This window comes from Xanthomonas sp. NCPPB 1067 (assembly GCF_020783795.1).
Lineage (GTDB): Bacteria > Pseudomonadota > Gammaproteobacteria > Xanthomonadales > Xanthomonadaceae > Xanthomonas > Xanthomonas melonis.
The window spans coordinates 1-57,671 of sequence record NZ_JAJGQG010000021.1; the positions used below are offsets into that span (position 1 = coordinate 1).

A 57,671-nucleotide genomic window follows, 5' to 3' on the forward strand; every position below is an offset into this window, starting at 1 on the left:
CATGCGCGTGCTCCTGGTTCGCCTCAATGCCATGGTCAGAGACGGCACTCCATGGCGCGAAGTTGCCGGGTAGAAGAAGGTTGCTCCTACGACAGCGGGAAGTCCGGCGATCTTTTGACCGGGGCGCGCGGCTGGGCGCGACGTCTTGCCGATCGGTAAGGCTTTGTCGCGGGCAGGTCCGCTCCTGCCGCGGAGCCGGCCCGCAGTGCGTGGCTCAGCCTTCGCCGAACAGCTCCGCTTCCAGCGTCATCAGCGGGGCGGCGCCGCTGCGGATCGTGGCTGCGTGAGTCAAGGTGCGCGGCAGGATGCGGGCGAAATAGAAGCGGGCGGTCTCGCGCTTGCTGCGCTTGAAGTCGTCGCCGTGCGCGGAGGCATCGGCCGCTGCCACGCTACGTGCCCACCAATAGGCCAGCACCACATAGCCGGAATAGAACAGGTAGTCGTAACTGGCCGCGCCCAGCTCGTCGGGGTTGCGTGCGGCGCGGTCGAGCACGTCGCGGGTCAGCATGGCCCACTCGCTGGCCTTGTCGCGCAATGGTTTGATGAACTCGGCCAGCGCGGCATTGCCTTCCTGTGCCTTGGCGAAGGTGTCCAGATCGGCCAGGAACAGCTTCAGCCCGGCAGCCTGGCTGGCGGCGGTCTTGCGGCCGATCAGGTCCAGCGCCTGGATGCCGGTGGTGCCTTCGTAGATGGTGGTGATGCGGGCATCGCGCGCCAGTTGCTCCATGCCGTACTCGCGGATATAGCCGTGGCCGCCGAAACACTGCAGTGCGTGGTAGGTGTTCTCGATCGACCACTCGGTCTGGCAGGCCTTGGAGATGGGGGTGAGGAAGCTCACCAGCGTTTCTGCGTCGGCACGTTCCTGCTCGCTGGCGCCGCGGTGGGCCACGTCGACCAGGCTGGCCGCGTGCAGTGCCAGCAGGCGGCTGCCTTCGGTCAAGGCCTTGATGGTCAGCAGCATGCGCCGCACATCCGGGTGCACGATGATCGGGTCGGCCGGCTTGTCGGGCGCCTTGGCGCCGCTGAGTGCACGCGACTGCAGGCGCTCGCGGGTATAGCGCAGCGCATTCTGGTAGGCGCGCTCGGACAGGCCGATCCCCTGCAATCCCACGCTCAGGCGGGCCGTGTTCATCATCGTGAACATGGCCTGCAGCCCCTTGTGCGGCTGACCGACCAGGTAGCCCTGGGCACCCTCGAAATTCATCACGCAGGTCACCGATCCCTTGATGCCCATCTTGTGCTCGATCGAACCGCAATGCAGCGCATTGCGCTCGCCCACCACGCCGTCGCGGCCCACCTTGAACTTGGGGGTGACGAACAGCGAGATGCCCTTGGCGCCGGCGGGGGCGTCGGGCAACTTGGCCAACACCAGATGCACGATGTTGTCGGTGAGGTCGTGCTCGCCGGCGGTGATGAAGATCTTGGTGCCGGTGATGGCGTAGCTGCCGTCCGCGTTGGGCTCGGCGCGGGTCTTGAGCAGGCCGAGGTCGGTGCCGCAGTGCGGCTCGGTCAGGCACATGGTGCCGGTCCAGCGGCCATCGATCAGCGGCTTGAGGAACACCTGCTGTTGCCAGGCCTCGCCATGCTGGCGCAGCGCCTCGGTGGCGCCGTGCGAGAGCAGCGGGAAATTGCCCCAGGCCAGGTTGGCCGAGTTGATCATTTCGTTCAGTGGCACGCCCAGCAGATGCGGCATGCCCTGGCCACCGAACTCCGGCTCTGCGGTCAGCCCGTTCCAGCCGCCTTCGACGAACTGATCGTAGGCGGCGCGGAAGCCTGGCGGCGTGGTCACCGCATGGCTGCCCTTGTCGAACGCGCAGCCGATCTCGTCGCCGACGCTGTTCAGCGGTGCCAGCACCTGGCTGGTGAAACGGCCGGCCTCCTCGAGCACGGCATCGATGATGTCGGCGCTGGCTTCGGTATAGCCGAGCCGGGCGAACAGGGCGTCGGCGCCCAGGACATCGTGCAGGGCGAAGCGGAACTCGGTCAGCGGGGCGGTGTAGCTGCTCATGCGAAATCCTTCGAAGATTGGGGGAGGGCGTGCGCGTCAGCGCAGCACGCCGTCGAGGCCGGGGGCCGGGCTGAGCGTGTTGCGCGACTGCACCGCGAACTCGCGTTGTTTCTTGTCCTGCGGGCTGGCCCATACCGTGCCCTTGAGGGTGTACGGCAGCGAGCGGCCGCCGGCGAGCACGTCGGCGACGGTGATCCGGCCCAGCGAGGTGGGTTGCACGCTGACCGTCACCACATCGGCGGTCTCCGGACCGATCGAGATGCCCACCGTCTGGTCGAGCTTGCCGGCCAATTGATCGCCTGCAGAGATGTCCAGCGCCACGCGTTCGAACTGCATCGGGATGCTGCTGTAGTTCTGCAGGCGCAGGTCGAGCGACCAGGAGCCGTCGGCGCGCACGGTGAGCTGCTGGATGCTGGCGGCCGGCTCGGACACGCGGCGGACCGCGCCGCCGCAGGCGCTCAGCAGCAGGCCGCAGGCCAGCGACACGATCAGGAGACGAGAGACACGACGCATGCGGCGGAATCCTTGGCGGACGAGACGGTGCCAAGAATACTACGCAGTATGGGCATCGCCGCGCGGCCGCCGGGCGGGCCGTGGAGAGTCAGCGCAGCGGTGCGGCCACGATCAGTGGTGACAGGTCGTAGCCCATCTGCGCGGCCTGCGCCTTGAGCTGCTCGAACCGGGCGCGTTCCATCTGCGGCGAACGCGACAGGATCCACAGGTAGTTGCGATCCGGCTCGCCGACCATCGCCCATTGATATTCCGGATCGAGGGCGATCACCCAGTAATCGGCCCACACCAGCGGTAACCAGCTCAGCCACTCGGGCGCGAAACGGACCTGCAACTGGCCGGGGTGGCCTTCGACCGGACGCGCCACTCCGTCGGCCTGGGCCAGCGTGCCGTCGGCGGTGCGGCAGCCATTGCGGACCCCGATCAGCCCATCGTCGCGCAGCGTGTAGCTGGCGGTGATGTCGCTGCGGCACTTCTTCTGGAACGACACCGGCAGGTGCGCGATTTCATGCCACTGCCCGGCATAGCGCGAGATCTCCAGCTGCGTCACCGCGCGCACCGGCTGCTGCGCAAACGCCGCCGATGGCAACAGGACAAGGCACGACAACAGCAGGCGAGGCAGGCGCATGGCGATCTCCGGTGGACGCGCGCAGGCTAGGCCATGGACCCTGCCACGCGGCGTGAACCGGTCCCAGGAATCGGGGCGGAAGGCGGGCGCACAACAAACTTCGTCACAACGCTTGCCCAAAGTGCGGCTGCTCGCTATGATGCGCGTCCTCGCAACGCAGGCAGCATGTTGCGACAGTGGCCGAGTAGCTCAGTTGGTAGAGCAGGGGATTGAAAATCCCCGTGTCGGCGGTTCGATTCCGTCCTCGGCCACCATTTCATCGTCATGCAGCGCAAGTGTATTCGGCCTTGGCGCTGCCTCCCACGCAATTCCCTGCATCGACAGGAGCGTGCTCCCACCTGCGACAACAGGTCGGCGCAGGGTTTGCACGTGGTCTTCAAATGCGCGTGGAGATACTTTTCGGCATGACGCACAAGACCCTTCGACGTACCTTGATCCACGGCTATTGCGGTGAGTTCCGCGTGGAGACGATGGAGAGCCAGGCCCCCGGTCAGACGCTGTGGATGTCGACGGCATTCGTCTACCACCGCGATCGCACCGCGCCGATCGCCACGATCGAGGGTGCAGGCGAGGGCGAGTACCGCGGCGATGCGCGCGAACAGGCACTGAGGGTGGGGTCGTGCCTTGCGGAGTTTCTGGATCCGAAGGAATACCGGGCCTGCGAAACCGCAGGAAGCTGAGCGCCGCGCGTCGCATTGTCCTGGCCGGCCGAACCTCGCTGCGTACAGTCTGCCCACTCGTCGTCATGGCGACAGCATTGCAGGCGTGATGCCGCGGGCCTTCGCAGTGTCGTTTGGCAATCGTGCGTGGACTGATCGGCTCGTTCGCCGCCGGCGTGCCGTTTCGACGTGGCGTGCCGTCAGCGTTGACCGTCGCCTTCCGGCCATGCACGCGCGTGGGGCGCGCACGGCAGCGGCGCGTGTTCATCATGTCCGCGTAGCGATGGGCCGAGGCAGGCGACCTGCGTTTCGGTTGCATCGCCGTGCGGCTGCATACGGGGAACGTGCATGAATGTGAGGGAGCGCATCACCGCCCTCTACTAGACTGACGCCACGGGAACGGTCCCGCGGAGAACAGCACTTGAACGATTCCCGTCACGGACAGCCACGGGCTCCCCATATCAGCGATACCAGCGCTCTGCCCGTGGACGAGCGCCGATCGGATATCTTTTTTGCCGCGGTGGAAACCACGCGGATGCCGATGACGGTCACCGATCCGCACCTGCCGGACAATCCGATCGTGTTCGCCAATCGTGCCTTCCTGGAAATGACCGGTTATTCGGCCGAGGAGATCATCGGCAACAACTGCCGGTTCCTGCAGGGGCCGGACACCGATCCGGCCAGCGTGCAGGACGTGCGCGAGTCCATCGACAACCGCCGCGAATTCGCCACCGAGGTGCTGAACTACCGCAAGGACGGTTCGTCGTTCTGGAATGCGCTGTTCATCTCGCCGGTGTTCGATCAGCAAGGCAACCTGGTGTATTTCTTCGGGTCGCAGCTGGACGTCAGCCGCCGCCGTGATGCCGAGGACGCGCTGCGCCAGGCGCAGAAGATGGAAGCGCTGGGGCAATTGACCGGCGGCATCGCGCACGATTTCAATAATCTGCTGCAGGTGATGTCCGGGCACCTGGAAGTGATCCAGATGATGTCGGGCAAGTGCGGCGGTGCTGCCGATCGGATCGCCTTCAGCGCCGAACACGCGGCGGCCGCTGCAGCCAAGGCGGCCACCCTGACCCAGCAGCTGCTGGCGTTCTCGCGCAAGCAGAAGCTGCGCGGCCGGGTGGTCAACCTCAATGGTCTGGTGGCCGGCATGACCAACATGGCCGAGCGCGCGCTGGGTGGCGGGATCAGCCTGCGGCAGTCGCTGGAGGAGGGCCTGTGGAATTGCCAGATCGATACCACCCAGGCGGAAGTCGCGCTGCTGAACGTGCTGATCAATGCCCGCGATGCGATGGCGAACGCCGAGCGCAAGGAAGTCACCGTGCAGACCCAGAACGTGGAGATCACCAGCCACGATCTGGCCATGTATCACCAGCTGGCGCCCGGCCGTTACGTGAGCATCGCCGTCAGCGATACCGGCGTGGGCATGCCGCCGGAGGTGTCCAGCCGCGTCATGGAACCGTTCTTCACCACCAAGGAAGAGGGCCAGGGCACCGGCCTGGGATTGTCGATGGTGTACGGGTTCGTCAAGCAGTCCGGTGGCACCGTGCGCATCTACAGCGAAGTGGGCGAAGGCACGACCGTGCGGCTGTACTTTCCCGCCTCCGACGAGTTCGAAAACGATCTGCAGGCGGTCAAGGCGCGCGCGATCGACAAAGGCGGCAGCGAGACCATTCTGGTGGTCGAGGACAAGCAGGACGTGGCGGTGGTGGCCAAGATGTTCCTGGAGAGCGCGGGCTACCGCATCCTGTCGGCGTCCAGCGGCCGTGAGGCGATCGAACTGCTGCAGCAGCACCCGGACGTGGACGCCGTGTTCACCGACCTGATCATGCCCGGCGGCATGAACGGGGTGATGCTGGCGCGCGAGGCTCGGCGCATGCTGCCGCGGATCAAGGTGCTGCTGACCACCGGCTATGCCGATGCCAGCATCCAGCGCACCGACGTGGGTGGAGCGGAATTCGACGTGGTCAACAAGCCGTACACGCAGAAGGAATTGCTCAAGCGTATCCGCATGCTGCTGGATGGGCCGACCGGCGTGGGCTGAGCCGGCACTGCCGTGCGGCGGGAAGGTTGCGCTGCGCGCTGCGCTGCACGACATCGCGTGCAGCGCACGATGGCTGGCGAGCGTGCGCGAGGTGTGGGGTCACGGGCCGGACCACGCACTGCTTGCCGAGGGGGCCGTCTGCGCGCAGGACCGGACGTCGGCATGACCGCGAGCGGCATGCGCTGCACAGGGCCTTCGAGCGCATTGCCGTCGATGGTTCGATGCGGTGCCGACGCGCGCCAGGTCAGTTGTGTCTCACGTGATCGCAGGTGGCTGGTACGGCGGCTTGCGATCGGCCCGCTCACCCGCGGGGCATCGAGATCGTGCGGTCATGCGGCAGCCGGGGAAACCCTCGGCGCGTCACGCATCGCCGGCTCCGACCCGCTGCAATCATTCCTCGCCGAGTGGCGCCACGTAGCCTTCGGGTTTGTCGGCGTTGCGCTCGAACAGGAACTTCTGCAGCTCTGCTTCCAGAAAGGCGCGGTGCTTGGGATCGCGCGGAGACAGGCGGTTTTCGTTGATCAGCATGGTCTGATGCGCCAGCCATGCCTGCCAGCCGCTCTTGCCGATGTGCGCGAACACGCGCTGGCCGAGCTCGCCGGGATAGGGCACGAACTCCAGACCTTCGGTATCGCATTGCTGGTACTGGCAGAACACGGTGCGGGACATGCGATTTCCTTCAAAGCGATCAGAGCGTAGCGAGCAGCTTGCGGATCGGTGCGGGCAGGCCTAGCGATGCGAGCTCGGCCTGAGCCACCCAGCGTAGATCGTCATTGTCGCGCACCGCCGCGCGCAGCGCGACCTTGCGGATGCGCAAGGGCTGCAGATGCAGCCGGTAATGGCTGAAGGTGTGCACGATCAGCGGCATTGCGTCGGCGCGGTCGTAGCTGCCATCGACGTGTTCGTCGAACCATGCGCGCATGCCGCGATCGGTCTCGGCCTGCGGCAGCGTCCACAGCGAGGCCCAGATGCCGGTCGGCGGGCGGCGCTGCAGCAGGATCTGCCTGTCGGCGTTCTCCAGCAGCAAGGCGGTGGCTTCGCGCTCGGGCAAGGATTTGCCGGGCTTGGGCGTGGGCAGTGCGTCCACCAGGCCATCGCGCCGCGCCACGCAATCGTCCTGCAGCGGGCACAGCACGCAGGCCGGTCTGGCGCGCGTGCACAGCGTGGCGCCGAAATCCATCTGCGCCTGCGTGTAGTCGGCCAGGCGGCCGGCCGGCACGTGCGCGACATGCGCAATCGCCAGTTGCCACAGCTGTTTTTCGACGACCGGCAGGCCGGGATAGCCGGCAATGCCGTGCAAGCGCGTCAGCACGCGTTTGACGTTGCCGTCCATGATCGCGAAACGGTCGTTCCAGGCCTGGCTGAGGATCGCGCCCGCGGTGCTGCGGCCGATGCCGGGCAACGCGAGCAAGGCATCGATGTCGCGTGGCAGCGTGCCATCGTGCAGGGCGACGCATTGCTTGGCAGCGGCATGCAGATTGCGTGCGCGTGCGTAATAGCCCAGCCCGGCCCAGTGCGCCATCACGGTGTCGTTGTCGGCTGCAGCCAGGTCGGCCAGGGTCGGAAAGCGGGCGACGAACTTCTGGAAATACGGAACGACCACCGCGACCTGGGTCTGCTGCAGCATGATTTCCGACAGCCACACCCGGTATGGCGTGCGCGGATGTTGCCAGGGCAGATCGTGGCGACCGTGGTCGTCGAACCAGTGCAGCAGGCGATCGACAAAGGCGTCGGCAGTGGGAGCGGCTTGATCGGCTGGCATGGGGTCTGCTGGCTGGGACGGGAGGAAGAGCGGCGAACAGAACGTAGCAAGCAGTCGTCAGGCGGGAGTTGACGGCGCGGAGCAACCGCAGTGTACGAGTGGTCCATGCCGATTCCGAGCAGCGGCCGCGCCCGCCCGGTGAACGCAGTCGTTCTGTTGGCCTCTGAGGCGTGCTCAGGAGCGACAGCGAAAGCGCAAGACCCAACGATCGCGCACCTCGGCGGCCATCATGGTCTGCCCGACCACGTCGCGGAGGGCGCCCTTCTCGCACAACGATCCCAGCGCACCGGCAGCGTGATCGCGCCGCGTGGCCCGATATGCCGAGCCACGACGATGTCGTGGCGCCGCCTCGCCGTATCCCCCGATGCCCATCACGCGCGCAGCCCGCCCGACGTGACGGCAGTGGTGCGGTTGCGCGGATTGCGGCCGCTGCTCCGGGTCCCGGGTCCCGGGTCCCGGCTTTCGATCAGCCGCCCAGGGCTTCCGGCAGCAAGGCGTCGACGAACGCGACCGGGTCGAACACGCGCAGATCTTCCGGGCGCTCGCCGATGCCGGCGAAGCGGATCGGAATGCCGAATTCGCGGGCGAGCGCGAACACCACACCCCCCTTGGCAGTGCCATCGAGCTTGGTCACCACCAGGCCGGTGACGCCGACCGCCGCATGGAACTGGCGCAGCTGCGAGATGGCGTTCTGACCGGTGGTGCCGTCGATCACCATCAGCACTTCGTGCGGGGCGGCGGCGTCGATCTTGCCGAGCACGCGGCGGATCTTGCCCAGCTCGTTCATCAGCCCGGTCTGGGTGTGCAGGCGTCCGGCGGTGTCGGCGATCAAGACGTCGGTGCTGCGCGCCTTGGCCGCCTGCAGGGCATCGAAGGCCACCGACGCGGCGTCGGCATTCTGGCCCTGCGCGATCACGGCCACGCCATTGCGGTCGCCCCAGGCCTGCAGCTGCGCCACTGCGGCGGCGCGGAAGGTGTCGCCGGCAGCCAGCATCAGGCTATTGCCCTCGTCCTTGAAGCGTTTGGCCAGCTTGCCGATGGTAGTGGTCTTGCCGACGCCATTGACGCCGACGGTGAGTACCACGAACGGCTTGAGCGAGCGGTCGATGACCAGCGGCTTGGAGACCGGCTGCAGCAGCGCGATGAGGTCGGTGCGCAAGGCCTTGAACAGCGCCTGTGCGTCGGCGAATTCGCGCGACTTCATGCGCTTGCGCAGGCCTTCGACCAGGGCGGTGGTGGCGCCGATACCGACGTCGGCGGTGATCAGCGCGGTTTCGATCTCGTCGAGCAGGTCGTCGTCGAGCTTGGGATTGCGCGAGAACAGGCCGCCGAAGCTGCGTGCGAAGCTGCTGTTGCGCAGACGCTCGCGCCAGCCGGGTTTGCCGGCCGCCGCCGCAGGCAGTGCGTCGCGCGCGCCGGCGCCGTTGTCGGTGTCCTGAAGGGACGGCGCCGGGCTGCTGACGATGGCCGGGGCAGTGACCGCCGGCGTCGCGCCTGCAGCGGGCGCGGCGGCTGGCGATGCCAATGGATCTGGTGCGGCGGCTGGCGGCACGATGGCCGGCGGTGCCGTGACCGGTGGGATGGCAGCGGGCGGGGCAGGCGCCAGGAGCGGCGGAGCGGGCTCTGCCGGCTGCACCGGCGCGCCGGCCGCCGGTGCTGCGTCCGTGGGCGGCGGCGCAGCCGCGTGGCCCGGGATCACGACCGGTGCAACCACCACCGGCGTCGGCGCACTGGTCGGGGCGGTCGGTGCAGGATCCGGCAGTGCCTGCAGGGCAGACGGTGCGGGCGTGGCCGCGGGGGGCGGTGCGCTCGGTACGGCGGCGACGCTTTGTGCCTGGCCGGTGCGCGCGGCGATGTCGCGGGCCAACTGATCGGCTGGCGTGGCTGCCGGCGCAGCGGTGGAGTGCGCCGGAGGAGCGGGTGTCTCGCTGGCCGCCGGGACAGGTGCGGGGGCGGGCTGTGCAGCCGGCGCTGTGCCGGGTTGCGCAGGGGGCGGCGTGGCTTCGGCAGGCGCGGTGGGGAATGCGGCTGCCAGTTCTTCCAGGCTGTAACGCGAGGTGCGCGCGCTGTCGGGCGAAGTTGGCTTGTTGCGGCGGAAAAAGCTGGCCATTGGCAACGCAGTGGGGGAAACCCGGGAGTCTACCATCCGGGTGTCGGCCGACCCTGACGCGATCGTCGCCACGCCCGGTCGCAGGCTCTGGAGGCGCCCCTCGCCGATGTCGGCCATGCTGCCGAATTCTGCATTTGTGGCAGCGTGTGTCAGGGGGCTTGCGGCAGACTGGCAGCGGCAAGCGCGCGGTTATGCCGGCGCCGCCGGGTCGCAACGGGCATAGGGGACCGGGGGAGCGCGCGCAGCCGCCATGCCTGGGCGGTCTGCGCGTGCGCTTACAACTGGCCCTTGAGCGCGCGGTAATCGCGCGGTGTCATGCCCACGGTGGCCTTGAACTGGCGCGCGAATGCGCTCTGGTCGGCGAAGCCGCAGCGCTGGCCGATGCTGGCGATGCTGTCGTCGCCGTACAGCAGCCGCATCGCCGATTCGATACGCAGCTTGGTCAGCAATTGCTGCGGAGTGACCTGGAACACGCGGCGGAAATGCCGCTCCAGCTGCGCCACCGACAGCCCGGCCAGATCGGCCAATGCCTGCACGCGCAGGTTGTCGCCGAAGTTGTTCTGCATGTGATCCATCACCTGGCTCAGGCGTTCGTAGGCCGAGTGACGGCTGTCGGGCTGGCCCAGGTCGCGCGAGATGCCGACCACGCCGATCACCTCGTTGGCCTCGCACAACGGGCGCTTGAAGGTCAGGCACCAGCCGGGCAGCCGGTTGGGGTACAGATGCACTTCCAGCTGGTTGTCGATGAGCTCGCCAAGCAGCACGCGGCGGTCCTGCATCATGTAGCTGCCGCCCAGCGGCAACGGAAACACTTCCAGTGGCGACTGGCCGATGATCTCGCTGCGCAGCTTGCGCCCGAGCCGACGCACCAGGGTGAGGTTGCAATGGGTGTAGCGGCCCTGCCCATCCTTGATGAAGAACACCACGTCCGGCAGCGCGTCGAACAGCGTCTGCATTTCCAGCGCGGGAAGATTGAGGTCCATCGGGGTCATGGTGGCGATCGCAGATTGACGGCCGCACGACAGGTGCGACCGGTCACCGATCCTAACGTAAACGCGCGGTCGCGGAACGCGACGGACATTATGCGGATTTCCGCATTTTCACTTCGCATTGCACGCTAGTCGCTCGCGGGTCGGCAGTGGGAGCATGGGGCATGCACATACTCGACGTCATCGACTCGCATACCGCAGGCGAACCCACCCGGGTGGTGCTCGCCGGTTTTCCCGATCTGGGCACTGGCGACCTGGCGCAGCGCCGCGAACGCTTCGCCCGCGGGTTCGATCGCTGGCGCAGCGCCATCGCCTGCGAGCCGCGCGGTTCGGACACCATGGTCGGCGCGCTGTTGCTGCCGCCAAGCGACCCGGGCGCCTGCGCCGGGGTGATCTTCTTCAATAACGTGGGCTATCTGGGAATGTGTGGCCACGGCACCATCGGCGTGGTGCGTACCCTGGCCGAGCTGGGGCGCATCGCGCCCGGCCAGCACCGCATCGAAACCCCGGTCGGCACCGTGGGGGTGGAGCTGGCCGCCGACGGCACGGTGTGGGTGGACAACGTCGAGAGTTACCGTCTGGCCGCTGGCGTGGAAGTGGAGGTGCCGGGGTACGGGCGGGTGCGTGGCGATGTGGCCTGGGGCGGCAACTGGTTCTTCATCACCGAACAGGCGCCGTGCGTGCTGGACCTGGCGCATCAGCGCGAGCTGACCGCTTACACCGAAGCGGTCCGGCTGGCCTTGCAGGCAGCCGGCATCACCGGCGAGGCGGGGGGCGAGATCGACCATATCGAGGTCAATGGGCTCGCTCCGGACGGCTCGGGCGTGGCGCGCAATTTCGTGCTGTGCCCGGGGCTGGCCTACGACCGCTCACCCTGCGGCACCGGCACCAGCGCCAAGCTGGCCTGCCTGGCCGCCGACGGCAAGCTGGACGAAGGCGAGCGCTGGGTGCAGCAGGGCATTCTGGGCAGCGCCTTCGAAGGCAGCTACCGCCTGAGCGGGCGCGGCATTGCGCCGCGCATTAGCGGACGGGCGTACATCACCGCGCGCTCGCAGCTGGTCATCGACCCGGCCGATCCGTTCGCCTGGGGCATCGTGGCCTGATGGAGGCCGTGCGGCCCACGCCGGTGGTTGCGTCGGCCACGCCGTCGGCAGTTGCGGTGTCTGCGGCGATGTCCGGGGCGTCCGTGGGGCAGCCTGCGTCGACCTCCGCGCCGGCAGTAGGCGTCGCTCCCACATCCTCATCCGCTTCTTCGGCCGCTTCCACGCGACGCAGCTACGACCTGATCGTGATCGGCGCCGGCATCGTCGGTGCCGCCTGCGCCGAGGCCGCCGCGAGCGAGGGCTTGCGGGTGGCGATCGTCGAGCCGGGGCCGATCGGGGGCGGCTCCACGGCAGCGGCGATGGGGCATCTGGTGGCGATGGACGACGATCCGGCCGAGCTGGCGTTGTCGGCGTATTCGCTGCGTCTTTGGGAGCGCTTCGCGCACCTCGAGGACGCCGAGTTCAGCCGTTGCGGCACGCTGTGGGTGGCGCGCGATGCACGCGAACTGGCGGCGGTGCCGGCCAAGATCGCCCGGCTGGCGGACGCCGGACTGCAGGCGCAGGCCGTCGATACGCAGCAGCTGTACGCTTTGGAGCCGCAGTTGGCACCCGGTCTGGCCGGCGGCATGCGGGTACCGGACGAAGCCGTGGTGTATCCACCGCGGGTGGCGCGGCATCTGGTGGGCCTGGCCTGCAGCGCGGGCGCGCGGTTGTTCGCCGGCCGCCGCGTGGCGCAGTTGCAGGAACACGCGGTGCGTCTGGACGATGGGCAGGTGCTCGCCGGGCCGGTGCTGGTGGCCAGTGGGGTGGCGCTGCCGCAGCTGTTGCCCGAGCTGCCCCTGCGCCCGCGCAAGGGCCACCTGGTCATCACCGATCGCCATCCCGGCCTGATCCGGCATCAATTGCTGGAACTGGGCTATGCCGATTCGGCGCATGGGGCCGACGCCACCAGCGTGGCCTTCAATGTGCAGCCGCGGCCGACCGGGCAGATCCTGATCGGTTCCTCGCGGCAGTTCGGCGACCCCGATCGTGCGCTGTCGATGCCGGTGCTGCAGCGGATGTTGCAGCGGGCCTTCGCCTACCTGCCGGTGCTGCGCGAACTGCAGGCGATCCGCGTGTGGACCGGTCTGCGTCCAGCCACGCCCGACGGGCGGCCGTATCTTGGGGCGGTGCCCGGCCGGCGCGATGTGTGGGTGGCGGCGGGACACGAGGGACTGGGCGTCACCACGGCGCTGGGGAGCGCACGGGTGATCGTGGACAGCCTGCTCGGGCGCACGCCGGTCATCGACCCGACGCCTTACGCGCCGGTGCGGGCGCTGCAGGGGCAGCTGGCATGAGCGCGACCACGGTGCGCCTGCAGGTGGATGCGCAGCCGGTGGAGGTGCCGGCTGGCGCCAGCGTGGCGGCCGCGGTGGCGCAGGCCACGCTGCAGTTTCGTCGGTCCAGCGGCGGGCAACCGCGCGCACCGCTCTGCGGCATGGGCGTGTGTTTCGAATGCCGGGTGCGGATCGACGGGATCGGCCAGCAGCGCGCCTGCCTGGTGGAGGCGCGTGATGGCATGCAGGTGCGCACCGATGGCTGATCCGGTCCAGCGCTTCGACGTGTTGGTGATCGGTGCCGGTCCGGCCGGACTGGCCGCAGCGCGAGCGGCTGCCGGCCATGGCGCGCGCGTGGGCGTGGTGGACATGCAGCCGCGCGCGGGCGGCCAGGTGTGGCGCCGCGATGTGCGCTACGGCGCACCGCATGCGGCGCGCGCGTTGTTGCGGCAGGTGTGCGACAACGCCGCGATCACGCTGCTGACACAGACCCAGATCGTGCTGGCGCAGCCGGGCTGGCTGCTGGCCGACGGCCCGGGGGGCGCGCTGCAATTGCATTACGCCGCGTTGGTGCTGGCGACCGGCGCGCGCGAGCTGCTGCTGCCGTTTCCGGGATGGACCCTGCCCGGCGTCACCGGCGCGGGCGCGGCGCAGGCCTTGGCCAAACAGGGCTGGCCGCTGGCCGGCAAGCGGGTGCTGGTGGCCGGGAGCGGCCCCTTGCTGCTGGCCAGCGCGGCCACCTTGCAGCGGCATGGCGCGCAGGTGCTCGGCATTCACGAACAGAGCTCGGCCGCCGCGTTGCGCCGGTTCGCGCTGCAGTTGTGGCGCTGGCCGGGCAAGGCGGCGCAGGCGGCCGCCTTGCGCCTGCAGCTGCGCGCGGTGGCGTACCGCGCCGGCAGCATCGTCGTTGCCGCACATGGCGACACGCACCTGCGCGAAGTGGAACTCGACGGGCCTGCCGGCCGTACGCGCATCGCCTGCGACCAATTGTCGGTGGGCTATGGCCTGGTGCCCAACGTCGAGCTTGCGCAATTGCTGGGCTGCCAGTTGCAGGCGTGCGGCGCGCACCAGCAGGTGCAGGTGGATGCACTGCTGCGCACCAGCGTCGTGCAGGTATTCGCCGCTGGCGAAGCCTGCGGGATCGGTGGACGCGACTGCGCGTTGGTCGAGGGCGCCATGGCCGGGCATATGGCGGCCGATGCGCCGGAGCATGCGCTACGCCTGCAGGCACGTCGACACACGGCGCGCGCCTTCGCTGCGTTGTTGCAGCGGCAGTTCGCCCTGGACCGGCGCATCCATGCGCTGGCGCAGGCCGATACGCTGGTCTGCCGTTGCGAAGACGTGCCGCTGGGCGCGCTGGACAACTTCAACGATGCGCGCGACGCCAAGCTGGCTTCGCGTTGCGGCATGGGCGCCTGCCAGGGCCGCATCTGCGGCACTGCACTGACCGAATTGGGCCGTTGCCTGCCTGCGCTTTCCACCGATGCCGGCCGCCGGCCGCCGTTGTTCCCGGTCCGCCTCGCGGCGCTGGCCGACTCCTTCACTTCCGACTCGCAAGGGAATCTTCCATGAGCATTGCTGCGTTCTGGCACGGCGTATTGCCGGCCATCACCACCCCTTTCACCGCCGATGGCGCGATCGACCACGACTTCCTGGGCAAGCACGCCAACCAGCTGGTGGATGCCGGCTGCACCGCGATCGTGCCGCTGGGCTCGTTGGGCGAGGCGGCCACCTTGAGCGTGGACGACAAGCTGGCCATCCTGCGCACGCTGGTGGCGGCATTGAACGGCCGCGTGCCGGTGGTGCCGGGCATCGCCAGCCTGGCCACCGGCGAGGCGGTGGCGCTGGCCAAGGCGGCCAAGGAGATCGGCTGCGGCGGCTTGATGGTGCTGCCGCCGTACGTGTACTCCACCGACTGGCGTGAGATGGGCGCGCATGTGCGTGCGGTGATCGGCGCAACCGACCTGCCGGTGATCCTGTACAACAATCCGGTGGCCTACAAGACCGACTTCGGCCCGGCGCAGATCGCCGAGCTGGCCGGCGAATTCCCGAACCTGCAGGCAGTGAAGGAATCCTCCGGCGACGTGCGCCGCTTCGCCGCACTGCAGGAATTGCTGGGCGATCGTCTGGCGCTGCTGGTGGGCATGGACGATGCCATCGTCGAAGGCCTGAGCATGGGTGCCAAGGGCTGGATCGCCGGCCTGGTCAATGCGTATCCGGAGGAATCGGTGCGCCTGTTCGAACTGGCCCGCGATGGCGGTTACCCCGCCGCCAGGGAGCTGTACAACTGGTTCCTGCCGTTGCTGCGCCTGGATACCGTGCCCACCTTCGTGCAGTTGATCAAGCTGGTGCAGGCGAAAGTGGGCATGGGCAGCGAACATGTGCGCGCGCCCCGGTTGGTGGTGGCCGGTGCCGAACGCGAGGCGGCGTTGAAGGTGATCGACCACGCCATCGCGCATGCGCCCAGGCTGGCGTGAGCGCGCAGCCAACACGACGCTGCGCGATGCCACGCGCTGTCGGCAGGTGGCGTCGGGGCGCCGCTGCCTGCACGGTGGCCGCATGGTGATCGCCATGGAGGTCGTCCGCACGAGGTCCTCCATATCGCCTCCCTGGTGGGTCGCCGCGGCACATCGCGCAGCGGCCCATTCCACGCAATCGAAGGTGCTGCAATGAACGACACGCTGCAACCCATTCTGCTCGCCGGCCAATGGCGGCCCAGCCATGCGGCGACAGGCAGCTTTCGCGCCGCCGATCCCACCACCGGCGAGCCGATCGGCCCGTTGTTTCCGATCAGCGATGCCGACGACATCGAGACCGCGCTGCGCGCCGCGCAGGCGGTGGCCAGCGAACTGGCGGGCGCACCCGCCGCGCGCATCGCGGCCTTTCTCGACGGCTATGCCGACGCGCTGGATGCCGATGCCGATGCCCTGGTCGCGCTGGCGCATGCCGAGACTGCACTGCCGGCCCCTACGCGGCTGCGTGGCAACGAGTTGCCGCGCACCAGCGGGCAGTTGCGTCAGGCCGCACAGGCGGTGCGCAGCTACAGCTGGACCCAACCCATCATCGACACCGCTGCCGATCTGCGTTCGCATCTGGCACCGCTGGGCAAGCCGGTGCTGGTGTTTGGCCCGAACAATTTCCCGTTCGCCTTCAATGCGATTGCCGGCAGCGATTTCGCTTCGGCCATTGCCGCGCGCAATCCGGTGATCGCCAAGGCGCATCCGCTGCATCCGGCCACCAGCCAGCGCATGGCGCAGCTTGCGCACACCGCCTTGCTTGCGGCGGGCCTGCCGGCTGCGGCGGTGCAACTGCTGTATCACTTCGACAACGCCATCGGTCTGCGGCTGGCCGGCGACGCGCGGCTGGGGGCGATCGGCTTCACCGGTAGCCGCGCCGGCGGGCTGGTATTGAAGGCCGCTGCCGATGCGGCCGGCGTGCCGTGCTATGCCGAGCTGTCCAGCGTCAATCCGGTCTTCCTGTTGCCGGGGGCGCTGGCCGAGCGCGGCGATGCGCTGGCGCAGGAGTTCTTCGCCTCGTGCACGCTGGGCAGCGGGCAGTTCTGCACCAATCCTGGGGTGGTGGTGGTGCCGCATGGCGCGGCAGGCGATGCCTTTGTCGCAGCCACCAAGGCGCATTTCGACGCGGCGGTGCCGATGGTGCTGTTCTCCGCCGCGGGGGTCGAAGGCGTGCAGCACGGCGTGGCCGGTCTGCGTGCGGCCGGTGCGGCGCTGCTGGCCGGCGGACATACCGGCGAAGACGGCTTTCGCTACGCGCCGACCTTGCTCAGCGTGGATGCGCAGGCGTTCCTTGCCGATCCGCAGGCGCTGCAGAGCGAGGCGTTCGGCCCGGTGAGTCTGTTGGTGCGTGCGCAGGACAGCGCGCAGATGGCGCAGGTGGCGGCTGCGTTCGAAGGCAACCTCACCGGCACGCTGTACCGCGCCGCCGATGGCAGTGACGATGCGGCCTGGCAGGCGATCGCTCCGGTGCTGCGCGCGCGGGTGGGGCGGCTGATCAACAGCAAGATGCCGACCGGCGTGGCAGTGAGCGCGGCACAGAATCATGGCGGCCCATTCCCGAGTACGGGGCACCCGGGCTTCACCGCTGTCGGCATGCCGGGCGCGATCCGCCGCTTCGCCGCCCTGCACAGCTACGACGCGGTACCGGATGCGCTGCTGCCGGTGGAACTGCGCCAGCGCAATCCTGGCGGCGTGGCACGCCTAGTGGACGGGCAGTGGAGCACCGCGGATGTGGGAGTGGGCGCATGAGTCGCCAGATTGGCGGGCTGTCGCTGCAGCAGGCGCGCGCGCAGCTGGCCCCGTGGACGCAGCGCGCCGCGCCGATCGCGGCTGCCGAATACGCGCAGCGCATCGAGCGCGCACGCGGACTGATGCGTGCGCATGGCGTGGATGCGCTGTTGATCGGCGCCGGCACTTCCTTGCGCTATTTCACTGGCGTGGCCTGGGGCGCAAGCGAGCGCCTGGTGGCGATGCTGCTGACGCTGGATGCCGACCCGGCGCTGATCTGCCCGGCCTTCGAGGAAGGCTCGCTGGACGCGGTACTGCAGATTCCGGTGAGCAAGCGGCTGTGGGAGGAACACGAAGACCCGTATGCCTTGGTTGTGCAGGTCATGGATGAGCGCGGTGCGCGTGCGCTGGCACTGGATCCGGGTGTCGCCTTCGCCGTGCATACCGGCCTGCGTGCGCACCTGGGCACCGCCATCCGCGATGCGGGCGCCATCGTCGACGGCTGCCGCATGTGCAAGTCGCCGGCCGAGTTGGCGCTGATGCAGCAGGCCTGCGACATGACCCTGCTGGTGCAGCGCCTGGCTGCCGGCATCGCGCACGAAGGCATCGGCACCGATCAACTGGTGCGCTTCATCGATGAGGCCCATCGCGCGCTGGGCGCGGACAACGGCTCGACCTTCTGCATCGTGCAGTTCGGCCACGCCACTGCGTTTCCGCACGGTATTCCCGGTGTGCAGCAGCTGCGCGAAGGGGAACTCGTGCTGATCGACACCGGCTGCACCGTGCAGGGTTACCACTCCGACATCACCCGCACCTGGAGTTACGGCACGCCCAGCGATGCGCAGCGGCGCATCTGGGACCTGGAACAGGCCGCGCAGGCGGCGGCGTTCGCGGCGATCCGCCCTGGCGTGGCGTGCGAGGCGGTGGACCAGGCGGCGCGCGCGGTGCTGGAGGCGGCGGGGCTGGGCCCGGACTACCGGCTGCCCGGGCTGCCACACCGCACCGGCCATGGCTGCGGCCTGGCGATCCACGAAGCGCCGTATCTGGTGCGCGGCAACCCGTTGCCGCTGCAGCCGGGCATGTGCGCCAGCAACGAACCGATGATCGTGGTACCGGGCCAGTTCGGGGTGCGCCTGGAAGATCATTTCCATGTCACCGATGCCGGCGCGCAGTGGTTCACGCCGCCGTCGCCGGCGATCGACCAACCGTTTGCATGAGCCTGCACCGGCTTGCGCACGCGTAGAAGCGCACCCGGGCGCGATGGGTGCCCGACCAATGCCATGCGCGCTCGGGCGCGCTCCTACAGCCGCTATTGCATCTTGGAGCAACTGCATGAATCACCTGCGTCCTGTCGCCGTCGGCCTGCTTGCCGCCGCATTGTTCACCGCCTGCAAGCCGGCGCCACCCGTTGCTGAGAAGACCGCAGCCGCGGCCGCCGCGTCCAGCGACGAACAGGCCGCCAAGGCGTTCGATGCGCTGCTGGACAAACAGTGGCAATACCAGCTGCAGCACTACCCCGAGTTCGCCAGCATCATCGGCGACAAGCGCTATAACGATCGCTGGAGCGACTATTCGCTGGAGGCCGTGCAAGCCGAACGCGCCGCCACTGCCGATTTGCTCAAGCAATTCGAGGCGGTGGACGCCAAGGCGCTGGACGAACAGCGCCAGCTCAGCCTGCAGATGATGCTGGGCCAGTTGCGCGACACGCTCGAGGGCATCGACCTCAAGACCTATGCGATGCCGCTGGAGCCGGTTGGCGGCATCCAGCTGGCACTGGCCGGCTACGGCGATGCGTTCCCATTCGAGAACGCCAAGGATTATCAGGACTACATCACGCGGCTGCAGGCCATTCCGGGCGTGATCGACCAGGTCATCGCAGTCTCGCGCCAGGGGGCCAAGGACGGGCTGGTGCAACCGCGCTACCTGCTGGAGCGCCTGCCCGAACAGATCGACAAGATCGCCGCGCTGACCGGCGCGCAGAGCCCGTTCGCCTCGCCATTGAAGAAACTCGATGCGGCGGTGCCGGCCGACCAGCGCGATGCACTGCGCAAGCAATTGCTGGCGGCGATCGACCAGCAGGTCCGCCCGGCCTACGCCAAGCTGGCCGCCTTCGTGCGCGACGAATACGCCGCGCAGGGCCGCAGCTCCGAAGGCCTGTGGTCGCTGCCCGACGGCGAGCGCCGCTACCGCTACGCCATCCACACCCAGACCACCACCGACATGGCGCCGGAGCAGATCCACCAGATCGGCCTGCAGGAGGTTGCGCGCATCGAGGGCGAGATGGCAGTGATCGCCAAGGCGCAGGGGTTTGCCGACCTGGCCAGCTTCCGCAAGGCGGTGGAAACCGACAAACGCCACTTCGCCACCTCCGGCGAGCAGATCCTGCAGCAATACCGCCAGTACATCGCCGCGATGGAACCGGAGCTGCCCAAGTTGTTCGGACACCTGCCCAAGACCCCGCTGGAGGTGCAGGCGATGCCGGCGTTCCGGCGTACCGCGCCCGGTGCCGAATACTGGCAAAGCAATCCGCAAGGCACCAAGCCGGCAATCGTGAAGGTCAACACCAGCGACTTCGCCAGCCGCACCCTGATCAATATCGAAACCACCGCCTACCACGAAGGCGTGCCCGGCCATCACCTGCAGATCTCGCTCGCGCAGACGCTGCCGTTGCCGCCGTTCCGCCAGCAAGCCGGCTACAACGCCTACATCGAAGGCTGGGCGCTGTACTCCGAGCGGCTCGGCAAGGAGATCGGCTTCTTCAAGGACCCGTACAACGACTACGGCCGGCTATCCGGCGAGCTGCTGCGCGCCAATCGCCTGGTGCTGGACACCGGGGTGCATTACAAGCGCTGGACGCGCCAGCAGATGGTGGACTTCTTCCACGCGCATCCATCCGACGACGAACCCAGCATCCAGTCCGAAACCGATCGCTACATCGTCTGGCCGGGCCAGGCGCTGGGCTACAAGCTCGGCCAGCTGCAGATCCTGGCGCTGCGCACCGAAGCCGAACAGGCGCTCGGCGAGCGCTTCGATATCCGCGCCTTCCACGACGCGGTGCTGGGCGGCGGCGCGATGCCATTGGCGCTGCTGCAGCAGCGGGTGCGGCAGTGGATCGCGCAGGCCAGGACGAGCGCGGGAGCGGCCAAGTGAGCAGCGCCTGGCGGTGTGGCGCGCTTGGCCTGCTGATGGTCGCCAGCCTTTGCGGCGCGCCCGTGCAGGCGCATGCAGAGGCGCCCGTGCCAACTGCGCAGGGCACAGCCGCCTCCCGCTTCAAGGCCTTGTACACACGCGAATGGCAGTGGCGGCAGGCACAGCTGTCCGGTGCGGTGGACGAAGACAACCAGGCCACCCAGCAGCAGTCCGACCATCTGCCCAGGGTCGATGTGGCGAGCCAGAACCAGCGCACTGCGTACTGGCAACAGGCATTGGAAGAGCTGGATGCCATCCCGCAGGCGCAGTTGTCGGCCGAGCAGAGTGTGAATTACCAGGTGTATCGGCAGCAGCTGCAGGTATTGCTGGACCAGCAGCGCTACCGCGCCTGGGAAATGCCCTTCAATAGCGACTCCGCGTTCTGGAGCGACCTCGGCTTCAGTGCAAAAGCCACACTGCGCACGCGTGAGGACTATCAGCGCTATCTGACGATGCTGGCCGATATCCCGCGCTACTTCGACGAGCACACGGCCAACATGCGCGCGGGGCTGGCACGGGGATTCAGCCAGCCGAAGGTCACGCTGCGCGGGCGCGATCAATCCATCGCCGATGTGGTGCAGGCCAGGGGGCAGGCCAACCCGTTCTACGCCCCGTTCAAGCAACTGCCGGCCACACTGCCGGCGCCGTTGCAGGCGCAGTTGCGCCAGCAGGCGGTGCAGACCATCGACACACAGGTGATACCGGCTTACGCCCGCTTGCTGCACTTCATCCGTAGCGAGTATCAGCCGCGTGCGCGCACCACGCTGGCCGGCGAGGCCTTGCCCGATGGCAAGGCCTATTACCGCGCGCAGATCCGCGAGTTCACCACGCTGGACCTGAGCCCCGAGCAGATCCACCGGATCGGCTTGCAGGAGGTCGCCAAGCTGCGCACGCAGATGGACGCCACCATCGTGGACAGCGGCTTCAAGCCGCCGGCCGGGCAGGCGGTGTTCCCGGCGTTTCTGCAGTTCCTGCGCACCGACCCGCAGTTCTATGCCAAGACGCCGGAGGAACTGCTCAAGCAGGCGGCGTGGATCGCCAAGCGCGTGGATGCCAAGGTAGGCGATTACATCGGCCGCCTGCCGCGTCGCCGCTTCGCCATCGAACCGGTACCGCCGGCGTTGGCGCCGTTCTATACCGGTGGCCGCGGCGGGCCTGGCATCTATCTGGTCAACACCTACAACCTGCCGTCACGGCCGCTGTACAACCTGACCGCGCTGACCCTGCACGAATCCTCGCCCGGGCATGCGCTGCAGATGCCGCTGGCGGCCGAAGCGCAGGATCTGCCGGCGTTTCGCCGTCATGGCTATATCTCCGCCTATGGCGAAGGCTGGGCCTTGTATTCGGAGTACCTGGGCCAGGAGATGGGCCTGTACGACACGCCCTATGATCGCTTCGGCTATCTCACCTACCAGATGTGGCGCGCCTGCCGCCTGGTGATCGACACCGGCATTCACCACGCCGGCTGGACGCGCGAACAGGCGCAGGCCTACCTGCGCGACAACACCGCGCTGAGCGAGCATGAAGTCACCACCGAGGTGGATCGGTACATCGCCTGGCCGGGGCAGGCACTGTCGTATTACCTGGGCGAGCTGAAGATCCTCGAATTGCGGCGCAAGGCCGAGGTGGCACTGGGCGAGAAGTTCGATCTGCGCCACTTCCACGATGCGGTGCTGCAGACCGGCGCGGTGCCGCTGCCGGTGCTGGAAGCGCGCATCGATCGCTTCATCGCCGACGGCGGCGCATCGCCGTATCCGGACGATGCCGCGGCCGCATCCTCCGATGCAGGAGCAGGGAGCGCTGCGGATGAGTGAGTGCCGCCCTGCGCGCGGCCACGCAAGCGCATCGGCTTCGCTTTCGCAAGCACGCCATCGCTGGCGCCAGGCCATCGGCGCTCGAGGGAGTACACCGTAACCCACCGGCAGCCACATCGCCTTGTGCAGCACCACGCCAGCTTCCGTAACACGCGCGCTTTCCATTCTTTCGGGGCCAGTCATGACCACACAGGGTGCGACCACGCAAGGCAAGTTCCACAAGCGGCTGAGCCTGACCGACCTGACCTTCATCGGCCTGGGCTCGATCTTCGGTTCGGGGTGGCTGTTCTCGGCCAGCCACGTGTCCTCGATCGCCGGGCCGGCCGGCATCGTCTCGTGGATCCTCGGCGGCATCGCGGTGTTGTTGCTGGGGCTGGTCTATTGCGAACTGGGCGCGGCGTTGCCGCGTGCCGGTGGGGTGGTGCGCTACCCGGAGTATTCGCACGGCCCCTTGCTCGGTTCGCTGACCGGCTTCATCACCTTGATCGCATTTTCCAGTCTGATTGCGATCGAAGTGGAGGCCGCGCGGCAATATGCGGCGGCGTGGTTTCCGTGGCTGAGCCAGCCCGGCAGCACCCATCCCAGCCTCTGGGGCTGGCTGGTGCAGCTGGCCTTGCTGGTGCTGTTCTTCCTGCTCAACTACTTCAGCGTCAAGACCTTCGCGCTGGCCAACAACATCGTCAGCATCTTCAAGTTCCTGGTGCCGATCCTGGTGATCGTGCTGCTGATGCAGCACTTCGATGCGGGCAACCTGAGCATGCACGGGTTTGCGCCATCTGGCATGGCCGGCGTAGAGGCGGCGATCTCTGCCGGCGGCATCATCTTCGCCTACCTGGGACTGACGCCGATCGTGTCGGTGGCCAGCGAGGTGCGCGATCCGCAACGCAATATTCCCATCGCGCTGATCCTCTCGGTGGCGTTGTCCACCGTGATCTACGTACTGCTGCAGCTGGCGTTCCTGGGCAGCATTCCGGCCGCGCAGCTGGCGCAGGGCTGGAGCGGCATCGACAAGGCATTCTCGCTGCCTTACCACGACATCGCGCTGGCTCTGGGCATGGCCTGGCTGGCCGCGCTGGTGATCTGCGATGCGATCGTCTCCCCCAGCGGCACCGGCAATATCTACATGAATGCTACCCCGCGCGTGGTGTATGGCTGGGCGCGCAGCGGCGGCTTTTTTCCTGCGCTGACACGGGTGGACCCGGTCTCGGGCATTCCGCGGCCGGCATTGTGGTTGAGCCTGGGCCTGTCGATCTTCTGGACGCTGCCGTTCCCGTCGTGGGAAACGCTGATCGGGGTGGTATCGGCAGCGCTGGTGCTGAGCTATGCGGTGGCACCGGTGACGGTCGCGGCGCTGCGCCGCAGTGCGCCGGACCTGCCGCGGCCGTTCCTGGTGCGCGGCCTGAGCGTGCTGGGGCCGTTGGCGTTCATCGTGGCCGCGTTGATCGTGTACTGGTCCACGTGGCGGACCGTGTCGTGGCTGCTCGGGCTGCAGGTCGCCGCGTTCACGTTGTACGTGCTGTACCGCCTGCCGTCGCGTGAGGGGCGTACGCGCCTGCTGCGGCAGGTGCGTGCATCGCTGTGGTTGATCGTGTTCTTCGTCCTGGTGATGGCGGTGTCCTGGGCCGGCACCTTCGGTGGGCATGGCTGGATCACGCATCCGTTCGATACCTTGAGCGTGGCGGTGATCGCGTTGTTCATCTACCACTGGGGCGCGCGCAGCGGCCTGCGTAGCGACGAACTGGCATTGGAAGAAGACGATGGCGAATGAGGCATGGCCCGACGCGCTACGCATCCGGAAACTGCGCGCATTGCGGCCATGCCTGCCGGTGTCGGTGATGCACCGGCCCGGTCTGCATGCAGCGCTGCAACGTCTTCAGGCAGTACCTGCGGCGTGTCTGCTGGCGCTGCTGGCCGTTCTGTTCTCGCCAGCGGTCGGCGCGGAAACGATGCCGCGCTTCGTCACCCAGAACGGTCGCCATGCGGTCTTCGTCGACGGGGCGCCGTACACCATCCTGGCCGCACAGCTGCATAACTCCAGCGCCTGGCCGGCGGTATTGCCCAAGGCGCTGGACGAGGTGGTCGCCCTGCATGCCAATACCGTGGAAGCGCCGGTGTACTGGGAGCAATTCGAGCCGGTGCAGGGCCGCTTCGACACCACCAATGTGGACGCGTTGATTGCCGGCGCCCGCAAGCGTGGCCTGCGGGTGGCCTTGCTGTGGTTCGGCAGCTGGAAGAACGGCCAGATGCACTACGTGCCCGAATGGATCAAGCGCGACGAGGCAACGTATCGGCGCATGCGCGACGCCAACGGGGAGCCGGCGGATGTGTTGTCGCCGCACGTGGCGGCCAACGTGCAAGCCGATGCGCGTGCGTTCACCGCACTGATGGAGCACCTGCGCAAGGTGGACGGTGACCGTCACACCGTGATCCTGGTGCAGGTGGAAAACGAGCCTGGCGCGATCGGCACCGTGCGCGACCACGGACCGGCCGGCGAGGCGGCGTTCGCACAACCGGTGCCTGCGGCAATCGCACAGGCGCTGGGCAAACCGCAGGGTAGCTGGCAGCAGCTGTTCGGTGCCGAAGCCGCCGAAGCCTTCAATGCGCATGCGACGGCGGCGTACATCGAACAGGTGGCCGCCGCCGGCAAGCGCGTGTATCCGCTGCCGCTCTACGTCAACACCTGGCTGCGCTACAAGGGCAAGCGGTATCCAGGCATGGACTATCCCTCCGGTGGCGCCACGGTGAACGTGTTCGCGCTGTGGCGCGCGGCCACGCCGTCGATCGATTTCATCGGCACCGACATCTACACCAGCGATTACAACGAATACACCAAGGTCATTGGCCAGTACGCGCGGCCGGACAACCCGGCCTGGGTATCGGAAACCGGCTTCGAGGCGGCCACCGCGCCGTACCTGTTCCATGTGCTGGGGCAGGGCGGGGTGGGCTTCTCGGTGTTCGGCATGGATGGCAACCCGGACAGCCAGGCCAACCGCGACGCGATCGCTGCACACGCCGCCAACTTCAAGCTGCTGGCGCCGCTGCAGCGCGTGATCGCCCAGGCCGCCTTCGACGGCCGGCTGCAGGCGGTGGCCGAACAGCCCGGCGCGCCGCAACGCACGCTGCGCTTCGGCGACTGGCAGGCCAAGGTGTCGTTCGGTGCGCCGATGTGGGGCGATGCCCCGGCCATCCTGCCGGGCAACGACGACCATGCCGGGCGACTGCTGGTGGCGCAACTGGGGCCGGAGGAGTTCCTGGTCACCGGGATGGCCGCGCGCGTTGAATTTTTCCGCGACACGGCCGATACCCGTCATGGACAGCTGTTGCGGGTGGAGCAGGGGCGGTATGTGGACGGACGCTGGCAGGTCGAAAGACAGCTCAACGGCGACCAGACCGACTATGGCCTCAACTTCGGCCGCGGCGGCCCCGCCAGCTCCGAACCCGCGGTGCTGCGGGTGCGGGTCGGAACCTATTGACGACTGCAGACACTGCGGCGCGTGCCTCCGTGTGTTTGCCTGCATCACCTCGAATCCCGCATCACACTCACATTCTTAGCGGAGCCACCATGAGCATCAGCGCTATCGCCAGTTCCGGAATGCAGGCCGCCGCACTGCGTCAGCAGGTGGCTGCCGGCAATGTGGCCCGGCAGCCGGTGGAGGGCAGCCCGCGGCAGGCCGTCGCAGCCAGCACGCAGGCCAATGGTGGCGTGGCGGCCAGCGTGGTGGAGGCGCCCTCAGATCCCGCCGCACCGGTCACCGATCTGGTCGACGGGCTGTCGGCACGCAACGATTTTCAAGCCAACGCCACTGCGCTACGTCGCTCCGACGAAATGCTGGGTAGCTTGTTGGACGTGTTGAGCTGAGAGCCTGGATTGGACGAAAGCCGGTTGTCGATCTGGTGCTTGGGGTACATGGCCGGCGCGCTAGCCCCACCTGCTGACACGACAGGCAGATGCACGTTGTGCGTGTCTGAGTCGGCGGATTGATGACCGTTGCTCATGCCGGTATCGATAACCGCGGTTGTCTTGTCTGCGGGTGGTAGGACCGTGCGGGCAGCCCGCAAGCGTATAGTGGCTGATCTGTTACCTGGCTGCCGGGCCCTTGCACGCCCACCATCGCGGGACACGCAATGAATCCGTCCATGGAGGCTCTTACGCGGCGTCCATGCCGCGTAAGGTTCCGCGACGGTAGGCGGGCAATGACCAGTCGAGATGGTCGCTGTGCATGTTTTTAACAAAGCAGCCGACTCACACTCTGGTGCGGTGTCCTCGCCGATTGCGGGACCGTGTGGCGGCATGGATGCCGCCACCGAGCCCCCAGGGATGGATTCACGGTGTGTCCCGCGAGCGGCAAGGGCACCGCGCCCTCGGCCAATCAGGCTTTTGCGTTAGAGCGTCACGCTGAAGTCGTTGTACTCACTTTCCGTCATGACCCAACACCTGCGCCGCATCCACGATATCCACGCCCTGCAATTGGCCCAGCCAATTGTCGAACCATGGTTTGTGGCTGGCGCCGACCACGGCCAGCACCCGTGCGCCGGGCTGCTCGGCAAAGCAGGCGCGGACATTGGAGACCATGCGCAGATTGCGGATCTCCCAGCCGGACACGTAGCGATACCCGTAGCGCTGCGGTGAGGCTTCGCCCAGGGCGGCGGCAAAATCCACCGCTATCGCGAGTTGCTGGCTGGCCGGCAGGTTGATCGCTCGGTACAGCTCCAGCAGCTTTCCTGCACGCGCCAGCGCATCTTCACGGGTACGCATTGCCGCTGCACGGGGTGCGGCCTTGTCCCAGGCGGCCTGGATCGCCTTGCCGTACTCCGCTGGGTCGCCCACGTCCACGTTGTCGCCAGTGTGGTCATCGACCGGATGCACGCGTTGCAGCCCAAGCCGCGCCGCCAGTTGCGCGGCGATCTGGTAGCTCTCGTTGGGGCGCTTCTGCGCATCGCGCAATTGTGCTGCCAGCGCCGCGTTCAAGCCGTCGCCGGGGCGCCGCTCGGCCTGCGCAAGCTGCAGCCACTGCACCAGCGCCGAAGCCGGATCGCCCGAGGCCAGGAACAGCGACGCCAATCGGCGGCGTTGCGCTGGCGTAGGTGCACTGGGCCATGTCTTCAGCGTCTGCTGTACCTGGCCGATCGCGGCTGGTACGTCCAGTCCCGTGGCCGCCGCCGCCTCGGCGGTTTCCGGGCAGTAGGTGGTTACATCCTCGGGAAGGTAGGTGGCCGGATGGCGCCGCATCAGATCGCAGGTCTCGCCGGACAGGTTCTCGATGGTGATGATGGTCGGCCGATAGGCGGCCAATCGCTCCAGCAGCGGCTGCAAGCGCGATGCATCGACGTCACTGCCCTTGGGCAGCTGCGACAGATGCACGCTGCCCAGCACCAGCACCTGGGTGCGTGGGGCGGCCATCCCGGCATCCAGTTGCGACAGGTCCACTTGCGCCTGTGCGATGCAGGGCACGATCAGGGCCAGCCACAGCCAGCAATGCGCCGGAGGTTTCGACCACTTGGCGGACGCGCCGCCGACATCGAAAAACCGCGCTGCGGCGCGGGCAGTGTGTGCGATGCGCGGTAAGGATGACTGCATGACGTTCCTTGTGGGTGGGCTTGGGTTGCGTGGCGGTCTGGCGACGATGTCGCCTGCGTCTGTGCAGCCAGTGTGGCTGCCACCGCAGGTACCGGCGTGGCCAGAAAGTCATGTGGCTAAATGGCAGGGGGCGGCAACTGGGCGCTGCGCCGTTGCTGCGATGGCAGTGCAGCAACAGCTGCTTGTGTGCGGATTTCCGCATACGGGCCAGACACGTGCCACAAGACGCGAGCCGCGCCGTCGCGCACGATGTGGATGAGATCAACCGAGGGCGCGACGATGGACCGCAGAAGCTTTTTGCGTCAGAGCATGGCGGCGACCGCCGCAGTGGGCGTAGGTGCCGCGCGCGCGATGCCAGGCACGCCGCACGCCCCGGCGACGTTGCCGCCACCGGTGCTGCCGCGTCTTGAGGCGCTGCCGTCGGCCGCGCATGTCGGCAGCACGCTTTGCCGCTTTCGACATCTGCAGCAGGACTGGGCCGTCTACGAGCACCTCGACAGCCCGCAGGGCCAGCTGACGTTTTGGACCGACAGCGGCATGCTGCGCCTGGACAAGCGCACCGAGCCGGCGTATCCGGCCGAAAGCAAGCCGTACTTCGGCCTGCCGCTGGCGCAGGTGGCCATGGCCGAGGCAGATCTGCTCGCCGACCGCCTGCTGCGCGACGGCGACCCGGACGAGGCGCAGGTGCGCGATGTGGCGCCGCCGCCGGCGTCCTTGCTCGATCCCAAGGACAACGGCGGCCGTTGGCCATGGACCACCTTCGTCGGTACGCGCGAAGCGCTGGACACCATGCCGATCCTGCCCAACGGCCGCAGCCGCACGGCACGCCCGGAGCAGGCCTTCGCCGAGCTCGGCGAAGAGGCGTTGATCAAACGGCGCGAGGAAGGCCTGCTGGGTGGCTGGATGCCTGCAGTGCGCAAGGTGATGCGCCGCGAAGGCGAGGCCGATAGCTGGTACGACGTGCTGGTGTTCGCCGATGTGCGTGCCAGCGATCGCTTCGTGGTGCAGACCTGGCATCGCACGATGCAGGTGCGCGGCGGCGAGATCGCCGGCGTGCATTACACCCACAGCTATCCCGCGTTCGCACCTTCGCGCAAGCCGGCCACCGCCGAGCAGTTCTACGCGGCGTTGATCGATTTTGCCGCTTACTGGCAGCACGCCATGGACGGCACGGTGCAGGCGCAGCTGCCCGATGCCAGCTGGAACGACATGGCGCAATTCGCCTTCGCGCGCGAGCTGGTGGTACGCCCCGGTGGCGATTATCCGAAGTACGGTGCGGTGGAGCGCGACTACTACGGCAACGAGTACGACGGCTTCCAGGACACCTTTACCAGCTCGTTCTACGCCAACCTGGAATGGGGCCGCTTCCCGCAGGCCGCCGCGGTACTGGACAACTACTTCGACGATTTCGTGCAGGACGATGGCCTGCCGAACATGCGCGGGCCGGAGGTCGGGCAGTTCGGGCTCACCCTGTCGCTGCTGGCGCGCTATCTGCGCTACACCGGTGATGCCGCGCGCCTGCGCCGGTTGCTGCCCAAGATCTCCGCTACCGCAGCGGTTCTGTGCGATCTGCACGACCAGGCGTTGGCCTTGCCGCGCACTGCGCACGGCCACGGGCTGCTGCATGGCTGGAACGAGTCCGACGCCTGCCTGTTCGCCGATCCCTCGCTGTGGTGGAAGCCGTATTACGCCAATAGCGCGATGACCATCCGTGGCTGGGAAGACATCGCGCAGGTGTGGACCACGCTGGGCGGCGATGCTGCAACGGCCGCGCAGTGGCAGCGCCGCGCGACGCAACTGCGCGCGCGGCTCGAAGCCAGCCTGCGCGCGAACGTGCGCCACGAGCTGTCACCACCATACGTAGGTCCGTTGCCGGGCACCACGTTGACCTTCCGCCAATCGTTGCTGCAGGAAAAACCCAGCGAACAGCAATGGCCGCATCGCGCCTACGCCGAACTGCTGCAGGCCGACGTGCTGCCCGACGATCTGGCCCATCTGGTCATCGACTGCCTGCGCGGCCATGGCGGCACCAGCATCGGCGTGGTGGCCAATATCGCGCCGCCGGAGCCGGGCAGCCGCGACCTGCTTGGCTTCATTTCTTATGGATATGCGCAGCAATTGCTGCGGCTGGACCGCATCGAAGAGTATCTATTGTTCGTCTACGCGCACCGTTATCAGGTACACACACGCGGCAGCTGGACGGCGGGCGAGGTCAGCGGTATCACCGGCGGCATGCCGCTGTTCTGCATGCCTGCCCAGATGACCATTCCGCTGCTGCTGCGCTGGATGCTGGTCAGCGAAGACAGTGCGGGCGAGCAGCTGTTCCTTGCGCGCGCGGTGCCACGTGCGTGGCTGGAAAGTGGCGCAACCGTCGGCATCACCGCCGCGCCCACCCGATGGGGCAAGCTCACCTTGCGCCTGCGCACCGATGTCCACGCGCGTTGTATCGAAGGCGAGGTGGAACTGCCGGAACGCAGGCCGAAACGCATCTGGCTGAGCCTGCGTGTGCCGGCGGGCATGCGGCTGCAGCGGGTGCTGGTCGACGGCAAGCCGGTGCGGCCGCAGGGCCGGCATGCCGACCGGGTGGCGTTGCCGGGCACAGCGGCATTGGTCGCGGTGCAGGCATGGTACGCATGATGTCCTCGCGCGGCGGCCAGGCGTTACGTCATTGAATACACGGCCTTCGTTGCCAGTCACCATCGCACCGGCCTTCGCTGCGATGCGTGCTATGGCTCTCACCTGAAACGCCAGCGTCTGATGGCGCAGGTCAATCATCACGCACGCTCGACGGAACCTGTATGACATGGTCATCTGATCGCACGCCGAAGAACCGCCTGGCCCGCCATCTGAGCTGGCGGGCCAGCCTTATGCTGTTGACGATGCTGGCGCCTGCCGCCCTGGCGCAACCCTCGGCGCCCACTGCCGCGCAATACGCACAGGCCATGGCAGTGTCCGAACACTACCGGTCGCTGGTCGATCGCGAGCCTGCCGAACCGGTGTGGGTCGATACGGGACGCTTTCTGTACCGGCGCGGCGTTGCACGCCCCGGCCGAGCTCCGGCGATCGAGTACCGGTTGGTGGATGCCGCCAGCGGTCGCAATACGCTGGCCTTCGATCATGCCCGGCTGGCAGCGGCCTTGACCCAGGCCGGCGCGCAAGATGTCGATGCGGCCGCGTTGGCGCTGAAACAGCCGACGCTCGTGCAGCAGCGCCTTGGCTTTCGACTGGCGCGGCTGGGGTGGCAATGCGATCTGGCGCGTTATCGCTGCGAGCATCGCCCCGACCGCGATGAATCCGCCGAAACGATGGACATGGCACTGCCGCTCAAGCAAGGCGAGCGCATGGCCAAGACGTCGCCGGACGGGCGCTGGCGCGCATGGGTGGAGCAGGGCAATCTGGTGATTACGCCGACCGGCGGCGGGGAACGCCGGGACCTCAGTCGCGAGGGCAGCGGCGGCAACTATTACGCCATCGACAGCGTGGAATGGTCGCCGGATTCGCAGCATCTGGCCGCCTACCGGGTCAAGGCGCCGCCGCCGCACATGGTGTACTACATCGAATCGGCGCCGGCCGATCGCGTGCAGCCCAGGCTGCATCAACAGGTCTATCCAAAGCCGGGCGATGCGTTGCCGGTGATGCAGCCGGTGCTGTTCGACATCGCCACCGGCGCGGCCCATCCAGTAGCGATGACGCTGCTGCCCAATGCCTTTACGTTGAACGGCATCCGCTGGTGGAAGGACAGCCGTGGCTTCACCTTCGAGTACAACGCGCGTGGGCACCAGGTGTATCGCGTCATCGAGGTGGATGCGCGCACCGCGGCGGCGCGCACGCTGATCGAAGAGACCTCGCCCACCTTCATCGAATACTCCGAACTCAGCGGCACGCACGAAGACGGCGGCAAGTATGCGCGCAAGGATCTGGCCGACGGCGCGCAGATCCTGTGGGCTTCCGAGCGCGATGGCTGGGAGCATGTGTATCTCTATGACGGCCATCGTGGCGAGGTGGTCCGCCAGGTGACCCGCGGCGAATGGGTGGTGCGCAAGCTCGATTACATCGACGAGGCGGCGGGGCAGCTGTATTTCACCGCCTCGGGCATGCAACCCGGGGAAGACCCGTATTACCGGCATGCCTATCGCATCGGGCTGGACGGCACCGGCCTGACCGCACTGACGCCGCAGACCGCCGATCATCAGGTGAGCTATTCGCCGGATGGCAAGTGGTTCGTGGACCTGTACTCGCGCGTGGACCTCGGCCCGGTGCTGGAGCTGCGTCGCAGCGCCGATGGCGGGCTGGCGCATACGGTGGAGCGCACCGATTTAGGCAAGTTGCTCGCCAGCGGTTGGCAGCCGCCGCTTCCGTTCCATAGCGTCGGGCGCGATGGCAAGACCGAGATCTGGGGGGTGATCAATCGCCCGCAACATTTCGATCCGCACCAGCATTACCGCGTGATCGAGTACATCTACGCCGGCCCGCAGGGCTCCTTCGTCCCCAAGACGTTCAGTGCGGGCGCCTTCGCCTTGACCGGCCTGGGATTTACGGTTGCGCAGATCGACGGGATGGGCACCAACAATCGCTCGCGCGCCTTCCACGATGTGGCTTGGCGCAATCTCAAGGACGCCGGCTTGCCTGACCGCATTGCCTGGCACAAGGCCGCTGCCGCGCAGTATCCGTGGTACGACATCGATGGTGGCGTTGGCGTGTTCGGCACCTCCGCAGGTGGGCAGAACGCACTGGGTGCGCTGCTGTTCCATTCGGAGTTCTATGTCGCCGGAGTGGCCAATTCCGGCTGCCATGACAACCGCATGGACAAGATCTGGTGGAACGAGCAGTGGATGGGCTGGCCGGTTGGGCCGTGGTACGCAGAATCCTCCAACGTGGAAAATGCCGCACGCCTGCAAGGTCATCTACTGCTGATCACCGGCGACATGGATATGAATGTCGACCCAGCCAGTACCTTCCAGGTGGCCGATCGCCTGATCAAGGCCAACAAGGATTTCGACTTGCTGGTGGTGCCCGGCGGCGATCACGGCGCCGGCGGCGACTACGGCAGGCGGCGTCTGCTGGATTTCTTCGTGCGCTGGATGCAGCGCTCGCCCACGCCGGAGTGGAACCGCAGCCCGGACAGCACTGCACCGCAGCCAGCGGCATCCACCGCGCCGTGATGATCGGCGCGGCGCTGCAGGCGGGGTGATCCGGCCAACCTCGATGAGGTCAGCGCGCAGGCACGCCGGCTCCGGCATGCAGCGGTCAATACACATCGTGGCGATGGCGATGGCGATGGAGACTGGGAGTGCACGCCCGCTTGAGGCCGTGCATGGAGCAGGCACGTGCAGCGATCACGCATACGCATTCCCACCATGCTGTTTTCCGCATGCACCGTCGCCAAATGCGACAAGACGCCGCACGTGAGGACGGGCACATTGTGACCAACTGATGAAAGCGGATCGCATCGCGCGACACCGCTGCGTACCGACTGCCATTCGACACCACGCGTTGCGCGTTGGCCCTGCGGTCATGCGCCTGCAAGGTGCCGAGATGCCTGCAGCATGCGCGTCGCATACGTCGTGCGGCGGCGTGACTGCTCTCTGGTTCCGACCCACGCCGGCGCACGTCGGCACGGGCCTGTGTTGCCGATCGTTCGTCCAAGTTCTCCCCAGGAGCCCCGCATGCCGACGTCGCCATTGCCTCAGTCCCGAGCCCGCCCTGCTACCGGGCGCTCGATCCAGCATTCGCTCACCACCGCGTTATCGATCGTGCTGGTTGCCGGCACGGCGGCACCAGCGCGGGCGCAACAGGCAGCCGGCGATGCAACGCAAACCCTGGACAGCGTGGTCGTCACCGGCTCGCGCTTGCGCCGTGTGGATACCGAAACCGCCAACCCGGTGGTCACGGTGAGCCAGGAACAGATCGCCGCCACCGGCAAGGCGACGGTGGGCGATCTGCTGCAGGAATTGCCGTCGATTGCCGGCAATGCCACCAATCCGTACACCAATAATGGCGGCGGTACCGGTGCATCGGCGGTCTCGCTGCGCGGCCTGGGCGACAAGCGCACGCTGGTGCTGGTCAACGGCATCCGCCTGGCCTACAACGACGTCAACGCCATTCCTTCCAGCATGATCGAACGGATCGAAGTGCTCAGCGATGGTGCTTCAGCGGTGTACGGCTCCGACGCGATCGGTGGCGTGGTCAACTTCATCCTGCGCTCGCGCTTCGACGGCGTGCAGTTCAGCAGCGACTTCGGCACCAGCAGCGAGCGCGACGGCAACCGTCGAAACTTCGCGCTCACCACCGGCAAAACCTGGGAGCGCGGTAACCTGATCGGCGGGCTGTCGTATCACAGCATCGACCCGGTATCGGCCGGCGCACGTGCGTACTCCAGGGATGCGCTGGCATTGATCGATGGCCAGCCGGTCAAGCAGGGCTCGTCGGCCACGCCGACCGGTACGGTCAATTTCAACGACGGTTCCACGCAGTCGGCGCAACTTGCCCAGGCCAATGGCTGCAGCCGCGTCACGCTCAACAGTGGCGTCAGCGGGCGTGCCGGCCCGGGGGATTTCCATTGTTACAACGCCAGCGCAGATTCGTATAACTACCAGCCCTTCAATCTGCTGCAGACCCCGCAAGAACGCACCAATGCCTTCCTGCTGGGGACATTTCGCTTCAGCGACAGTGTTGAGGGGTACGTCAACACCTGGTTCAGTAAAACCGAATCGGCATCGGTCATTGCGCCGATTCCGATCTTCTCCAACGGCGACAACATCCTGGTGTCGGCGCAGAGTTACTACAATCCGTTCGGCGTGAACTTCGGCACCGATCGCAGCACCGGCACCTCCTACAACGACCTGAACACGCGCGCCACCGTGCTCGGCAATCGCAGTTATCAGTACAACACCTACAACTTCCAGATCAGCCCCGGTCTGCGTGGCCGCTTCGGCGACAGCGCCTGGCAGTGGGACGCCACTTTCAACTACGGCAAGGTCAAGCAGAAGTCCATCAACAACGGGTTTCTCGACTACGCCACGTTCAATCAGGCGATCGGCCCGTCGTTCCTGGACAGCGATGGTGTGGTGAAGTGCGGCAGCGCGGGAGCGGCGATCGCCGGCTGCACGCCGTTGAACTTCTTCAACCTCAACGACAGTGCCAACCTGTCCACCCTGCAGGGCATGGTGGTCAATCCCATCGTGACCAGTGTCTATACCGTCAAGCAGTTCGAGGCCAATGCCAACGGCGCACTGTTCGAATTGCCTGCCGGTGAAGCCAGCCTGGCCGCCGGCGTCTCGTACCGTAAGGAACGCTCCACGACGGCGTCGGATGCCTTGTGGACAGGCGATGAGAACGGCCTGTGCGGGGTGATCGAATTCTGCTCGTCCACCCTGAGCGGCAGTTTCGACGTCAAGGAAGCCTATGCAGAGGCCTTGTTCCCGCTGCTCAGGGACCTGCCGGGGATCAACGCGTTGAACCTCACGGTCGGTACCCGCTATTCCGATTACAGCTCGGTGGGCAGCAAGACCAACAGCAAGCTATCGCTGGAGTATCGTCCGATCGAGAATCTACTGGTGCGCGGCACCGTCTCGCAGGTGTTTCGCGCACCGAACATCAACGAACTGTACGCCGGCGTGGCCGGTGACGCGGCCACCGTCAACGATCCGTGCAACGGCTATACCGGCGGCAACAGCGTGGCCTGCGCCAACGTGCCCACCGATGGCAGCTACCAACAATCGGACGGGCAGGTGTCGGGCAAGGTCTCCGGCGCGGTAGTGGCGGGCTACCAGCTCAAGCCGGAAACCGGCAGGTCCTACGACGTGGGCGTGGTCTATGACCCGGATTGGATCGACGGCCTGTCGCTGAGCGCGGATTGGTGGCGCATCGACCTGGAAGACACCATCACCACGGTGTCGGCGCAGACCGTGCTCAACCAGTGCTATGCCAATCAGGCGAGCGCGTTCTGCGCGTTGATCCATCGCAACGGCAACGGCACCATCAACTACATCGCCGAGCCCACCGTCAACCTGGGCAAGCTCTGGGCCAAGGGCATCGATTTCAATCTGACCTACCGCCTGCCGGAAGCCGCCTGGGGCAGGGTCAACGCCAGCCTCAACGGCACCTACCTCACCCGCTACGACGTGCTGCCCGACACCACCGATCCCAGCTCGGTCACCATCCACAACGTGGGCCGTTACACCCAGGCCTACGGCAACTTCCCACGCTGGCGCGGCCTGGGCACGGTGAACTGGGCATTGGGCGACTGGAGTGCCACCTGGCGTATCCGCTACGTGGGCAATACCGATATCGGCAACGCCGACCTCGACCAGAGCCTGTCCGCCGATGCGGGTATTCCCGGTGTGGTGCGCAAGATCGGCGCGTATGTCTACAACAATCTGCAGCTGGGCTACGAGGTGCAGCCCTGGCATACGCGCTTCGAGGTAGGCGTGGACAATGTCGCCAACAAGCAGCCGCCGCTGTATTACTCCAACAATGTGGGTAACGCCAATACCGACGTGGCCACCTACGATCTGCTGGGTCGGTTCTACTGGGCGCGTGCCACGGTGAAGTTCTGATCGGGCCGCTGTATCGCGGTGGTGTGCGGCCAGATGCCATCGGTCGTGGGCGTCATGCGTGTCACGCGCGTGTTGTCGCGATTGCATAGGCGGTTGTTGCAATGGCGCGCGCGGTCTGTGCGCGCCGACAGGAGCTAAGCTGAGCCCATGACCGAGACGTATCCGAGCGAGTTGCCCAACGACCACGCGCCGAGCCTGTCGCGGCGGCGCTTTCTGGCCTGGAGCAGCCTGGCGGTTGCGGCGGGTTTCCTGCGCTTTCCGGCGCAGGCCAGCGCCGCACAACCCGGCAGCGTGCGCGCCGTGCCACTGGCGCAGGTGCGGCTCACGCCGTCGTTGTTCCTGGACGCGCTGCACACCAACCGTCGTTACCTGATGCGGCTGGAGCCGGACCGGCTGTTGCACAACTTCGTGCTGTACGCCGGCCTCGAGCCCAAGGCGCCTGCATACGGCGGCTGGGAGGCGGACACCATCGCCGGGCATACGCTCGGTCACTATCTCAGCGCATTGGCACGGATGCATGCGCAGACCGGCGATGCGCAATGCCGCACGCGCGCCGGGTACCTGGTCGCAGAGCTGGCACGCTGCCAGGCGCATGCAGGCGATGGCTATGTGGCTGGCTTTACCCGAAAGAACGCCGCAGGGAAGATCGAAAGCGGCCGCACGGTGTTCGATGAACTCAGGCGCGGCAAGATCGACCCGGCGCCGTTCTACCTCAACGGCAGCTGGGCACCGCTGTACACCTGGCACAAGTTGTTTGCCGGCCTGCTCGACGTGCACGCGCATTGCGACAATGCGCAGGCGCTGCAGGTCGCGGTGGGCCTGGCCGGCTATCTGCAAGGCATCTTCGCCGCACTCGACGACGCGCAGCTGCAGAAGGTGCTGTGGTGCGAATTCGGTGGCCTCAACGAATCCTTCGTGGAGCTGCATGTGCGAACGGGCAATGCGCAGTGGCTGGCAGTGGCGCAACGTCTGCACCACCATGCCGTGCTCGATCCGCTGATCGCCCAGCGCGACGAACTGGTGCACCAGCATTCCAATACCAATATCCCCAAGCTGATCGGCCTGGCTCGCGAGTTCGAAGTGACCGGCGACGCCGCAACTGGCGCGGCGGCGCGCTTCTTCTGGCACACCGTCACCGACCACCACACCTATGCGATCGGCGGCAATGGCGACCGCGAATACTTCCAGCAGCCGGACAGCATCTCCAGGTTCCTCACCGAGCAGACCTGCGAGCACTGCGCCAGCTACAACATGCTCAAGCTCACCCGCCACTTGTATCAGTGGGGGCCGCAGGCGGCATTCTTCGATTACTACGAGCGCACGCTGCTCAACCACGTAATGGCGCAGCAGCACCCGCGTACCGGCATGTTCACTTACATGACACCGCTACTGGCCGGCGAAGCGCGCGGCTGGTCGTCGCCATTCGACGATTTTTGGTGCTGTGTCGGCAGCGGCATGGAGTCGCACGCGCAGTTCGGCGACTCGATCTACTGGGAAGACGGGCAGGGGGTATACGTCAATCTGTATGTGCCTTCCACGGTGCGCGGCGCAGCCGGGTTCGCGCTCAGCCTGCACAGCACCTTGCCCGAGCAGGGCCAGGTCACGTTGCAGATCGATGCAGCGCCGGCCACCTTGCGCACGCTTGCGCTGCGCATGCCCGGTTGGGCCGGCGCATTCGCCTTGCAGGTCAATGACCAATCGCAGACCCTGCAGCCGGTGGACGGGTATTTGCGCATCGAACGCACATGGGCTGCCGGCGACACGGTGTCCCTGCAACTGGAGATGCCGCTGCGTCTGGAGCCCACGCCCGACGATCCTGCCTGGGTGGCGGTCATGCGCGGCCCGCTGGTGCTGGCTGCTGACCTCGGCGACGCCGCAACGCCCTGGAACAACGATACCCCGGCGCTGATCGGCGGCGATGAGGTCCTGCAACGCCTGCAGCCGCTACCTACCCATGGCCACTACCACTACACCGACGGCGCACAGCAGTGGCGCCTGTCGCCGTTCTATGCCCAGTTCGACCGTCGCAGCGCTGTCTATCTGGAGCATCGCGATGCCGCCGCCTGGCAACAACGCCAGGCCGAGCAGGCGGCCAGTACGCAACGACAGAAGCTGCTGGACACCACCGCGCTCGATCACGTGGCGCTGGGCGACGAAGCCTCCGAGAACGCCCATGCGCTGACCAGCGCCAGCTCCTACGCCCTCAGCTACCGCCGCCACGCCGGCCGCGACGCCCGCACCGGCGGTTTCATCGCCTTCACCCTGCGCAACACTGCCCAGGCGAAGGTGCTGCGCCTGCGGTACTGGGGCGACGAAACCCGCCGCCGCTTCAGCATTCTCGCCGATGGCGAACTCATCGCCAACGAACGCCTCGAAGGCAACCGCGGGCTGGACTTCGTGGATGTGGATTACGCGCTGCCGGCAGCGGTTGCCGGCCGTGCCACGCTCAAGATCCGTATCGAACCGGAGACCGGTTATTCGGCCGGTCCTGCGTTCGGATGCTGGGTGTTGAAAGAGAACGAGGCCTGATCCCGCACACCGGCACGGCGAACAAATAAAAAGACCGGCGCAGGGCCGGTCTTTGTTGTTTGCTGGTAGCCGCAGCGCGGCTTAAGCCGACAACTCCAACAACAACTTATTCAACCGCCGCACATACGCCGCCGGATCCTTCAGGCTGTCGCCCGCCGCCAGCGCCGCTTGGTCGAACAGCACGCGGCTTAGATCGCCAAAGCGATCCATGTCCTGCTCGGCATCGAGTTTCTCGATCAGCGGGTGGGCCGGGTTGAATTCGAACACCGGCTTGCTTTCCGGGACGGCCTGGCCGCTGGCTTCGAGCAGCTGGCGCATCTGCAGACCCAGGTCGCCCTGGCCGATGGCCAGGATGGCGGGGGAATCGGTCAGGCGGTGCGAGACGCGTACTTCGGCCACGTCGTCGCCGAGGGCGGCCTTGATGCGCGAGGCCAGGCCTTCCTTGGACTTGGCCACTTCTTCCTGCGCCTTCTTGTCCTCTTCCGAATCCAGCTTGCCCAGATCCAGGTCGCCGCGCGCCACGTCCACGAACGACTTGCCGTCGAATTCGGTGAGATAGCTCATCAGCCATTCGTCGATGCGGTCGGTGAGCAGCAGCACTTCGATGCCCTTCTTGCGGAACACTTCCAGGTGCGGGCTGTCCTTGATCTGTGCGTAGCTCTCGCCGGTGAGGTAGTACAGCTTGTCCTGGCCTTCGGCCAACCGGCCGAGGTAGTCCGCCAGACCTACGCTTTGCGCGCCGGTGGTGTCGTGCGTGGACGAGAAGCGCAGCAGGCCGGCGACCTTTTCGCGGTTGGCATAGTCCTCGGCCGGGCCTTCCTTCAGCGCCTGGCCGAAATTGCGCCAGAATGTGGCGTAGTCGTCCGGCTTGTCCTTGGCCAGCTTCTCCAGCATGTCCAGCGAGCGCTTGGTCAGTGCGGACTTCATCGAGTCCACCACCGGACCGGACTGCAGGATCTCGCGCGAGACGTTGAGCGACAGGTCCGACGAATCCACCACGCCCTTGATGAAGCGCAGGTACAGCGGCAGGAACTGTTCGGCCTGGTCCATGATGAAGACGCGCTGCACGTACAGCTTCAGGCCCTTGGCCGAATCGCGGTGGTACAGGTCGAACGGGGCGCGGCCGGGCACGAACAGCAGCGAGGTGTATTCGAGCTTGCCTTCGACCTTGTTATGGCTCCACGCCAGCGGGTTGCCCGCGTCGTGCGCGATGTGCTTGTAGAACTCCTGGTACTCCTCGTCCTTGATCTCGGACTTGGGTCGCGTCCACAGTGCGCTGGCGCGGTTGACCACTTCCCATTCGGGTTCGGCGGGCTTGTCGGCGTCTTCGCCGTAATGCTCCTTGCGCATCTCGATCGGCAGGCCGATATGGTCGGAATACTTCTTGAGGATGTTGCGCAGGGTCCAGCCCTCGGCGAACGATTCCTCGCCGTCCTTCAGATGCAGCACGATGCGGGTGCCGCGCTCGGGCTTGTCGACGCTGGCGATCTCGAACTCGCCTTCGCCGCGCGAGGACCAATGCACGCCCTCGTTGGCCGGCAGGCCAGCGCGACGCGAATACACGTCCACCTGGTCGGCCACGATGAAGGCGCTGTAGAAGCCCACGCCGAACTGGCCGATCAGGTTGGCGTCCTTCTTCTGGTCGCCGCTCAGGTGCTTGAGGAAATCGGCGGTGCCTGATTTGGCGATGGTGCCCAGGTGCGAGACCGCATCCTCGCGGCTCATGCCGATGCCGTTGTCGTCGATGGTGACGGTGCGCGCGTCCTTGTCGTAGTCGACACGGATGCGCAGCTCGCTGCCGCCTTCCAGCAGCTCCGGCTTCACCAGCGCCTCGAAGCGCAGCTTGTCGGCGGCGTCGGCGGCGTTGGACACCAGCTCGCGCAGGAAGATTTCCTTGTTCGAATACAGCGAATGGATCATCAGCTGCAGCAGCTGCTTGACCTCGGTCTGGAAGCCCAGCGTCTGCTTGTCGGTCTCAACGGTCATTGGGGTCGTGCTCCGTGGTGGTTCAGGCCGTCACGCGGCCGATGGCCAGGGGGATGAGGCCGTCGGCGGATGTTTTCAAGGCGCACCGGCGCGAATGTGTCGTGCCGCGCTGACCAGGCCGGGGAGGGCGGCAGCTTGGGCGACGGCGGTATCATGGCCGTCCCTCGCCGCGTCGTCAGCCATGCCGCCACTCGCTTCCGCCGTGTTACCCCTGGGTCTGCCCGTCAACGGCAGGTGGCGATGAGCCGCCCGCCACGGCCGGCGCCGCGTGGCGCGGAAGGGCAGGTGCGCATCGTGGGCGGGCGCTGGCGCAATACCCGACTGGCGGTGCCCGATGCACCGGGGCTGCGCCCAAGCAGCGACCGCGTGCGCGAAACGCTGTTCAACTGGCTGATGCCGCGCCTGCCCGGTGCCCGCGTGCTGGACCTGTTCGCCGGCTCGGGCGCGCTGGGCCTGGAAGCGGTCTCGCGCGGCGCGGCGCATGCCACCCTGATCGAGCGTGACCCCGGCCTGGCGCAGCGCCTGCGCGAGCATGTGGCCCGGCTGGGTGCGGCCGAGCAGGTCCAGGTGCTGCAGGACGATGCGCTGCGCTGGCTGGAGCGCGCTCCGGCGGCCCAGGCCGATATCGTGTTCGTCGACCCGCCGTTCGCGGATGGCCTGTGGGCCGGCGTGCTCCAACGCCTGCCCGCGCATCTGGCCGCCGAGGCCTGGCTGTACCTGGAAGCGCCCGCCGATGCGGTGCCGCCGCTGCCGGCCGGTTGGGACCTGCACCGCGAGGGCGGTACCCGGCAGGTGCGCTATGCGCTGTATCGCCGGGCCGCTGCTACACTGAACGGCGATCCGACCCCGGTAGTTTCCGTATGAGCGTGGCCAATAGCCGCACCGCCGTCTATCCCGGTACCTTCGACCCGATCACCAATGGGCATATCGACCTGGTGAACCGTGCCGCGCCGCTGTTCGAGCGCGTGGTGGTGGGCGTGGCCTACAGCCCGTCCAAGGGGCCGGCCCTGCCGCTGGAAAAGCGCGTGGCGCTGGCGCAGGAAGCACTGGCGGCGCACAGGAACGTGGAAGTGCGCGGCTTCGATACGCTGTTGGCGCACTTCGTGCGCGACATGCAGGCCGGGGTGCTGCTGCGCGGGCTGCGCGCGGTGTCCGACTTCGAATACGAATTCCAGATGGCCAGTATGAACCGCCATCTGATTCCGGAAGTGGAGACTTTGTTCCTCACGCCGGCCGAGCAGTACAGCTTCATCTCGTCGTCGCTGGTGCGCGAGATCGCGCGGCTCGGCGGCGATGTCTCCGGTTTCGTTCCCGCCTCGGTGGTCGAGGCGCTGCGCCAGGTACGCGAATCCCGCGCGCAGGCCTGACCCGATCTTCGTTACATCACCACACGCTTTTCAAAGGGAGGAGTTTCATGAAACACACCATGCGCGCTCTGGCGCTCGCTTCGATCGCCGCGCTGGCGGTCACCGCCTGCAAGAAGGAAGAGCCGGCTCCCACCGCCGCCGCGGCTCCCGCGCCGCTGAAGGCGCCAGCCAAGGACGACAACGCCGGCTGGAAGAAGTACCTGCAGGAAGTGGTCGGCCAGAACCTGGGCACCACCACCAATAGCCCGTTCCTGTACTACTTGCCGCCGGAGTCCGATGCCGAGTTCGCCGGCAGCTACGAGCGTCAGCTGGAAAGCGTCAAGACCGCGCTGGCGCGTGGCGTGCAGCCGGGCAATATGCTGGCCTTCGGTTCGTCCGCGTCCACCAAGATGGCCGACCTGATCGAGGCCGCGTTCAAGGACGTGCAGCCGGATTCGATGAAGGGCGTGCGCGTGCTGTTCATCGGCGATGCTGCCGAGAATGCGCGCGTGCAGACCATCGTCCAGCCCAAGGGCGCGGAATACACCTTCGTTGAAGCCAAGTAATGCCGTACCAGGCCGGATGCGCGGGAGGGCGCAGCCGGTCGCGGTGTGCGGAGCCAGCAGCATGCTGACTCCGCACGTCACCGGAACCAGCCGTGTTGGGCGGGTGTCCGACAGCGCCCCAGGCGTTGTCCATGTGCTGATCATCCGCGCCGTGCGCGCCTGCCTGCAGCAGTACGTTGCGTTCCAGCGCCTGCAGTTGAATCGCGCTGCCTCGCATCGCATGGTGTTGTCGATATGTCGCTGAAAATCAACGAGCTCTGCGTCAACTGCGACGTCTGCGAGCCGGCCTGCCCGAACCAGGCGATCTCGATGGGCGAGACCATCTACGTGATCGACCCGGCGCGGTGCACCGAATGCGTGGGCCATTTCGACGAAGCGCAGTGCGTGGTGGTGTGCCCGGTCGAATGCATCGACCCGGATCCGGAGATTCCGGAAACCCACGATCAATTGCTGGCCAAGCTGATGCAGCTGCAGCGCGATCACCCCGAATTGTACGAACAGGAGCCTCCCGCCCCGTGAGCACTTTCTTCCGACATTTTTCGACGCGGGGCCTGCTGTTGCTGGTGTTCGTGCTGGCACCGCCGGCCTGGTCCGCCGACGGCACCACGCCTGCCACCGGCGCGCCCGCGGCGGTCGCTGCGCATCCGCCCGGCGCGGCCGTGGCCAGTGGCCATGCCCTGGCCACCGACGCCGGCCTGCAGATCCTGCGCGAGGGCGGCAATGCCTTCGATGCGGCCATTGCGGTGTCTTCCACCCTGGCTGTGGTCGAGCCGATCAGCTCGGGCCTGGGCGGCGGCGGCTTCTTTCTGCTGCATGACGCCAGGACCGGCAAGGACGTGATGCTGGATGCGCGCGAGTACGCGCCCGAATCGGCCACGCCGGACAAATTCCTCGACAAGCAGGGCGGGCTGGACCGCGACCGCTCGGTCAACGGTCCGTGGTCGGCCGGCATTCCCGGCCTGCCGGCGGCGCTGGTGGAACTGGCGGCCAGTCACGGCCGGTTGCCGCTCAAGCAATCGCTGGCGCCGTCGATCCGCATCGCCAGCGAGGGCTTTCCGGTGTATGCGCGCATGGCCAAGGGCTACGCCTCGCGGCGCGAGGTGATGGAGCGCTACCCCGGCACCCGCGAGGTGTACTTGCGCGGCGGAAGACCCATCGCCGAAGGCGACATCTTCAAGCAGCCCGAGCTGGCGCGCACCCTCACGTTGCTGGGCGACAAGGGCTTCGACGGCTTCTACAAGGGCGAGACCGCCAGGAAGTTGATCGCTGGCGTGAAGCAGGCCGGCGGGCACTGGACTGCGGCAGAGCTGGCCGGCTACTCGGTGAAGCAGCGCACGCCGATCCAGTTCGATTACCGTGGCTGGAAGATCACCACCGCGCCGCCGCCGTCGTCCGGCGGCATTGCGTTGGCGGCAATGCTGCAGATCCTGGAAGGCTGGGATCTGAACACCCTGGATGAGGTGCACCGCACCCATCTGGTGGTGGAGTCGATGCGTCGTGCCTACCGCGACCGCACCTTCTTCCTGGGCGATCCGGACTTCGTCGATGTGCCGCAGCGTGTGCTGACGAGCAAGGATTACGCGCAAGGCCTGCGCGCCACCATCAATCCGGACAAGGCGACGCCCAGCGATCTGTTGTCGGGCAATCCCACGCCGCTGGAAGACGACGAGACCACGCACTTTTCCATCATCGACAGCGAAGGCAACCGTGTCGGCGGTACCCAGACGGTGAACCTGCTGTACGGCTCGGGGTTGATTCCCAAGGGCACCGGCGTGCTGCTCAACGACGAGATGGACGACTTCGCGCTCAAGCCGGGTACGCCCAATGCCTTCGGCGTGATGGGCTACGACGCCAACGCACCCAAGCCGGGCAAGCGCATGCTGAGTTCGATGACGCCCACCTTCATGGAATCGGCCGACAAGGCGATCGTGTTGGGCACCCCGGGCGGCAGCCGCATCATCACCATGGTGCTGCTCGGCATCCTGGGCTACGACGCCGGGCTGGACGCGCAGCAGGTCAGCGCGCTGCCGCGTTATCACCACCAGTGGTTGCCGGACGTCATCGACGCCGAAAGCAATGCGTTCACCGCGCAGACCGCCGCGGGCCTGAAGGCGATGGGCCATGCGCTCGAACTGCCTGGCGATAGCGCAGAGGGCGGACGCGGCTCCAGCCATGTGTGGGGCAACCTGCAGACGGTGGAATGGGACAAGCGCCGCAACGTGCTCAGCGGCGGCAGCGACCCGCGCAACCCGGTTGGCAAGGCGCAGGTGCAGTTGGCAACGCCAGGGCAGTAAGTGCGCAGTCTGGCCATATTCGCGCCGACGACGCAGATGCGCGGCCGCTGAGGACCAGCGCAGCGGCGCAGGATGGGTTCACCCTGCGCCGCCGTTCGCGATGGAGACAGTGAGTGGCGCCAGTGCTGGGCATGACGCGCACTGCCTGCGGTCACTTGAGATTGAAGTAGGTGCCGTTGTGTCGGGCGTCGTAGCAGGTGGCGCCTTGCAGGCGTTTGTCACCCGGGATGCCTGGATTGAGCGGGTAGATATGGCATGCGCCGAACGGTGCGGGATTGCCGGTGAAGCGCAGGGTGAAGTGCTGCGTTCCGTCGGTTGCGCTGGTATGCACGCCTCCATTGGCCATGATCGTGACCTCGCACGTCGCCTGCGGTGCAAGCTGGCACTGCTGGAGGATGGTTTGCAGCGGTCCACTGATGCTGGCGTACATGCCGGAGATCCAGTTGTCGATGGTCGGGTTGGCGTTGCTGTTCCACTGTTTGGTCGCCAGTGCACTCTGGCTCACCGCCAGCAGGCTCATCGACAGCAGAAGGGCGAACACGCGCGGTGCGCGTGCCTGCCGACACGGTCCGGCCTGGCGTGCATGCGGATGGATGGCATGGGAGTAGCGGGTGATCGCTTGAATGGTCATGGGCGGTTCCTTGGCGGAGAGAAGCGCGATGCGAGGCGTGCGGTGCCCGCGTTCGGATGCGGGTAGCCGGCGATGTCGCGCGTGCATGCGGTGATGCCGTTCGTCACGGCAGTGCCAGGGTAGATTCGGGAAATCGGGAAGAATTGGTCGAAACGCTGGCAATCACCGTGCGTTCGATGGGAAACGACCGATGATCGCGTCGTCGCCTGTGGCGCCCACCAGCGCTCGAACCAATGCGGTGGAATCGCCGATGTAGTGCGATGAAGGTGGCGGCGATTCGCAGGCGCGAGGCGGAATCAGCGCGAGCGGCGCGTACCGCCATCGCAGTGCTGGTCCGTGCACAAGCGCCGCTTCCGGCCCTGGTGATTGCCTGCTTCCCGTACGGCCAGCTGCCCGCCGCCTGCGCAGTGCGGGCTTGTAGTCACGATGCAGCGCGGTCACCATTGCGGCATGACGATTCGCCAAGCTCTGCTGACCACTGTCCTCATGCTCGCTTCCGCAGGTAGCTCCGCGCAGCAGGCAACGAATACCGCTCCCGGTAGTGTTTACCTCAACCAGCTCGGGTATCTGCCGGGCTCGACCAAGCTGGCCGTCGTCGCGCAGCGGCAGGGTGCAGCGACCGGCTCGGGCCGCTTCACAGTCGAAGACGCGCACGGGCGCGCGGTGTTGCAGGGTACGTTGTCGCGGGCGGCAATGTGGTCGCCGGCCGGCCAGCAGGCGCAGCTGGCGGATTTCTCCAGTGTGCGTGCAGCCGGTACCTACCGTCTGAAGATCGACGGGTTGGCCGCGTCGGAGGCGTTTCCCATCGGGGCCGGGGCCTACCAGCCGGTGCTCGATGCGTCGTTGAAGGCGTTCTATTTCAATCGGGCCAGCACCGCGTTGCCGGCGCAGTTCGCCGGGCGCTATGCGCGTGCGGCCGGACATCCCGATACCCATGTGCGCATCCATCCATCGGCGGCCTCGGCCACGCGCCCGGCGGACAGTGTGATCAGCGCGCCCAAGGGCTGGTACGACGCCGGCGACTACAACAAGTACATCGTCAACTCCGGCATCAGCACCTACACCTTGCTGGCGGCCTACGAGCATTACCCGGCGCTATTCAAGGCGCAGACGGTGCGCATTCCCGACGATGCGCCTGGCGTGCCCGGCATCCTTCAGGAGGTGTGGTGGAACCTGCAGTGGATGCTGGCCATGCAGGACCCGGCCGATGGCGGGGTCTACCACAAGCTCACCGACAAGCAGTTCGATGGGCTGGTCATGCCGGACCAGGCCAGGCAGCAGCGCTACGTGGTGATGAAGGCCACGGCCGCCACGCTGGATTTCGCCGCAGTCATGGCAGCTGCCAGCCGGGTGTACGCCCCATTCGAAACGCAGTATCCGGGTGTGTCTGCGCGCATGTTGAAGGCATCGCGCGCCGCATGGGCGTGGGCGCAGCAGCATCCGGATGTCATCTATCGCCAGCCCGATGACGTACGCACCGGCGGTTACGACGATGCGCAGGTTGCCGACGAGTTCGCCTGGGCCGCGGCGGAGCTGTATGTCACCACCGGCGAGGACGGCTTCTACGACGCCATGCTGGCGCGCAAGGTGCCGGCCAGCGTGCCCGGCTGGAGCAACGTGGGTGGGCTGGCGTGGATGTCGCTGGCGGCGCATCGCGACCGGCTCACCCCGCATGCAGACCGTGCGCGCATCAGTCAGGAGATCGATGGCTTGGCGCAGCGCCTGGCCGACCAGTGGCAGGCCTCGCCGTGGCGCCTGGCGATGACCGATACCGATTTCGTGTGGGGCAGCAATGCGGTCGTCCTCAATCAGGCGATGATGTTGCTGCAGGGCTACCGCACGACGCAGCAGCGGCGTTATCTGGACGCGGCGCAATCGCAGCTGGACTACATCCTGGGCCGCAACCCGCTGGGGCTGTCGTTCGTCACCGGAGTGGGGCAGCGCACACCGATGCATATCCATCACCGTCCTTCCGAAGCCGATGGCATCGACCCGCCGGTGCCGGGCTGGCTGGTCGGCGGCCCGCAACCCGGGCAGCAGGATGCGAAGGATTGCAAGGCGAGCTATCCGTCCAGGCTGCCAGCGCTGTCGTACCTGGACGACACCTGCAGCTATGCCACCAACGAAGTGGCGATCAACTGGAATGCGCCGCTGGTGTATGTCAGTGCCGCGATTCAGGCGTTGACGCGCTGAGAGAGCAGGTCGGGCGTGCTGGACGGACGTGACGGGAGCAGGCTGGGAATGGTTTGTCGCGCGGTGAGCGGCCGAGAGTCCGATTGACTGCGGAAACGCGAGGCGTGCGTACGAGCGGCATGCGCGAGTGCGCTGCCCTCACCCCAACCCCTCTCCCGCACGCGGGAGAGGGGCTTTCGCCCCTCATCCGGCGCTACGCGCCACCTTCTCCCGCCCGCGGGAGAAGGCAACGGATTGCCAGCGCTGCAGCGTGTTGCTGCGCCAACGCCTGCCTTCCCCCGCCTGCGGGGGAAGGTGCCCGAAGGGCGGATGGGGGCCGCAGTCTGGCGATGTTCCTGCAGGTGTGACTCGCACGGCAGCAGCGCCCCTCATCCGGCGCTGCGCGCCACCTTCTCCCGCCCGCGGGAGAAGGCAGCGGATTGCCAGCGCTGCAGCGTCGCTGCGCCAACTCCTCCCTTCCCCCGCCTGCGGGGGAAGGTGCCCGAAGGGCGGATGGGGGCTGCAGTCTGGCGATGTTCCCGCAGGTGGGACTCGCACGGCACAACGCCCCTCATCCGGCGCTGCGCGCCACCTTCTCCCGCCTGCGGGAGAAGGCAACGGATTGCCCGCGCTTCAGTGTCGCTGCGCCGACGCCTGCCTTCCCCCGCTTGCGGGGGAAGGTGCCCGAAGGGCGGATGGGGGAGCGCACAGCGCCACCAATTCCCCGACACGCCGCACATCAACGCGCCGTCGACCGGCGAGCAGGGCCTACTCCAGCCGCGTGCCGAAGATGCGGTCGCCGGCATCGCCCAGGCCGGGCAGGATGTAGCCCTTGTCGTTGAGATGGTCGTCGATGGCGGCGGTGTACACCTCCACGTCCGGATGCGCGGCCTCCAGCGCCTTCAGGCCCTCGGGCGCGGCGACCAGGAAGATGCCCTTGATGCGGCGCGCACCGGCACGCTTGAGCATGTCGATGGTCGCGATCAAGGTGCCGCCAGTGGCCAGCATCGGATCCAGGATCAGCGCATCGCGTTCTTCCAGGCGGCCGGTGAGGCGTTCGAAATAGGGCACCGGTTGCAGGGTCTCCTCATCGCGCTGCAGGCCGACCACGCTCACGCGCGCTGCGGGAATCAAGGCCAGCACGCCGGGCAGCATGCCCAGACCTGCGCGCAGGATCGGCACCAAGGTGATCTTGGCGCCGGCGATACGCTGCACGTTCACCGGACCCGCCCAGCCCTGTTGTACGTGCGATTCGGTGTCCAGATTCGCGGTGGCCTCGTAGGCCAGCAGGGTGCCCAGCTCGGTGACCAATTCGCGAAAGCCCTTCGTGCTCAGGGCGGCATCGCGCAACAAGCCGATCTTGTGCTGGACGAGAGGATGGCGGACTTCGACGATTTTCATGCGGCAGCAACGAGCGGAAGAGATGCACAGTGTGCCGCAGCTGCGCGTGTCGTCGCCACATCCTGCACGTGATCGCGCTTGCACATGTCATGTCGGTGAAACGTCGCAGACATAGTGTGCCCACCCATTCTTGACGATTGGGGACGCACTCGTGGTGAACAAGACTCCGCTCTGCCTGGCGATCACGCTGACGCTGGCGACCGCGGGCTGGGGCCAGCCGCTGCGCGCAGCCGAGGCCGCTGCCGCGAGCGGCGCCGCCAGCGGTGCGGCCGCGGTCGATCTGGAGCGCCTGGAAGTGCGCCCGCAGCTGGAGGCGCAGGAGCGCGCGGTGGATCTCAAGCGCGCCTCCGATGCCATCCAGGATGCGGTCGCCTCCGATGCGATGGGCCGCTACCCGGACAAGAACGTTGCAGAATCCCTGCAGCGGCTGCCCGGTGTCAGCGTCACCCGCGATCAGGGCGAAGGTCGTTTCGTGGTGATTCGCGGTCTGGATTCGTCGCTCAACAGCGTCACCATCGACGGCATGAACATGGGCACGCCCGAAGACGGCACGCGCTCCACGCCGCTGGACGTGATTCCCTCCGACTCCACCGAGCGGCTGAAAGTGGTGAAGTCGCCGACCCCGGACATGCCGGGCGATTCGATCGGCGGTGCCATCCAGGTCGAATCCACCTCCGCGTTCGACCGTGACGGACGCACCCTGCGCGGGTCGATCGAGGGCAGCCATCAGTCGCTGTCCGGCAAGACCAGTCCCAAGGGTGCATTCAACTACAGCGACATTTTCGGTGGCACGCTGGGCGTGGCGGTGGGGGTTAACCATCAGGACCGCGAGTTCGAATCGGACAATACCGAAGTGGCTTACGACGCCTTCGACGGCGGCGCCCAGGACGATCTGTTCGCGGGCGAGGTGCAGCGGCGCAAATATTTCATCGAACGCACCCGCATGGGCGCCAACCTCAACCTGGACTGGCGCCCGGATGCGGACAACCGCTACTACCTGCGCTCGCTGTACAGCCGTTTCGACGATGCCGAGACGCGTCAGCGCACCATCTTCGGCCTTGGCGATGGCGAGGTGAGCGCCAATGGCGACGGCACCTACGACGTGGCCGACCTGCCGGCCGACAGCATTTCCAAGCGGGTGCGCTATCGCACCAAGAAGGAAGACAATACCGCGATCAGCTTCGGTGGCGAGAACCGCCTGCGCGCGGCCACGGTCGACTACAAGGTCGGCTATACCAAGACCACCGAGCGCGTGAACGACGAAATGGAGGCGCGTTTCGACTACGACGGCGAGGATCTGGCGGCCACCGTGGACCAGCGTCGCGGCATTCCGCGCCTGGGTTTTTCCGATAATGGCTGGCAGAGCAATCAGGATTTCGTGTTCGACCGCTTCGTGGTGGCGCCCAAGACGGTGGACGACAGCGAGCGTAGCGCGCAGGTCAACGTGCGCTTCGATGGCGAGCATTCCAGCCTGAAGATGGGGGTGCTGGGCCGCTGGAGGGAGCGCGACGTGAATGTGGACGAGAACGAGCTGCGGCGCGGGCCGGCGATCGATCTGAGCGGCTGGACCACGGCAGCGCCGGAACACCGCGGTGGCACCCTGGGCCAGAGCATCGGCTCGGACGGCATGCGGCGCTACTGGCGAGCCTCCGGCGATCTGTACAGCGCACGTCCGCAGGATGTGGGCAGCAACCTGCAGGTGTCGCTGCAGGACGACTACCGTGCCACCGAAGACGTGTTCGCCACCTATGCGATGGGCACCTGGGACATCGGCGCGCTGCGCATGATCGCCGGTGTGCGTGTGGAAAACACCCAGTTCGATGCCACCGGCAACCAGGTGGACGTGGCCGAGGATGGCCGCAGCGCCACCGTCACCCAACGCGAGGCGTCCAGCAGCTACACCAACGTGCTGCCGGGCCTGCACCTGCGGTACGACAGCGGCAACGACTGGGTACTGCGCTTTGCGGCCAACAAGACCTTGTCGCGCCCCTCGTTCGGCGACGTCTCGCCACGGGTGAGCATCAATCGCGGCGACGAGGAGGTGAGCATCGGCAACCCGCAGCTCGATCCGTACCGCTCCACCAACCTGGACCTGTCGTTCGAGAAATACATCGGCAGCAGCGGGCTGGTGTCGCTGGGCGTGTTCCACAAGTCGATCGACGATTACATCGTGCAGACCATCAGCACCAGCGATGCGCAGTTCCCCGGCTTGCAGGTCACCCGCTCGATCAACGGCGACACCGCCAAGGTGCGCGGTGCAGAATTCAACTGGCAGCAGACGCTGGATTTCCTGCCCGAAGGCTGGAACGGCCTGTTGGTCGGCGCCAGCGCCACCGCGCTGGACAGCGACTTCGACCCGGGTCTGCCCAACCGCGCCGGCGACGACTTCATGCTGCCGCGTTCGTCCAAGCGCATCTACAGCGGCCATCTGGGCTACGAAAAATATGGCTTCAGTGCGCGCGTGGCGGCGGTCCACCGCAGCGAGTATCTGGACACCATCGGGCAGAGCCGCGCTTACGATATCTACGTCGCCCCGCATACCCAGATGGATCTCAGCATGAGTTACCAGTTCAACAGCCACATCAGCCTGTACCTGGAAGCGCAGAATCTGCTGGACGAGCCCTTGGAGCTGTACCAGGGCGTGCGTTCGCGGACCCTGCAGAACGAGGAATACGGCCGCACGTACGCGCTGGGCCTGAAGGTGGCGCTGTGATGGGCGCGCGTGCGCTGCCGCGCGCCGCACTGCTGGCCGCCGCCCTGACGCTGGCAGGCTGCGCCAGCACCGTCGTCGATCGCGAAGCCGACGAAGCGCTGCTGAAGGACCCGCTGCTGAGCGAGGCGAAGGTGCCACACCAAGTGGTGTCGGAAGCCTTCATCACCGCACTGACGCCTTCGGACAACCTGGATTCTCCGGCCAGCTGGACAGCGCCGGATGGCAGCCGCTGGGTGATCGCCACCGCCAAGGCCAGCCATGCGCTGGTGGTGTTCGATGGCGACAGCGGCGAGCGGCTGCGGGTGGTGGGTGGCAAGGGCAAGGCGCTGGGCAAGCTGGATCGCCCGAACGGGATTTCGGTGGTCGATGACCTGCTGTTCGTGGTGGAGCGCGACAACCGCCGCGTGCAGGTGTTCGCGCTGCCGGATTTCAAACCGCTGACGGCATTCGGCCAGGACGAATTGCGCGAGCCCTACGGCCTGTGGGTGCGCAAGCATGATGGCGGCTACGAAGTGGTGGTCAGCGACAACTATATGTCGCCAGCCAACAAGGACCAGCCACCGCCGCTGGCCGAACTCGGCCAACGCTTTCGCCGCTATCAGTTGACTGCGGCAGGGCAGGGCTGGCAGGCGCAGCTGACGCAGAGTTTCGGCGATACCACCGAGGCCGGTGCCATCCGCATCGCCGAATCGGTGTTCGGCGACCAGGCCAACGCGCGCCTGCTGATTGCCGAAGAAGATGTGGCGGTGGGCACCCAGTTGCGCGAGTACGGCATGGATGGGCGCTACCGCGGGCGCAATGTCGGCACCGGCCTGTTCAAGGCGCAGGCCGAAGGGCTGACCTTGCTGCAATGCCCAGACGGCAGCGGCTACTGGATCGCGACCGATCAGTTCAAGGACCGCAGCGTGTTCCAGGTCTTCGATCGCCAGACGCTCGCACACGTCGGCGCCTTTGCCGGCCGGGTCACCGCCAATACCGATGGCGTGTGGCTGGACCAGCGCGGCGATGCACGCTTCCCCGGTGGCGTGTTCTACGCATTGCACGACGATCAGGCGGTGGCCGCGTTCGACTGGCGCGATGTCGCGCGCAGCCTGCGCCTGAAGGAGTGTGCGCAGTGACCGCAGTACGCACCGCGCTGTACGCCGCACTTTCTGCATTTGCACTGGCCGCTGCCCCGGCACTGGCTGCCGAGCGCGCCAGCGAGCCCAACACCCAGGTGCCGGCCGGCTCCACGCACTATGTGGCCGACGGCTTTCCGGACCGCATCGTCGCCACCCCGGCACAGGATGCCGCCACCGGTTTTGCGGTGGCCTGGCGCACCGACGGCAGCGTGGAGCGGCCATGGCTGGAACTGGTGGTGGCCGGCGATTCGCCCGATGTGGGCGCGCCGCGCCGCATCCGTGCCAGCACGACCACGTTGCGCAGCGAGAACGGCAGTGCGCATCATCACCGTGCCGATATCGATGGCCTGACGCCCGACACGCTGTATGCCTACCGCGTACAGGGCCACGACACCTGGGGCGCATGGAATCACTTCCGTACCGCCGCCACGCCGCAGACGCCGCTCACGCTGCTGTATTTCGGCGACACCCAGAACAAGAACCTGAGCCTGGTGTCGCGGGTGATCCGCCAGGCCTGGCGCTCGGCGCCGGACGCGCGCCTGGCCCTGTTCGCCGGCGATCTGGTCAGCGGCAAGGACGGTCAGGACGACAACGAATGGGCCGAATGGTTCGAAGCCGGACGCTGGTTGCTGGAAGGCACCGCGGTGGCGCCGGCGCCGGGCAATCACGAGTATCACGAACAAGGCCAGGACACCCCACAGGCCTCCCGCGTGCTGGGCGGCCACTGGCCGGTGACGTTCGCGCTGCCGCGTAACGGGCCGTCGGCCACGGCACGCACCAGTTACTGGTTCGACTACCAGTGCGTGCGCATCGCGGTGCTGGACGGCACCTCTGCCCTGGATCTGGGCACCGGGCCGGCGCAGGCGCAGTGGCTGGACAAGGTGCTCGCCGACAATCCGCATCCCTGGTCGATCGTGCTGATCCACCAGCCGTTCTTTTCGCCGCGCGCCGATCGCGAGAACGAAAAACTGGTGGAGCAGGTGTTGCCGGTGATTCGCCGCCACAAGGTGGATCTGGTGTTGCAAGGGCACGATCACACCTACGGCCGGCGCGGCGATGAGGCCGGGCAGGCGACGCCGGTGTTCGTGGTCTCGGTGGCCGGGCCCAAGCAGTACCGGCTCTCGGACATGGCGCGCAAGACCATGCGCCCGGTCGGCGAGGACACCCAGCTGTATCAGGTGCTGCGGCTCGACGGCCAGCGCCTGCGCTACGAGTCGCGCACCGCCACCGGCCGCCTGTACGACGCCTTCGAGCTGCAGCGCGATCCCAACGGCAGCAAGCGTCTGGTCGAACACGAACAGGGGCGCATCGCGCCGCGCGATTGCCCGCGCGCAGCCACGCTGAAGGGGCGCGCGGATCGTTGTTGGGAGTGATGGTGGTGGCGGATGACACGGCGGTGACAACTGTCGTGCAATCCGTGGCACATATGGCAACTTCTGCCACGCATAGTTTTTATCGATGAAGGAGTGGGAACCTCATTCAAAAGCTGTGCGTTACGTCACATCGCTAGCGAGGCTACGGTGCATTTAGCCAGAACCTCGACCGGGTTGTCGGTTCGATGCAGTTGCTGCGGGCGGGGTTCTGGTGGCCCCCAGACCACTGAGCCGTATTCCCATGATCCCCCATGTGTTTCATCTGACCGCACCCACCAAGCACCTGTTGTGGGAAGAGCGCAGGGTGTGTGCGCGACTGCAACGTCTGCTCCCCGATTGGACCTGCTACGTCTGGGACGATGCCGACAACTCCGAGTTGATGCGCCGTGCGTTTCCCGCGTTTGCGCAGCGCTACGAGCAGATCCGCTTCGGCGTCATGAAGGCCGACATCGCGCGCTGCGCCTACATGCACGCCCATGGCGGCTTTTATTTCGATACCGACTACAAATTGCTGCGCCCGCTGGATAGCGATCTGCTGAGGCAGCGCTGCGTGTTGCCGGTCGAAGAGGGTGCGCCAGGACGCGAGGACTTCAAGATCGGCAACGCCGTGTTCGGCTCGCAGGCCGGGCATCCGTTCTGGAGCGCCTTCATCGCGCACATCTTCGAGGCGCATGCGCCGCAGACGCTGGAAGACCACCGGCAGATTCCGATGATTTCCGGCCCGCGTGGGCTGACGCGCTTCCATAACGCCCACCAGCAGCAGTTTGCTGGCATTGCCTTTCCGCCACGTGATGCATTCCACCCGGATCGCACCTGGTTTGGCCTCGGCCACCGCGGCGGCCAGATCGCCGTCGGTTCGCATCTGTGCTGGGCGTCGTGGCGCGGCAAGTCGCCGCGACGTGCCGTGACCAATTACCTGCGGCGCAAGCTGAGCGCTCTTCCGATCTGATCGGCCGACCGGCAGGGATGCGGATGCGGCTCGCCGAGCCGGACGGGTGTTTCGGCCGGCGTGCAGCGACGATTCATGCAGGCCCGTCTGGCTGAGCCGTTTGGGCTTCGCTTCGCCGCTTGACCTCGCAAGACCGCACTGTGCCCAGCAACCGTGGCGTTCTGCTTGCTGGCGAGGTCGTGCAGACCAATGCCTGTGTGCGGGGGGCGTCACTGCGGGCGGCGGCGATGCTCTTTCGGGTCCGGGTGATGCCTCGACTGCACTCGCGCAGTCGAGGCGCCGATGTCGACTCAGGCCGCCTCGGCTTGCGCCTGGCGTGGGCCTTCCTTCAATGCGCGTGCGATCAGGCCGACCAGCAGATCCAGCTCGTCTTCGTCCATGGCGAAGTGCGGGGTGAACCGCAGCGAGTTCTCGCCGCCATGGATCACGTTGACGCCGCGCTGGCGCAGCCACTCCTCGGTGGAGCCGGTGCCGTAGCACTTGTACTGCGGCGCGAGTTCGCAGGAAAACAGCAGGCCGGTTCCCTGCACCTTGGTGATCGGCCCGCCGAGCTCGGCTTGCAGTGCCTGCAGCTTGGCGATCGCCTGCGCGCCGCGCACACGGATGTTCTCGCGCACCTGCGCAGTGAACAAGGCCAGCGTGGCGCAGGCCACGTCGAGCGCGCGCGGGTTGGTGGTCATGGTGTTGCCGTAGGTGCCCTTGCGATACACCTGCGCGGCATGTTCGGTGACCGCCAGCACCGACAACGGGTATTGCGCTGCGTTGAGCGCCTTGGAGTAGGTTTCCAGATCCGGCGGATCGAGCCGCTCGAAGCCGGGGTAATCCACTACCGACAGCACGCCGTGCGCGCGCAGCCCGGCCTGGATGGAATCCACCAGCAGCAGGCTGCCATGGCTGCGTGTGAGCGCGCGTGCGGCGGCGTAGAACTCGGCCGGCAGGGCGCGCCCCGGATCGCCTTCGCCCATCACCGGCTCCAGGAACACCGCCTCGATGAACCAGTGATTGCGCGCGGCCTCGTCGAAGGCATGCTGCAACGCTGCCACGTCGTACGGAGCGATGGCGATCACCGAATCCTCGTCGCGATAGCTGGCCAGATACTTGGTGTAGGTCTTGCGGCTGGAGTCGGAGTACAGCCCGGGGCGGTCGGTACGGCCGTGGAAGCTGCCCTTGACCACCAGGCGCTTGATGCGGGCGCCGGCATGGCGTGCGCCCGGATCGGTGTGCAGCTTGGCGTTGGTGTCGACGATGCGCGCGGCCAGGCCCACGGCTTCCGATCCGGAATTCAGGCACATGAAACGCGCGAATGGACAGCCGCCGCGGCTGTGGCCGATCTCCGCGCGCAGGGCGCGGTCGAGCCGGCGCTGCGCCAGGCTGGGCGTCATCACGTTGGCCATCACCTGCGGCCGTGCCATCGCGTCCAGCACCGGCGTGGGGGTATGGCCGAAGCCCAGCATGCCGTAGCCGCCGGCGTCGTAGAGCACCGCGCCCTTGAGCGTGACCACCCATGGGCCGCGCGCGGCCAGCGCCACATAGGGCGTGACCGCATCGTCGGCGTAGAAGTTGATGAAACCGTCCTGTACGGCGGCGATCTGCGTCGCCTCGTCCAGATCGAGCAGGTCGGCGGCCTCGGCGCGTACCAGCGCGTATTCGGCGGCGGCCGCGGCGATGGCCTGCACGAGGTCCGGATGGTTGCCGGCCAGGCGCGCGACCGCGGCATCGTCCAGGCCATCGGTCAGGCGGCGCCCGGTGTGGGCACGCAACGGGGCGAGCGGGGCGAGAACGGACATGGCGCGTCTCCTGCAAGGTGTCGGTGTCTTTTCTATTATCGGCAGGGGATCGGCGTTTGGCAGCGTGAATTCTGGCGAGATATGCGCTATTTTCGTCGATTCGCCGAAACGATTGGGCAAAAATGAAGGTCACCCCGTCCGATGAGCGCCTGTTGTCGCTGCTGCGCGAGGATGCCCGCGCCTCCACCGCGCAGATTGCGCGCCGGCTCGGGCTCTCGCGCACCACCGTGCAGAGCCGTATCGAGAAACTCGAACGCGACGGCGTGATCAGCGGCTACACGGTGCGCACGCACGATGCGTACGATCAGGGCCGCATCCGCGCCCACATCCTGATCACCGTCTTGCCGAAGA

General features: G+C 67.0%; 41 protein-coding genes, 1 tRNA gene, 1 other RNA gene and 1 pseudogene (1 of these 44 running past the window's edge). 31 read left to right on the top strand and 13 right to left on the bottom strand.

The features are described from left to right. Positions 1 to 214: 214 nt before the first annotated feature. From LL962_RS15035 to LL962_RS15045, 3 genes are all read right to left on the bottom strand, one after another. Entirely contained in the window at positions 215 to 2,008 is a 1,794-nt protein-coding gene (locus LL962_RS15035) for an acyl-CoA dehydrogenase C-terminal domain-containing protein (RefSeq protein WP_228317491.1), read from the bottom strand. A gap of 36 nt (positions 2,009 to 2,044) precedes the next feature. Then, on the bottom strand, positions 2,045 to 2,521 hold the full coding sequence (locus LL962_RS15040) for an LEA type 2 family protein (protein WP_104587546.1): 477 nt from the start codon (positions 2,519 to 2,521) through the stop codon (positions 2,045 to 2,047). An 88-nt stretch (positions 2,522 to 2,609) separates the two neighbouring features. Then, positions 2,610 to 3,146: a lipocalin family protein gene (locus tag LL962_RS15045; RefSeq protein WP_228317492.1), complete on the bottom strand. Its 537-nt coding sequence runs from the start codon at positions 3,144 to 3,146 to the stop codon at positions 2,610 to 2,612. 178 nt (positions 3,147 to 3,324) lie between these two features. On the opposite strand from LL962_RS15045, the gene LL962_RS15050 reads away from it, so the two are divergent. The 3 genes from LL962_RS15050 (at position 3,325) to LL962_RS15060 (ending at position 5,849) form a co-directional block, all read left to right on the top strand. Next, positions 3,325 to 3,400: transfer RNA gene (locus LL962_RS15050), tRNA-Phe, on the top strand. A gap of 150 nt (positions 3,401 to 3,550) precedes the next feature. Further along, positions 3,551 to 3,826, top strand: coding sequence for a hypothetical protein (locus LL962_RS15055; protein ID WP_104587639.1), 276 nt, complete (start codon positions 3,551 to 3,553; stop codon positions 3,824 to 3,826). A gap of 400 nt (positions 3,827 to 4,226) precedes the next feature. Then, a complete protein-coding gene (locus LL962_RS15060; protein ID WP_228317493.1) occupies positions 4,227 to 5,849 on the top strand; it encodes a hybrid sensor histidine kinase/response regulator in 1,623 nt (540 codons plus the stop codon). Between the two features lie 390 nt (positions 5,850 to 6,239). Here the strand turns inward: LL962_RS15060 and LL962_RS15065 are convergent, their stop codons facing one another. The 5 genes from LL962_RS15065 to LL962_RS15085 all read right to left on the bottom strand — a co-directional run bounded on the left by LL962_RS15065 (position 6,240) and on the right by LL962_RS15085 (position 10,713). Beyond that, positions 6,240 to 6,518 (bottom strand): oxidative damage protection protein, encoded by a 279-nt coding sequence (locus tag LL962_RS15065; protein WP_104587491.1) that lies wholly within the window; start codon positions 6,516 to 6,518, stop codon positions 6,240 to 6,242. Positions 6,519 to 6,537: 19 nt separating this feature from the next. Continuing rightward, the gene (mutY, locus tag LL962_RS15070) at positions 6,538 to 7,611 is read right to left on the bottom strand and encodes an A/G-specific adenine glycosylase (protein WP_228317494.1); all 1,074 of its coding nucleotides are present in this window, start codon (positions 7,609 to 7,611) and stop codon (positions 6,538 to 6,540) included. A gap of 31 nt (positions 7,612 to 7,642) precedes the next feature. Continuing rightward, a non-coding RNA gene (locus LL962_RS15075) (sX9 sRNA) lies at positions 7,643 to 7,718 on the bottom strand. A gap of 359 nt (positions 7,719 to 8,077) precedes the next feature. Beyond that, positions 8,078 to 9,721, bottom strand: coding sequence for a signal recognition particle-docking protein FtsY (gene ftsY, locus LL962_RS15080; RefSeq protein ID WP_228317495.1), 1,644 nt, complete (start codon positions 9,719 to 9,721; stop codon positions 8,078 to 8,080). Between the two features lie 275 nt (positions 9,722 to 9,996). After that, positions 9,997 to 10,713, bottom strand: a complete 717-nt coding sequence (locus LL962_RS15085; protein WP_228317496.1) for an AraC family transcriptional regulator — start codon at positions 10,711 to 10,713, stop codon at positions 9,997 to 9,999. A gap of 161 nt (positions 10,714 to 10,874) precedes the next feature. Here LL962_RS15085 and LL962_RS15090 point away from each other — a divergent pair, with 161 nt between their 5' ends. The 12 genes from LL962_RS15090 (at position 10,875) to LL962_RS15145 (ending at position 26,175) form a co-directional block, all read left to right on the top strand. Further along, complete coding sequence (locus LL962_RS15090; RefSeq protein ID WP_104587487.1) at positions 10,875 to 11,813, top strand: proline racemase family protein; 939 nt, start codon at positions 10,875 to 10,877, stop codon at positions 11,811 to 11,813. Further along, the gene (locus LL962_RS15095; RefSeq protein WP_228317497.1) at positions 11,813 to 13,090 is read left to right on the top strand and encodes an NAD(P)/FAD-dependent oxidoreductase; all 1,278 of its coding nucleotides are present in this window, start codon (positions 11,813 to 11,815) and stop codon (positions 13,088 to 13,090) included. Before LL962_RS15090 ends, LL962_RS15095 begins: the two co-directional genes overlap by 1 nt. Next, positions 13,087 to 13,335: a 2Fe-2S iron-sulfur cluster-binding protein gene (locus tag LL962_RS15100; protein WP_104587485.1), complete on the top strand. Its 249-nt coding sequence runs from the start codon at positions 13,087 to 13,089 to the stop codon at positions 13,333 to 13,335. The genes LL962_RS15095 and LL962_RS15100 overlap by 4 nt, the downstream gene beginning before the upstream one ends. After that, positions 13,328 to 14,641: an NAD(P)/FAD-dependent oxidoreductase gene (locus tag LL962_RS15105; RefSeq protein ID WP_228317498.1), complete on the top strand. Its 1,314-nt coding sequence runs from the start codon at positions 13,328 to 13,330 to the stop codon at positions 14,639 to 14,641. The genes LL962_RS15100 and LL962_RS15105 overlap by 8 nt, the downstream gene beginning before the upstream one ends. Beyond that, positions 14,638 to 15,546, top strand: a complete 909-nt coding sequence (locus tag LL962_RS15110; protein ID WP_104587483.1) for a dihydrodipicolinate synthase family protein — start codon at positions 14,638 to 14,640, stop codon at positions 15,544 to 15,546. Before LL962_RS15105 ends, LL962_RS15110 begins: the two co-directional genes overlap by 4 nt. Before the next feature lie 192 nt (positions 15,547 to 15,738). Continuing rightward, the gene (locus tag LL962_RS15115; protein ID WP_228317499.1) at positions 15,739 to 17,334 is read left to right on the top strand and encodes an aldehyde dehydrogenase family protein; all 1,596 of its coding nucleotides are present in this window, start codon (positions 15,739 to 15,741) and stop codon (positions 17,332 to 17,334) included. Beyond that, positions 17,331 to 18,530, top strand: a complete 1,200-nt coding sequence (locus tag LL962_RS15120; RefSeq protein WP_228317500.1) for a M24 family metallopeptidase — start codon at positions 17,331 to 17,333, stop codon at positions 18,528 to 18,530. The genes LL962_RS15115 and LL962_RS15120 overlap by 4 nt, the downstream gene beginning before the upstream one ends. A 115-nt stretch (positions 18,531 to 18,645) precedes the next feature. Further along, entirely contained in the window at positions 18,646 to 20,463 is a 1,818-nt protein-coding gene (locus LL962_RS15125) for a DUF885 domain-containing protein (RefSeq protein WP_228317501.1), read from the top strand. A 35-nt stretch (positions 20,464 to 20,498) separates the two neighbouring features. After that, positions 20,499 to 22,316 (top strand): DUF885 domain-containing protein, encoded by a 1,818-nt coding sequence (locus tag LL962_RS15130; RefSeq protein ID WP_228317529.1) that lies wholly within the window; start codon positions 20,499 to 20,501, stop codon positions 22,314 to 22,316. Between the two features lie 181 nt (positions 22,317 to 22,497). After that, complete coding sequence (locus LL962_RS15135; protein ID WP_228317502.1) at positions 22,498 to 24,084, top strand: APC family permease; 1,587 nt, start codon at positions 22,498 to 22,500, stop codon at positions 24,082 to 24,084. Between the two features lie 67 nt (positions 24,085 to 24,151). After that, positions 24,152 to 25,789 (top strand): DUF5597 domain-containing protein, encoded by a 1,638-nt coding sequence (locus LL962_RS15140; RefSeq protein ID WP_425510049.1) that lies wholly within the window; start codon positions 24,152 to 24,154, stop codon positions 25,787 to 25,789. Between the two features lie 89 nt (positions 25,790 to 25,878). Next, entirely contained in the window at positions 25,879 to 26,175 is a 297-nt protein-coding gene (locus LL962_RS15145; RefSeq protein ID WP_228317503.1) for a hypothetical protein, read from the top strand. Between the two features lie 552 nt (positions 26,176 to 26,727). Here the strand turns inward: LL962_RS15145 and LL962_RS15150 are convergent. After that, positions 26,728 to 27,894, bottom strand: a complete 1,167-nt coding sequence (locus tag LL962_RS15150; protein WP_228317504.1) for a DUF5694 domain-containing protein — start codon at positions 27,892 to 27,894, stop codon at positions 26,728 to 26,730. Positions 27,895 to 28,173: 279 nt separating this feature from the next. Here LL962_RS15150 and LL962_RS15155 point away from each other — a divergent pair, with 279 nt between their 5' ends. From LL962_RS15155 to LL962_RS15170, 4 genes are all read left to right on the top strand, one after another. After that, positions 28,174 to 30,531, top strand: coding sequence for a Tat pathway signal protein (locus tag LL962_RS15155; RefSeq protein WP_228317505.1), 2,358 nt, complete (start codon positions 28,174 to 28,176; stop codon positions 30,529 to 30,531). 230 nt (positions 30,532 to 30,761) lie between these two features. Next, the gene (locus LL962_RS15160) at positions 30,762 to 33,056 is read left to right on the top strand and encodes a S9 family peptidase (RefSeq protein ID WP_228317531.1); all 2,295 of its coding nucleotides are present in this window, start codon (positions 30,762 to 30,764) and stop codon (positions 33,054 to 33,056) included. Between the two features lie 504 nt (positions 33,057 to 33,560). Next, the gene (locus tag LL962_RS15165) at positions 33,561 to 36,452 is read left to right on the top strand and encodes a TonB-dependent receptor (protein WP_228317506.1); all 2,892 of its coding nucleotides are present in this window, start codon (positions 33,561 to 33,563) and stop codon (positions 36,450 to 36,452) included. A 147-nt stretch (positions 36,453 to 36,599) separates the two neighbouring features. Continuing rightward, positions 36,600 to 38,981, top strand: coding sequence for a glycoside hydrolase family 127 protein (locus LL962_RS15170; protein ID WP_228317507.1), 2,382 nt, complete (start codon positions 36,600 to 36,602; stop codon positions 38,979 to 38,981). 81 nt (positions 38,982 to 39,062) lie between these two features. On the opposite strand, the gene htpG is transcribed toward LL962_RS15170, so the two are convergent. Continuing rightward, positions 39,063 to 40,967 (bottom strand): molecular chaperone HtpG, encoded by a 1,905-nt coding sequence (gene htpG / locus LL962_RS15175; protein ID WP_228317508.1) that lies wholly within the window; start codon positions 40,965 to 40,967, stop codon positions 39,063 to 39,065. Positions 40,968 to 41,207: 240 nt separating this feature from the next. Here htpG and rsmD point away from each other — a divergent pair, with 240 nt between their 5' ends. The 6 genes from rsmD to ggt all read left to right on the top strand — a co-directional run bounded on the left by rsmD (position 41,208) and on the right by ggt (position 45,173). After that, positions 41,208 to 41,831, top strand: a complete 624-nt coding sequence (gene rsmD / locus LL962_RS15180; protein WP_104587472.1) for a 16S rRNA (guanine(966)-N(2))-methyltransferase RsmD — start codon at positions 41,208 to 41,210, stop codon at positions 41,829 to 41,831. Further along, positions 41,828 to 42,334, top strand: coding sequence for a pantetheine-phosphate adenylyltransferase (gene coaD / locus LL962_RS15185; protein ID WP_228317509.1), 507 nt, complete (start codon positions 41,828 to 41,830; stop codon positions 42,332 to 42,334). Before rsmD ends, coaD begins: the two co-directional genes overlap by 4 nt. A 47-nt stretch (positions 42,335 to 42,381) precedes the next feature. Beyond that, complete coding sequence (locus LL962_RS15190) at positions 42,382 to 42,879, top strand: hypothetical protein (protein ID WP_167395328.1); 498 nt, start codon at positions 42,382 to 42,384, stop codon at positions 42,877 to 42,879. A gap of 61 nt (positions 42,880 to 42,940) precedes the next feature. Then, positions 42,941 to 43,123, top strand: coding sequence for a hypothetical protein (locus LL962_RS15195; RefSeq protein WP_228317510.1), 183 nt, complete (start codon positions 42,941 to 42,943; stop codon positions 43,121 to 43,123). Further along, positions 43,114 to 43,398 carry a YfhL family 4Fe-4S dicluster ferredoxin gene (locus LL962_RS15200; protein WP_104587469.1) on the top strand — a complete coding sequence of 95 codons (285 nt, stop codon included), beginning with the start codon at positions 43,114 to 43,116 and terminating at the stop codon, positions 43,396 to 43,398. The genes LL962_RS15195 and LL962_RS15200 overlap by 10 nt, the downstream gene beginning before the upstream one ends. Then, entirely contained in the window at positions 43,395 to 45,173 is a 1,779-nt protein-coding gene (ggt, locus tag LL962_RS15205; protein WP_228317511.1) for a gamma-glutamyltransferase, read from the top strand. The genes LL962_RS15200 and ggt overlap by 4 nt, the downstream gene beginning before the upstream one ends. A gap of 151 nt (positions 45,174 to 45,324) precedes the next feature. Here the strand turns inward: ggt and LL962_RS15210 are convergent, their stop codons facing one another. Beyond that, positions 45,325 to 45,804: a hypothetical protein gene (locus LL962_RS15210; RefSeq protein ID WP_228317512.1), complete on the bottom strand. Its 480-nt coding sequence runs from the start codon at positions 45,802 to 45,804 to the stop codon at positions 45,325 to 45,327. Between the two features lie 549 nt (positions 45,805 to 46,353). Between LL962_RS15210 and LL962_RS15215 the strand changes: the two are divergent. Beyond that, positions 46,354 to 47,997, top strand: a pseudogene (locus LL962_RS15215) (glycoside hydrolase family 9 protein); the annotation flags it as partial. A gap of 747 nt (positions 47,998 to 48,744) precedes the next feature. Here LL962_RS15215 and upp read toward each other — a convergent pair. After that, positions 48,745 to 49,377 (bottom strand): uracil phosphoribosyltransferase, encoded by a 633-nt coding sequence (gene upp / locus LL962_RS15220; RefSeq protein ID WP_104587465.1) that lies wholly within the window; start codon positions 49,375 to 49,377, stop codon positions 48,745 to 48,747. Between the two features lie 151 nt (positions 49,378 to 49,528). On the opposite strand from upp, the gene LL962_RS15225 reads away from it, so the two are divergent. The 4 genes from LL962_RS15225 to LL962_RS15240 all read left to right on the top strand — a co-directional run bounded on the left by LL962_RS15225 (position 49,529) and on the right by LL962_RS15240 (position 55,533). Next, positions 49,529 to 52,090 carry a TonB-dependent receptor gene (locus tag LL962_RS15225; RefSeq protein ID WP_228317514.1) on the top strand — a complete coding sequence of 854 codons (2,562 nt, stop codon included), beginning with the start codon at positions 49,529 to 49,531 and terminating at the stop codon, positions 52,088 to 52,090. Next, positions 52,090 to 53,208, top strand: a complete 1,119-nt coding sequence (locus tag LL962_RS15230) for a phytase (protein ID WP_104587464.1) — start codon at positions 52,090 to 52,092, stop codon at positions 53,206 to 53,208. The genes LL962_RS15225 and LL962_RS15230 overlap by 1 nt, the downstream gene beginning before the upstream one ends. Next, positions 53,205 to 54,584, top strand: a complete 1,380-nt coding sequence (locus LL962_RS15235) for a fibronectin type III domain-containing protein (protein WP_228317515.1) — start codon at positions 53,205 to 53,207, stop codon at positions 54,582 to 54,584. The genes LL962_RS15230 and LL962_RS15235 overlap by 4 nt, the downstream gene beginning before the upstream one ends. 241 nt (positions 54,585 to 54,825) lie before the next feature. Beyond that, entirely contained in the window at positions 54,826 to 55,533 is a 708-nt protein-coding gene (locus tag LL962_RS15240) for a glycosyltransferase family 32 protein (protein WP_228317516.1), read from the top strand. 290 nt (positions 55,534 to 55,823) lie between these two features. Here LL962_RS15240 and LL962_RS15245 read toward each other — a convergent pair whose 3' ends face one another. After that, complete coding sequence (locus tag LL962_RS15245; RefSeq protein WP_228317517.1) at positions 55,824 to 57,320, bottom strand: aminotransferase class III-fold pyridoxal phosphate-dependent enzyme; 1,497 nt, start codon at positions 57,318 to 57,320, stop codon at positions 55,824 to 55,826. 122 nt (positions 57,321 to 57,442) lie between these two features. On the opposite strand from LL962_RS15245, the gene LL962_RS15250 reads away from it, so the two are divergent. After that, positions 57,443 to 57,671, top strand: partial view of an Lrp/AsnC family transcriptional regulator gene (locus LL962_RS15250; protein ID WP_104587460.1) — the 5' portion only. Its footprint extends 203 nt past the window's final position; the window shows 229 of its 432 coding nt (coding positions 1-229); it begins with the start codon at positions 57,443 to 57,445; its stop codon lies off the right edge, out of view.

What these genes read in the sequence shown, in the direction of transcription:
- LL962_RS15115 (WP_228317499.1), top strand. Translation starts at nt 15,739, where the DNA reads ATGAACGACACGCTGCAACCCATTCTGCTCGCCGGCCAATGGCGGCCC.
- LL962_RS15145 (WP_228317503.1), top strand. Translation starts at nt 25,879, where the DNA reads ATGAGCATCAGCGCTATCGCCAGTTCCGGAATGCAGGCCGCCGCACTG.
- LL962_RS15065 (WP_104587491.1), bottom strand. Translation starts at nt 6,518, where the DNA reads ATGTCCCGCACCGTGTTCTGCCAGTACCAGCAATGCGATACCGAAGGT.
- LL962_RS15035 (WP_228317491.1), bottom strand. Translation starts at nt 2,008, where the DNA reads ATGAGCAGCTACACCGCCCCGCTGACCGAGTTCCGCTTCGCCCTGCAC.
- mutY (WP_228317494.1), bottom strand. Translation starts at nt 7,611, where the DNA reads ATGCCAGCCGATCAAGCCGCTCCCACTGCCGACGCCTTTGTCGATCGC.
- LL962_RS15085 (WP_228317496.1), bottom strand. Translation starts at nt 10,713, where the DNA reads ATGACCCCGATGGACCTCAATCTTCCCGCGCTGGAAATGCAGACGCTG.
- LL962_RS15105 (WP_228317498.1), top strand. Translation starts at nt 13,328, where the DNA reads ATGGCTGATCCGGTCCAGCGCTTCGACGTGTTGGTGATCGGTGCCGGT.
- LL962_RS15055 (WP_104587639.1), top strand. Translation starts at nt 3,551, where the DNA reads ATGACGCACAAGACCCTTCGACGTACCTTGATCCACGGCTATTGCGGT.
- LL962_RS15135 (WP_228317502.1), top strand. Translation starts at nt 22,498, where the DNA reads ATGACCACACAGGGTGCGACCACGCAAGGCAAGTTCCACAAGCGGCTG.
- LL962_RS15195 (WP_228317510.1), top strand. Translation starts at nt 42,941, where the DNA reads ATGCTGACTCCGCACGTCACCGGAACCAGCCGTGTTGGGCGGGTGTCC.
- LL962_RS15230 (WP_104587464.1), top strand. Translation starts at nt 52,090, where the DNA reads ATGGGCGCGCGTGCGCTGCCGCGCGCCGCACTGCTGGCCGCCGCCCTG.
- upp (WP_104587465.1), bottom strand. Translation starts at nt 49,377, where the DNA reads ATGAAAATCGTCGAAGTCCGCCATCCTCTCGTCCAGCACAAGATCGGC.
- LL962_RS15130 (WP_228317529.1), top strand. Translation starts at nt 20,499, where the DNA reads ATGGTCGCCAGCCTTTGCGGCGCGCCCGTGCAGGCGCATGCAGAGGCG.
- LL962_RS15100 (WP_104587485.1), top strand. Translation starts at nt 13,087, where the DNA reads ATGAGCGCGACCACGGTGCGCCTGCAGGTGGATGCGCAGCCGGTGGAG.
- htpG (WP_228317508.1), bottom strand. Translation starts at nt 40,967, where the DNA reads ATGACCGTTGAGACCGACAAGCAGACGCTGGGCTTCCAGACCGAGGTC.
- ftsY (WP_228317495.1), bottom strand. Translation starts at nt 9,721, where the DNA reads ATGGCCAGCTTTTTCCGCCGCAACAAGCCAACTTCGCCCGACAGCGCG.
- rsmD (WP_104587472.1), top strand. Translation starts at nt 41,208, where the DNA reads ATGAGCCGCCCGCCACGGCCGGCGCCGCGTGGCGCGGAAGGGCAGGTG.
- LL962_RS15245 (WP_228317517.1), bottom strand. Translation starts at nt 57,320, where the DNA reads ATGTCCGTTCTCGCCCCGCTCGCCCCGTTGCGTGCCCACACCGGGCGC.
- LL962_RS15110 (WP_104587483.1), top strand. Translation starts at nt 14,638, where the DNA reads ATGAGCATTGCTGCGTTCTGGCACGGCGTATTGCCGGCCATCACCACC.
- LL962_RS15040 (WP_104587546.1), bottom strand. Translation starts at nt 2,521, where the DNA reads ATGCGTCGTGTCTCTCGTCTCCTGATCGTGTCGCTGGCCTGCGGCCTG.
- LL962_RS15170 (WP_228317507.1), top strand. Translation starts at nt 36,600, where the DNA reads ATGACCGAGACGTATCCGAGCGAGTTGCCCAACGACCACGCGCCGAGC.
- LL962_RS15155 (WP_228317505.1), top strand. Translation starts at nt 28,174, where the DNA reads ATGGACCGCAGAAGCTTTTTGCGTCAGAGCATGGCGGCGACCGCCGCA.
- LL962_RS15240 (WP_228317516.1), top strand. Translation starts at nt 54,826, where the DNA reads ATGATCCCCCATGTGTTTCATCTGACCGCACCCACCAAGCACCTGTTG.
- LL962_RS15120 (WP_228317500.1), top strand. Translation starts at nt 17,331, where the DNA reads ATGAGTCGCCAGATTGGCGGGCTGTCGCTGCAGCAGGCGCGCGCGCAG.
- LL962_RS15140 (WP_425510049.1), top strand. Translation starts at nt 24,152, where the DNA reads ATGCACCGGCCCGGTCTGCATGCAGCGCTGCAACGTCTTCAGGCAGTA.
- LL962_RS15125 (WP_228317501.1), top strand. Translation starts at nt 18,646, where the DNA reads ATGAATCACCTGCGTCCTGTCGCCGTCGGCCTGCTTGCCGCCGCATTG.
- LL962_RS15160 (WP_228317531.1), top strand. Translation starts at nt 30,762, where the DNA reads ATGCTGTTGACGATGCTGGCGCCTGCCGCCCTGGCGCAACCCTCGGCG.
- LL962_RS15045 (WP_228317492.1), bottom strand. Translation starts at nt 3,146, where the DNA reads ATGCGCCTGCCTCGCCTGCTGTTGTCGTGCCTTGTCCTGTTGCCATCG.
- coaD (WP_228317509.1), top strand. Translation starts at nt 41,828, where the DNA reads ATGAGCGTGGCCAATAGCCGCACCGCCGTCTATCCCGGTACCTTCGAC.
- LL962_RS15165 (WP_228317506.1), top strand. Translation starts at nt 33,561, where the DNA reads ATGCCGACGTCGCCATTGCCTCAGTCCCGAGCCCGCCCTGCTACCGGG.
- LL962_RS15090 (WP_104587487.1), top strand. Translation starts at nt 10,875, where the DNA reads ATGCACATACTCGACGTCATCGACTCGCATACCGCAGGCGAACCCACC.
- LL962_RS15210 (WP_228317512.1), bottom strand. Translation starts at nt 45,804, where the DNA reads ATGACCATTCAAGCGATCACCCGCTACTCCCATGCCATCCATCCGCAT.
- LL962_RS15200 (WP_104587469.1), top strand. Translation starts at nt 43,114, where the DNA reads ATGTCGCTGAAAATCAACGAGCTCTGCGTCAACTGCGACGTCTGCGAG.
- LL962_RS15095 (WP_228317497.1), top strand. Translation starts at nt 11,813, where the DNA reads ATGGAGGCCGTGCGGCCCACGCCGGTGGTTGCGTCGGCCACGCCGTCG.
- LL962_RS15190 (WP_167395328.1), top strand. Translation starts at nt 42,382, where the DNA reads ATGAAACACACCATGCGCGCTCTGGCGCTCGCTTCGATCGCCGCGCTG.
- LL962_RS15150 (WP_228317504.1), bottom strand. Translation starts at nt 27,894, where the DNA reads ATGCAGTCATCCTTACCGCGCATCGCACACACTGCCCGCGCCGCAGCG.